The sequence below is a fragment of the Neobacillus sp. FW104-15D2 genome, from assembly GCF_058790155.1.
The window spans coordinates 1-57,671 of sequence record NZ_JBYTCJ010000003.1; the positions used below are offsets into that span (position 1 = coordinate 1).

Genomic DNA, 57,671 nt, shown 5'->3' on the forward strand with positions numbered 1-57,671 from the left:
TCACCAACTAGCTAATGCGCCGCGGGCCCATCTGTAAGTGACAGCCGAAACCGTCTTTCAGCTTTCCTTCATGTGAAGGAAAGGATTATCCGGTATTAGCACCGGTTTCCCGGTGTTATCCCAGTCTTACAGGCAGGTTGCCCACGTGTTACTCACCCGTCCGCCGCTGACCACCGAAGTGGTCCGCTCGACTTGCATGTATTAGGCACGCCGCCAGCGTTCGTCCTGAGCCAGGATCAAACTCTCCGATAAAGAGAATGAGTTTTAGCTCATAAAGTTACGTTGGCTGATGAATTAAATTCATCATGTTATTGTTTGTTTGTTCACGCTTTGTTTGTTTAGTTTTCAAAGATCAATACAACTTCTTTTTTAGTTGGCCGCTCAAAAGCGACTTCCTTAATATATCATCCACCGAGCCAGTTGTCAACAATGTTTTTTACTTTTTTCTTGCTGGCTAACTTGCTTCCTGAGGACGAGATTAAATATAACATGGATAAAATATGTTTGCAATATAATTTTTAAAAAAACCTTAAGAAATTTTAATCCTTATTAATCAACTTTGTCCTTAGAAGTAGTAGATATTAAAATTATTCACAACCTTATCCACATAGAGTGAATAACTCTTCCTTAATATAGAAGGGAATTAAGAACTTATTCACAGATTGTGGACAAATACTCATATATTATCCATAAGGTTTGCCCACTTATCCAATTACTAAAAGATCAATTTTTAATTTTTATTGCAGTTTCTAGTAGTAGTATATAAACATTGCATTGCAGCTCAATTTCTTCATAATAATGATTCCCTATTATAAATTGTTTGCTTCACACATAAACCTGAATAAACGGTTCAAATACTACTGTTCAAAAATCCAGCCATCTATAGGTTTCTGCCAGGACTGAAATGAACCGCACAAACTTCATTGTACTTATTTTACTGTTAACTTGCGGATTTTCCACTCTCTATCTCTCAACCGGATCTGTTGCTCTCTTTTTTAATTGTTCATCTATAACAAAGAGCAAAATACCTCCTATTACAATGAACCCACCAATAAATTGTGTAGGAATTACTTTTTCATTTAATAAGAAATAAGCAAGTATAGTTGCACCAACAGGTTCAAATAGGATTGCCATAGATATCAATGATGTACTTAGCCACTTTAATGACCAGTTAAAAAGTGTATGTCCAAGTAATGTTGGAATAAGTGCCAGAAGAATAAAGTAAATCCAATCACTATTATGGCTAGGAACTAAAGGGTCCCGATTCGCAAATATGTATATAAATAATGTGATTGAACTGATCATATATACGATAAAGGTATAGGTAACAAGCGATAATCTTTTACGTACAGTTTGTCCCACCAGCAGATAAGCCGTTACCAGGCCACAGGCAATCAACGCGAGAATATCTCCCCATAATGCAGTCCCGCTAATTCTGAAATCGCCCCAGCTGATGATAGCACTCCCCGTAATTGCAATAACTCCGCTTAAAATAGCTTTGGCTGACAATCTTTCTTTAAAAAAGAAATAGGTACCTATAAAGGCAAACAGAGGCTGGAGGGTAACAAGGACAGTAGAGCTTGCCACCGAGGTGAAGTTTAAAGACTCGAACCAGAGGATAAAATGAAAAGCCAGCAATATACCGGAAATTAAACAAAAGAACCAGTCCTTTACTGTAATCAGTTTAAGTTCAGCTTTATACTTTCCTATAAATAAAGGCACCATAAACAAAACTGAGAAAAACAGGCGGTAAAAAGCAATAACCCCGGATGGGGCATAACAGTACTTTACAAAAATTGCAGATGCAGAAACAGCTACTACTCCAACGATTAAAGCTGCATATGGATTGATTTTTGGTTCCATGTGATTAACTCCTTAAAACTCTAATATTACGCTATATAAGCCAATGTATAAATTAAATTATAAACATTATATAATTTTAATGTTATTTTTTTAGCCTTATAAAAGTATTATTAAATCTAAAACGGACGTGAAGCTATGGACAATATGGAATTGGAAATTTTATTTAAAATGGGGCTTTCAGCTGTACTTGGTCTTGTGATCGGCTTAGAAAGAGAATTGAAACGAAAACCCGTAGGATTAAAAACAAGTCTTGTAATTTCTATTGTTAGCTGTTTATTAACAATAGTATCTATACAATCTGCTTACACTTTCCCCCATCCCGGAGATGTTAATATACAAATGGACCCACTACGGCTGGCTGCACAAATTGTTTCGGGTATAGGTTTCCTAGGCGCCGGGGTAATTTTAAGGAGGGGAAACGACAGTATCTCCGGTCTTACCACAGCCGCTATGATCTGGGGAGCAGCTGGTATCGGTATTGCTGTTGGGGCTGGCTTTTATATAGAAGCTTTCGCTGGAGTAGCCCTTCTAATTTTAAGTGTAGAGTTTATTCCTTTTATAATGAAAATAGTTGGCCCAAAACAATTGCGTGAAAAAGAAATTATGCTGAATATGAATATAAATGATAAATACCAAATTGAAAAAATTGTAACTTTTATTATGGAGAAGAAATACAACATCAGAAGAATCCGTATAAAAGATTTGGATAATGGTCTGCACCATGTTCAAGTTCTAATAACAGTTGATTTCCGTAATAAAACCACTGATGTATATTACATTATGTCAGAATTGGATGGAGTAGAAAAGGTAGATATAGAAAGCATCAGCTAATTTATTTAAAAATACCTCTTGCAAGGAAGCAATCCACCCGTTATAATCATTCATGTACCATTAACCCGGGGGATTAGCTCAGCTGGGAGAGCGCTTGCATGGCATGCAAGAGGTCAGGGGTTCGAGCCCCCTATTCTCCATAAAAACACCTGCAAAAATGCAGGTGTTTTTTTATTGTCCTGTTATCCACTTGTTCTCTGGGCCCTTCTTTGTTCTCTTGACCAAATTCGGTAAGCTATACTGATAACTGCCGCTAAAGCAAAGGCTGCATAAAAGCCCATGCGAAAATCATGTACCTTCAAACTAATCACAAACAAAAATAGAATTGCTATTATCGTGCCATAGGCTCCAGGTCTTCCCCAAATCAGCTTCGATTCATAAGCTTCATTTTGACCTCTTCTTTTTTTCCATATCAAATACACAATAAGGTTGATTGTCCAGTTTAAAAATGTAAAGTAGGAAGATGCAGATACCAAATAATTGTAAAGTGTTGAAGGGAGCAAAAAGCTCATCCCCACCACAAGTAGCACTCCGGCTGCAACTGCAATCCATGCATTACGATAAAAACCGTTTCTGGAATGCTGAAGAAAAAAACGGGGCCCTTTTTTCGCTACAGATAAAGAAACAATCATCTGAACGGAAGCATAGTAGGCAGCTGCCATGACGGAAAAAGCTGCAAGCAGGACTACTATATTTAAAGCTGCAGCACCCCAATCTAACCCTATAACATCAAAAGCATGAACAAAAGGACTTTTCTTAAGAGATACTGAATTCCATGGAGTAATCATTACTAGTACGAGCATTGAAATGGCATACAGACCTATAGAACCAAAAGACATCATCCTTGATGCCTCTGGAATTTCAATCTTTGGCCGTTTCACTTCTCTTGCAGCCATGGCTACTGCACCGATACCAGAATAAGAAAAGATTACCACCAGCATAGACTGAAGCATCCCTGAAACGCCCATTGGAAAAAAGGAGTGCCATCCGGATAAGGGACTAGAGACTTGTGGTGCTCCCCTTGTTATAAGCACATAGCAACCGACAATAATAAATGCTAGCAGGGCAAGAACCTTTACAGCCGCCATACCGGCTTCAATACGTCCAAAAAAGCGCATATTTATCATATTAAGCAAAATAATTATGATCGTAAATGATGTGGCCAAAACTGGCAAGGGAAGGTGCGGAAGCCAAAGGTGAACAAAAACACCCATCGCAATCGCTTCCGATCCAATCCCCAAGATACTTGAGGTAAACATCACCCATCCAAGGAGAAAACCAGTATAGGATCCGAGAAATTGTTCAGCATATACACGGAATGAACCTGGCTGGAGCCGGTTAACATTTATACTGGCCATGGCACCAAGTACCTGCATCATGATTAGGCCGCCCAATAAAAATGCTAATGACACCGCTGGACCCGCTTCACGTACTGCGAGTCCCGATCCAAGAAAAAATCCTGCTCCAATTACTCCTCCAATACCTATTCCGGCAAGACTATAGGCATTTAATCCCCCTTTCGGCGCCTCTTCGATATGTTCCTTGCTAGGCAGGACGATACCTGTTCGTGGGGATTTTAAAATACAAACACCCTCTTTCGGCAAATTGTCTACCTTTTATCATGCCGGAAGCTATTTAAAACGATTCACAGAACAGATACTTTCTGTACACGTGTACTTTTTCCTAGCAAGTCCTATTCCACTTTCCATTTGCATAAAATGTACAAGCTGATTATTTTAAGGAAAGTGGAGTGAAGTCTCTTGAGCATGAGTCTCCTTTGCAGTTATATCTTTTTAGGATTAACGCTGGCAGCGCCTATTGGTCCTGTTAATTCAGCAAGGCTTGATAAGGGAATTAAAAATGGTTTTTGGCATGCATGGGTAGTTGGAGCTGGCTCGATGATTGCCGATGCCATTTTTATGCTGATGGTATATCTTGGTGTTGTCCGTTTTGTCGATATACCAATTGTTCAAATATTTTTATGGCTGTTTGGGGGATTTGTACTCATTTACTCTGGGGTGGAAGGAATCATCTCAGCAAAAGATATTACTTTAAATTTTAGCCGTTCAAAAGAATCCCTGTTGAAATGTTTTATGACGGGTTTTTTGATGTCAATTACAAGTCCTCTTTCCATTCTCTTTTGGCTGGGGATTTACGGATCTGTTTTAGCTAAGACCTCACAAAACTATGGAACTGAGCAGCTTTTGATATATAGCAGCATGATTTTTATCGGGCTATCCCTCTGGGATGTTTTTGTTGCTTCATTAACAACTGGTTTTCGCAGATTTCTGACAAATAACAGCTTATTTGCAATATCTCTCATTTCGGGTCTATCTTTAATCGGGTTTGGAGTTTATTTTGGATATCAGGGCCTGAATGCTCTGTTTAGATTTTAATAATGCTTCCTATTAAAAGTACTTTTTAGCTAATCATGATTTCATTCATAAACTCTGAACGCATAAACAAACTAAGGCATCCGCCAAAAGGAGGATGCCCTTACTTATGTATTGATTCCAATAATTCAATATTATTACATTTCATAATTCCCCCCCTTCTTTCGAATAATAAACCAATATAAAGGAGGTATGGGGATTTGGCAAAAGCAAACTGCAGCCCTGGCGGTGAGAGCCAAAACCAGGGAAACAGCAAAGGAAGTATGAAGTGGTGGCAGCTTTCACTGGTAGGTGTTGGCTGTACCATTGGAACTGGATATTTTCTCGGATCCACTATTGGCATTGAAGTAACTGGACCATCCATTGTCTTTTCTTTTATACTGGCGGCTTTTGGAACCTATGTTGTTTTTAATCTGCTCGCCAAAATGACAGCCGAGGACCCTCAGGAAGGCTCTTTCTGCTACTATGCCAACAAAGCATATGGCAAATGGGCAGGATTTAGCTGCGGATGGAATTACTGGTGCTCCAATATCCTAATAATGGGAAGCCAGCTAACCGCACTTTCCATTCTCTCAAGGTTCTGGTTTCCGAAGGTCCCATTATGGATTTTTGCAGCAGGCTATGCTGTATTAGCTATTTTAGTTGTTCTGATGGGAACAAAGGGATTTGATAAAGTCGAAAACATTCTTGCGATTATAAAAACCGCTGCCATAGTTATGTTTATCATTCTTGCAGCCGCCGCTGTCTTTGGTTGGATACACGGTGATAATGGTCATATTAATTTTCCAGGTTCGATGGGAGAGATATTTCCCAAAGGATTTAAGGGATTTTGGACCTCATTGATTTACGCCTTTTATGCATATGGGGGTATTGAGGTAATAGGCCTTATGGCCATGCAGCTAAAAAACAAGGATGATGCCCCGAAATCAGGAAAAATTATGCTTTTCGTTCTCTTGACCATTTATGTTCTATCCTTGGGATTTGCTGTAACAATGGCTTCTCTCCATGCATTTAACGAAAAGGAAAGCCCATTTGTAACTGCCTTAGAAAATCATCATTTACCGTTCTTCCCGCATGTATTTAATGGGGCCATTATTGTAGCAGGCTTTTCAACCATGACCGCCTCGCTATTCGGTGTAACAACACTTCTGGTTACTCTGGCGAATGACGGAGATGCTCCCGCCTTTTTTTCAAAAAAACTTAAAAAGTTTAAGGACTTGCCGTTACCGTCATTGGGACTTGGCGCTATTGGTTTATGTGCCTCCATTGTCACGGCTCTGCTGCTGCCTGGAAAAATATACGAGTATATAACAACAGCAGCAGGAATTTTACTGTTATTAAATTGGTCCTTTATCGTCCTTTCTGCCCTAAAGCTTCTTAAAGTAAAAGCGCTTGATAAGACACTTGCAATAATTGGACTAGCCCTAATCGTGGCCGCTATATCAGGTACGGTTATAGAAAAAAATATACGTTACGGGCTTTTAGTTAGCTTGCTGTTCGTAGCCATAATTGGGATAGTGGCTTTTATTATGCAAAAAAAGGTATGGTCAAAGAGCGAGAGTAAATCTGGATAAAAACTGTTTAAAACACATCTGATCCGTATATAAAAGAAACAATCAAGAAAAATGGGGTGGTACTAATTCAATACCTTGATGTAGTGAAAGCAGTTAGGGAGAAGGCCCTGAAACTAACTGATTATAGTGATCTTGATTCCATAATAGATGTTATCGGAGATGCAAAATACGTTCTTATAGGTGAAGCCACTCATGGGACTTCGGAATTTTATGCTATCAGAGCAGAATTATCAAAGCTATTAATTCAAAAAAAAGAATTTTCATTTGTTGCAGTAGAAGGTGACTGGCCTTCATGCTACAGTGTTAATCGATATTGTAAAGGCTACAGTGATGCTAAAACCGATATCCACGCCCTTTTAAAAAACAATTTTAAACGCTGGCCGACATGGATGTGGTCAAACACGGTCGTTGAGCATTTTATTAAATGGCTCAGAGATTATAATATGAACGTCGAAAAAAAAGTTGGTTTTTACGGAATTGATATGTACAGCCTGTTTGAATCGATGGAGGAAATAATTAATTATTTGGAAAAGACGGGTTCTGAAGAAGTTGACGTAGCTAAAAAAGCCTTTTCCTGTTTTAATCCCTTTGAAAAAAATGAACAGGACTATGCAATGACTACGGCCTACCTGTCAGAAAGCTGTGAAGAAGAAGTTCTAAAGCTGCTGATGGACATCCAATCAAAACGAGTTTTTGAAACAACTGACGAAGAGGAATCCTTAAGTCTTGAACTTAATGCACTAGTCGCCGCAAGTGCTGAGCTTTATTATCGTTCCATGGTAAAAGGGGATGCGGAAACTTGGAATATAAGGGACCGTCATATGGCAGAAACCATTGAAAGGCTGTCTGATTTTTATGGACCTGATGCTAAAGTAATTGTATGGGAACATAACACACATATTGGAGATGCACGTGCCACAGACATGGCTCAAGAAGGGATGGTCAATGTCGGCCAGCTCATGCGCGAAAAGCATGGATCAAAAGTATTTGCAGTAGGATTTGGAACCTACGAGGGAACAGTCATTGCCGGATCTTCATGGGGATCGCCATTAGAAACCCTGCAGGTTCCTCCAGCCACCAAGAAAACCTGGGAAGAGGTTCTTCATAAGGCTGGACACTTTGACCAAATTTTACTTCCGGACCTGCTTCACACACCACTTTTTGATACGATTGCCGGCCACCGTGCTATAGGGGTTGTTTATGACCCAGCCTATGAACATTACGGCAATTATGTACCAACTAATCTGGCTAAAAGATATGACAGTTTTATTTTTATAGACAAAACCAGTGCCTTGACGCCCATTTAAGCTTTAATCCCGCCTACACGCGGGATTTTTTTTGTAAAACAAACAAATGTCGAGCTATAAAAGTCTTATAATATAAAAAAAGATTACTAAATTTGTGGGGCGGAGAAGATGGCTGGTAATAACAAAAATGAATTCAATCGGGCAGTAAAAATTTTATACATATTAAACTATCTTGTTATTTTAATGATTTTTTTATCATTATGGACAGCCATAAATCATCCCAGGTATCTTCACGTTTTAAAGCATATCTTTAAAAAATGACCGCTTCTTAAAGAAGAGGTCATTTACATTTATGCAGCCACATCACGCTTTTTGAAAACAGCAAAGGCTAAAACCTGAAACAAGATAAAATATGAAACCAACATGGTTAAAGAAAAGTTAAAAGTCATGCCTTCAACCATAGGTACTCCATCAAGATATTGGGACAGATCTGTATTCGCAAACAGTATATACTTTGCCCAGTGGAACTTTGAAGCCAGCAGCATGGTTACTTCACTGCCAGTAAACATAAGGAAAATAGAAATGCCTATGGCTAGTGAGCTGTTTCTGAATACAGCGGATATCATAAAGGCCATTGCGGAAAGCATCAGCATGGTTATTGATTTTATACCATAAAAAACGACCAGACGAGAGATCATACTTTGTTCGGCTACTTTTCCATTCACATACTTTAAATAAGGAACTACAGTTTCTGGGGTGCCAAATAAAAGATACCCAGTAATTAGTGAAAAAACAAATAAAGTAACCAGCATGATGAGAGCAAACAAAATGGTGGTTATATATTTCGATAATAGCAATCTTCCTCTGCTAATTGGCCGTATCAATAATAACTTAACTGTCCCCCAGTTAAATTCCCCGGGCCACAATTCCCGCCGCAATGATAATCACGAAAAGACCTGCAAGCTGAATTAGCCCTGATCCATCCGAAACAAAATCCCACATCGAATACTTTTGATTAGGATTTAAATTATGCTTAATTCGATACTCATTTAGAGCAATACTTCTTTTTATAGATGGAACCGTAACCATTGAAGCCTTTTCCAGCTGCTGCTTCGATTGATCCACCTGTTGTTGAAGGGCTGTCTTCCAGTTAATCTGCTTTTGGACAGTGGTCTGATTTTGCTGATATTTGATAACAGAGCCTGTCAGAATCACCATTAATAGAAGTAATCCCACCATTACCAGGGTTCCAGGTCTCCTGATAATTTTCATCCATTCATTTTGTATCAACATAAGCATATAATGCTTCCCCCTTTTTCTCGGTAACCTCAAGGAACCGGTCTTCCAGGGTTCTTGATTGTTCCCTAACACTAAAAATATCTATATTTGCTATCGCCATTTCTCTGACCAAAAATGGAATCTGTTCTTTGCTTAATGGGATAATGATTCCCTTCTCCGTTACCTGAACAGCGGTCTCTGGAAAACTTTGTTTTAACAATTTTATTGCAGCTTCTCTGGGGGATACTTCCATCTCAATAAACTTGTCCGAGCCATTTACAAAATCGTTCACCAGCTGAACGTCTATCAGCTTTCCACCTTGAATAATTCCAATCCGGTCACACATCATTTCCATTTCGGATAATAAATGGCTTGAAACTATTACTGCCATATCCCTTTCTTTTGCAAGTATTCTTAAATGGTCCCTCATTTCACGAATACCGGCTGGGTCAAGCCCATTTGTTGGTTCATCCAAAATAAGGACCTTGGGATCATGAAGCAGTGCCTGCGCAAGCCCAAGCCTTTGCCTCATACCGAGGGAATAAGTTTTCACTTTATCATGAATTCTTTCCGATAAGCCGACAAGCCGGACTGCCTCCTGAATTTGAGTTTGTTTGATTCCCTTTGACATCCTTGCATAATGCAAAAGATTTTGGTAGCCTGTAAGGAATTTATACATTTCAGGATTCTCAACTATTCCTCCCACCTGGCTTATTGCTTTTTCAAAATCTTTTTTTATACTGCAGCCAGAAATCTTAATATCCCCTGATGTCATGCTAATAAGGCCCACCATCATTCGAATAGTAGTGGTCTTGCCTGCTCCATTTGGACCCAGGAAGCCAAATACCTCTCCTTTATTTACATTAAAATTTAACGAGTCAATAATCGTTTTACCTTTGAACTTTTTTGTAACATTTTGAATCTCAACAACTGCTGACATATCATTTCTCCTTTCTCTTTCTATTAAAATGATATCGCTGGCAGCTGTTTGGAAAAACAATCCTGAGAATTATTTTTAAATAAGACCTGAGGCGTAGAGATCAAAGTACTTATATTAGAAAAACTCGGCTTTCGCCAAGTCCTTTTTGGAGGATACCCTGATTAGCTAAAAAAGAACCTCGAGGCCAGAAGCCCGAGGTTCTTACTAATCTTTTATTCAGGATCAGTTTCCTGACCGGTTTTTAAATCTATTACTTTGACAGTATCTTTAGGAGATGGAACAAACTTACTTTGAGGCGCCTGTTTCTTATTCTCTACCCAATCTACCATTAAATCAAATGCCTGATGTGCATAAGGCAGGAGCGGCTGCAGTGTTTGATCAGCATCGGCTCCTTTGCTCCAAACAAGGCTATCAACGTGGTTACCATTATTAATTGTATAAAGGCGGTGAAGGTCACCTTTACCTGCTTCTTTTACAAGCTTATCGTAACCATCAGCATGAATACTCGGGAAGATCAGTGAATCCAGAGAACCAGTCAAGCTGATTAAAGGAACGTCGATATCTCCTGTATTGGAAATTTCTTTGATTTTGTCCTTAACGCTTTGTGGACGGTCATCATATTTATAATCATTAAAGATGTAATCATATGTTCTGTCTCTTAAACCATTTACAAAATTAAGATAGTTTGGCCATTGAATTCTGCCTGGTGCGTTAGGGTCAAAATGATCACGATATATATTTAAAGAAATAAACCAATAAACCTGATCATGATAAGGCCAAAGCTTCTCAGATCCTTTTGGCAAGCCAGCCTTATACATTTCATTCATTGCCTTTTCTTTCTCGTCTCCAGTTCCATATATAGCCTTTTCAGCGTTATTTACTACTGGCGTTAATGAACTAATTAAGTTTGGAGTTTTTTCTGTCCATAATACCCCTTCCCAATCAACGCCTCCATCAAAAAGACGAGGTTCTCCTGTCTTTTTCTTACCATCATGTTCCAGTGCATACCGAACCACATAACCGCCATTAGAAATCCCCATTGCATATGTAGGCACTTGATGATTGTTATTAACCAAATGCTTCGCAGAGTTGTAAGACTTAGAAAACTGGATCAATTTATCTTTATAATTTTCAACCAAATAGTTTTGTGCAGCTTTGGTAACCTGACGGAAACGCATATTCCATTCAGCTACACTGTCATCATCATGAACCAATGCATCTTTGACTTTTGCAAAAGGATCGCTAGGTGCTTCGCTAGCGTCACCCTGTGTTCCTTTATCGATAGCCACAAACGCATAGCCCTTTGCCAGTACAAAGTCACTAAACAAAAGGTCCGTTGACGTTTCATTACGGGTGGCCGGAATTCCGGAAACCACTAGTTTTCCATTCCAATTATCCGGAACCCTAATTACGAATTGGGCATCATCAAATATGCCATTTACTTGAGTCCCCTTAATTCCTGCAGGTTTATTTATCTTATACCAGCCTGTCCCACTAGTGGTATCTCCCCAGTTGTTAGGTGTAAGACCGATATTACCGTAGAGTGTTGCCTGCTGATATTGCTGCGGATTTTTAGTGGTAAGCCAGTTGCTGTCTTTGCCATTAAAATAAGTTACATTTACTTCGTGCGCTCCGGGTATCACAGTTATTGACTCAGCAGCCTTCGAATGATTGCTCGTTCCTAAATAAAATGGTAATAGCAAAGATGAAGTTAGTGTAAACGCTAACAGTTTTTTCTTCAGATAAACCACTCCTTTTCAAGAATATTCAAACATAATAATCTTACCCTTTTTCCCAAGAACAAACATGGTACTTTCGGCATATTTTACCTCCTGAGTGCTTCACTGTTTAAATTCTAAATGTTTCAGACAAACTTACTAAGTGCTATAGCGCTTGCAGATTTCGGAACAGTTACGGGAGGTTCTGTAATAAAAGGGAATTAGATTAATTTATGCAAGGTAAATGGCGGAAATGGGCAGCTATGCTGACGTCTGAGAAAATACATGATTAAAGAATGCTGGCTTGAAAAACCACCACAGAGCCATGAAGGCGAAAAACTTATTTTACCTCAAGGACTGATAATAACCGGATGTAAACAAAAAAAAGCGCAGAAGACATCCTCTGCACCTTTTCTCTTTATTCTATTATTTTGCAAATTTATGGTTGCCAATTATTACTGTTGTATGACGTGAAAATATCCATTTGCTTGTTGAAATTCTAGGGTTATAAAAATATAACGATCCGTTGCCTTTACCTCTATAAGCAAGTGCCTCATTTACAGCCTTTCTTGATGCTGCATCGGCGGGCTTATTGATCTGTCCATTTTGAACTGGTGTAAATGCATAGTGACCTTTAGTATTTTGATAGACTACACCTTTTACAGTGTTTGGGAACTTAGAGCTTGTTATCCTGTTTAAAATAACTGTTGCTACTGCAACCTTTCCTGCATAAGGCTCACCTTTCGCTTCTGCATGTACAAGGCGTGCAATCAGTTCCTTTTCTGGATTTGAAATAGCTGAATAAGGTACTGCCAGTCTTTGGCCTGGATAAAGCAGGCTGCCATTTCTATGATTAATAGACTTTATCTCATTTACAGGTACACCGTACTTAATAGCAATTTTCCAATATGTCTCACCCTTACCCACATTATGAGTTCTAGTGGCTGCTTCGGACTGCTTTCCAAAAAAGAAAGGTGACATTGAAATTAATAAAGCCGATGCAATTACTAGTTTTTTAAATTTTTTCATCCTAAAACCTCCTAGTAGTTTTGCTCGTTTCTCTACTACTAGGCTAACAGTTGTAATACTTTTTATCATGAACCAATAAATCCCAGCAAGCAGGCAAGCTGCCTCTTCCTACGGGACTATTGGTCTCATCTTAAACGCGGAATTTTTAACCAAACAAATTTTATTTCCTTTAATAACTTCCCGAGGAAACTTTAGGATGTAATTTTACATTATGTTTCAATTATGTAACAGATCGCTTGGGTTTATTTTTAAAAATTAATTTAAAAAACCACTTAAGCATTGGGGGAACAACGAAAAAGATGAAAAATAAGCGAAATAATTGATAACCAGCCACAATGGACAAGTCTGCATCTACCTCATGGGCAATGATCCCCATTTGATCCATTCCCCCTGGTGCAAGAGCCAGAGCACTTGTAGCAAAAGAAAAACCATGTGTTGTTTTTAATAGAGTACTTAAACCAAAGGAGCCTAACAGCAAACATATCCCGCTTACCAATGCAAAGGAGAATAACTTCCTTTTATTATTCAAATTCTCGGTCTTTAGGAGAAGTCCTACATAGGAACCAATCATAAATTGAGAAAGGTCCATAACCACAGACGGAAGGCGAGGGCCGGCAAATCCTGCAAAAATTAGAATAGTGGTTCCAAGAATTGGGCCAACCAAATAGGCTGTTGGAAGCTTAATTTTTCTCCCAACAATCGCGCATACAACAGCAACAGCAGCAAACAAAAGGATATTAGGAAAAAGAGTATTCCATTCCGAATTGCCAGCGTGAACAAGCTGTTGGGTAACACTGCTTTTATCTATACCAAAAAACGGATTAAAGATAATCAAAGGTACAAATACAACAATCATCATAAGGCGGGTAACCTGCATGAAGGTAACAATTGTTATATCAATAGAAGGTATTTCTTCTGCAAGGGTTATCATTTGGGAAAGTCCTCCCGGAATGCTCCCTGTCAGAATCGTTGGAAAATCAATTCCCGTCCATTTGGCTATAAAATAAGCGATAATGGAGCAGAAAAGAATAAGAAGCACCGTCATTAAAAAAATCGATGGAAGCTGGACCAGGATTTCAGCTACTGCCTTTCTTGTGAAGGATAAACCAATTGAATACCCAACAATAATTAAAGCGATATCCCGAATTCTCACCGGCCAATATAATTTACCTATTTTCTTAGACCTGGAGGCTGCAAATACAGCAAACATAGGACCTAACAGCCAGGGAATGGGGAGATGACTCAAACTAAATATAATACCGCCGATTAAGGCTATGATAGCTGTCTTCAAGATTTGAGGCAGCCTTGAACTTTGCGTTTCAGAAGTCATGTTTTTGCCTAACCTTCTTTTTTAAATATTTAATTTCTAAAATCTAGTATGATGTTGTCCTTTTCCTTTTTCCAGCACTATGCTTTAAAACTAAAACTTCATTTTGGTAATTCTGAAATAACAGGAGTATTATATTTCTTACTTAGACTAAAAGGAGAAAATTGGATGACTTCAATCAGGAGAATGGCACAGGCCGCCTTCTTTATCATATTGTTTAACGCACTACTATTATATATTGGCTGGAATGGCTGGGAATGGCTTAATGTAGGATTTGGGTTTAAACATCCTATTTTTTACACTGTCGTATTTCTGATCCTTTCCTATTCCTTTATTTTAAGCAGAGTTTCCAAATTCTTTTCTGCTTACAGAACTGTTGGGTATGTATGGTTTGCTATTATACAGTACTGCCTTCTGCTTCTGCCGATTGCGAATATTATTTTTCTCATCCTTAAGATGGCATCTGTGGAGCTTTCTGCTTCTGCTTTTCGTCTTTCCGGGTTTATTGTAGTAGCTCTTTTAACTATTATCCTTTTATACGGATTATATAATGCATACAGTCCGGTGGTTAGAAAGTACAAAATTACTGTGCCTCAAAAGAATGGAAAAAGATCCTCCTTAAGGATTGCAATGGCATCTGATATGCATTTTGGGAGATTATCCGGGATATCGCATGCGAAGAGATTGAAGGATAAAATCAATGAGTTAACCCCCGATATCATTCTTTTGCCGGGAGATATAATTGATGATGAACCCGAGCCATTTATTGAAAAAAATATGGGTGATATTCTAGGACAATTGAAAGCTCCGCTTGGCATCTTTGGCGTATTGGGAAATCATGAATACTACGGTGGCCAGATACCCCAATTTATAGAGGAAATGAAAAGAATAAATATAAAAATCTTAATGGATGAGGTCCTTACTATTGATGAAAGCTTTTATTTAGCCGGCCGGAAAGACAAAACCGACAAAAGCAGACAAAGCTTTACAGAACTATTAGAGGGAATAAACGAAACATACCCTATTATTGCAATGGATCATCAGCCCTTTGAGCTAAACCAGGCTCAGGAAAATGGTGTGGATGTATTATTTTCCGGCCATACACACCGCGGTCAGATGGCTCCAAATCATTTAATTACCAAAAGAATGTATGAACTGGATTGGGGTTATTTGCAAAAACAGCAAATGCATGCCTTTGTCTCTTCCGGCTATGGTTTTTGGGGGCCTCCCTTCCGGATTGGAAGCAGATCGGAAATACTCCAAATTGATATAAAATTTATTTAAAATTATAAAGGCTGACTGGAAATCTACTCATATAGAGCTCCAGCCAGCTTACTCATTTTTACTTACCTTTCAGCCCCTCCAAAAAATATCCAATAGAGATCTCTAGGTCTTTCATAATTTCTGGTGAATACCCCCGGAGTTCATTAAGAATGAAATCACTATTATTTTCATAATTTCCAACTAACTGAGCAAGTTTTTCCCATGCCCCAATCTCCTCCAAAAACAGTTTTCTTTCAGTTGGTACACCGTGAGATTCTATAAAGATTTCCGCATTAAATTGATTCATTATTGACGTCAACTTTAAAAAACTTGAAGAGGTATATTTCCGCGGGCCTCCATAAACGGATGGGGCCAACGCATCCCCCAGAAATAGAACTTTGTCCTCGTTAACATATACAAAGCAGGAATCTGATGCATGGTCTCCTCCGACATGAAGTACCTCACATTTTACTCCTCCCAAGTCGATTACCAGGTTCTTTTGAAAAATAATATCAGGAACTGCAATCTCAATGCTGCTTGGGTCGCCGTATTCTTTTAATATGTGCCCCATTGATTCATTATTAATGATTTCTTCTACTGAAAGAGATACCAATGCAGACACAGACCATTCTATTTTCTTCAAGTCAGAAAGAACTTTTGCTGTTTCTGCATGTGAGATTATGGGAATATTCCAGGCATGTACTCCGAAAGAATGATCCCAGTGCCAATGTGTTAGAACAACAAGATCTGGCAGTCTGACTCCCTGAGTCACCAGATATTCTTTAAACTGCTGGACATGTAGTGCTGAATTCCCGCCATCCAACAACAATGTTCGCCTTTCTCCTGCAATAGCAGCAATTATCGGTCGATCTGTATCATGTTCAGCATGCATGATCCAAATATGCTGACTAATTTTTTCGAATTTCCCCACACTAAATCCCACCTTTTAAATAGAGATTCCTCATTTAATATCCGCTTCCATAAATATTAACAGAACGAAAAATGACTTTTACTAATTTAGTGATTTTAAATAAGATACCTTCCAGGGTAACACCTATTGAAAAATTAAGTTCAGTTAATTGCCACCATTGCAGCCTATTAACTTTTTTGGAGAAAAACTCATTCTCTTAAAATGATTAGGAGGAGTTTTAATTACAATAGGTTTTTTTAAAATGCTATTAAAAAAATTTTGAAGCCTCCATGTTGGAGGCTTTTTCCTTTTCCTGAAAAATTGAAAGCATTTTCATATTATATTACTATAATCTTCCACTAGTAGGATAATTTACTAGTGATGTAATCTAATAGTAATATTCTAGTTATATTAATGTTAAGTTCTTATAGTAAAGTAGGTTTATCAACATGACGTAGGGGGAAAACAACAATGTTAAAGAAAATTTTAGCTTTCACAATCCTTGCCACTTCCATCGCCACTTCTGCCGTATTGCCACATAAAAGTGAAGCAGCTTATTATCATACAAAAGCAGTTTCTGTTGCTAAATCATACTTAGGTGTTCATTATAAATGGGGCGGAACGTCCCCTGCAGGCTTCGACTGCTCAGGTCTTGTAAAGTATTCATTCGGAAAAGCAGGTAAAGTACTGCCAAGAACTGCTTCACAAATGTATTACACAAAAGGATACAAAGTAAGAACTCTTGCATTCGGTGACTTAATGTTCTTTGCACCAAATAAAGCTTCAAGACCAACTCATGTATCAATCTATATCGGCGGCGGCAGAATGATTCAGGCTGCTACTTCAAAAGGTGTATCCATTGCATCTACAAGCAACCCCTACTGGAAGCCACGTTTCATCGGCGCAAAAAGAATATAAATCAGTTAATATAAAAAACGAGCACCCCACAGGGATGCTCGTTTTTTATGTGCTCATCCCGCCTTTAATGTGTAAACCATAGAAATCTTATTGATTTTCTTCCGGCTCAATAACTTTGAAAGTCCATAAGTAAAATATATGATGATAAACCCTATTAATACATAGGAATACTTCATGGTTACCTGAATGGTAAAGTTCATACTGACTGCCAATGAATTCAACATTTCTTTCAAAGAGACGAGAAGGACCGGAACTACGATTATATACCACAGGTTAATGATTCTGGAAGTACTTTTCAGTATCGGAGGAGAGTAAACCTCTTTTTTCTGTATCCGAGAATCTTCATTAATGAGTGAGTATTTCGGAAAAAAAAGCATTCTGCATCTTTTTTCAGGAAGCAACCAAACATGAACGGAGAACACCATTGTCGTCTTTTTCCGAGGAGATTATTGAGATGCTTTAGACCCTCACGCTCCTATATCCGTTTGTCCGTAAGATGCTGTAAGGATTACAGGACTTTCCGCACGAAAAAACCGGTCTCATTGTTTGAGACCGGTTAATCATTATTATCTTAGAAAAACAGCACCATAGCCTAAGGCGACCAGGATAACGAGCGCAGGATGTACTTTTATTTTTTCCATTAGAATGTAGCTGGCGGCAGCTAAAAATAATGTTTGCCATAAGCCAATGTCCAGTGAGGAATCCCTTAAAAATTGATAAGCAATGACTCCCAGCATAACTGCAATTGCAGGTCTAACATACGTAGTCATTTTTTTAACCCTCGGAGAATCCTTGTATTTGTACAAAAGACTTAATAAGGCGATCATTAAAACAAGAGAAGGTGCTACTGAAGCAAACACACCAACAATTGCTCCTAGAATTCCCCCCTCCTGATAACCGATATAACCAGCCATTTTGGTAGCAATCGGGCCAGGAAGTGAATTTGCTAGAGCTAATACCTCACTAAACCCTTTCGTAGACAGCCAGCCGTATCGGTCCACAACCTCATTTTCAATTAGAGGAATAGAGGATGGGCCGCCACCGTACCCAAGTATTCCAGGAACGAAAAAGGCAAGAAATATTTTCCAATAAAGCATTACTAAACCGCCTTCCCTTTCGATCCAGCAGCTTCTTTAGTCTGAACCTTTTGCTTTTTTTTTTCAGGTCCTGCCACGGCAAGTATCAGCAAGACAGCAATCAAAATCCCTGGATGAATATTTAGAACTTCCATGACAATCAGACTTACCACCACGAGAAGAAGGTTTCCTTTCCATCCCATAGCTTTCCGTCCGTTTTGATAAAACTGCCAGGTTAACACTGCCATCATTACTCCTACAACTGGAACAACTGCTTTGGTCATACCCAGAACCCAAGGCTGTTCCTTTGCCGATGTTAGTGTTGTCATGAATAAAATCATTAACAATATGGTTGGTAAAACCGATGCTAGTACGGCAATTATTAGCCCTATTGTTCCTCCAATACGGTAACCTATATAACCGGCAAGTTTTGTGGCAATTGGTCCTGGAAGCATGTTTGCTAAAGCCAGGACATCTCCAAACTCCTCATCGTTCATCCATTTGTATTTTCCCACAACTTCCTTATGGACAAGCGGTATAGAGGAAGGTCCTCCCCCATACCCAAGTATGCCCGGCCTAAAAAATGCCAGAAAAAGATGCCATTGTTTCATTTCTATCAGATCCTTTTATTGACGTCATTTACTTTTTACCAGGATGCTATTGATCCGTCTGTTCTTGGTTCTGTTCCTCCGTAAAGGACTCCTGTTTCCGGATCCCTCCAGATGATTTGACCACGTCCGAAGCCACCAGAATCAACTGCCACCTTGATGTCATGTCCTTTTCTGGCAAGTGCCTCTGCAATATGAGCCGGAAGTGTTCTTTCCACTTCAACTGTTTTTCCTGCCACCCATTGCCATCTTGGAGCGTCTAATGCAGATTGAGGATTTAAGTGGAAATCAACTGTATTCATCACTACCTGGACATGACCCTGCGGCTGCATATATCCGCCCATTACTCCGAATGGTCCAACCGGCTGGTCACCTTTAGACAGGAAGCCCGGTATAATCGTATGATATGTCTTTTTGCCTGGTTCAAGTCTGTTTGCGTCCTCAGGGTTAAGGGAGAAATCATGTCCACGATTTTGCAGTCCGATTCCTGTACCTGGTACGACAATACCTGATCCAAATCCCATATAGTTTGACTGAATAAAGGAAACCATGTTCCCTTCTTCATCCGCAGCAGCGAGATAAACGGTACCTCCTGATGGCGGAGTTCCTGGTTCCGGAATAAACGCTTCTTCACCAATCAGATTGCCGCGAAGTTTTCCATATTCACTGCTAAGAAGCTGTTCGGTATCTACAGCCATTTTATCTCTTTGTGTAATGTACTTCTTTCCATCAGCAAAGGCAAGTTTCATAGCTTCGATTTGTTTATGATATGTATCGGTGGAATCCTTCTCAGCAAAATCGAAGTTTTTAAGGGTATTTAATGCCATTAGGGCAATAAGTCCCTGACCATTCGGCGGAATTTCCCATACATCGTATCCACGGTAATTAACACGGATAGGTTTTACCCACTCAGGACGGAAAGCAGCCAGATCTTCTTTACGTAAAAAACCACCATGCAGTTTTGAGAATTCATCAATTTTATCTGCAAGACTTCCTCTATAGAAGGACTCTGCATTAGTTTCTCCAATTTCTCTTAGGGTAGCTGCATGATCAGGGGAATTCCAAATTTCACCTATTCCTGGAGCTTTTCCTTCTTTAGTAAAAGTCTTAAACCAATTTTCAAATTCTTCCCCTTTAAGCCGAGTCTTAAAGATTTCCGCAGCTCTCTTCCAATACTTGCCCAGTATAGGCGATACAGCGTACCCATTTTCTGCATACTGAATTGCAGGTTCAAGAACTTCTCTCAGGGGCAGCTTACCAAACCGTTCAGAAAGAGCGGCCCATGCGCTTGGTGCACCTGGCACGGTAACTGGAAGCCAGCCAAAAGTAGGCATGGATTCATGTCCGAGTTCTTTTACCGCTTCAATGGTAAGTCCCTGTGGAGCAGGCCCGCTTGCGTTTAATCCATGCAATTCACCTTTTGTCCAAACCAAAGCAAATGCATCGCCGCCAATACCATTAGAAGTTGGCTCTACTACTGTCAGACAAGCAGCAGTTGCTATAGCTGCGTCAATGGCATTTCCGCCCTTTTTTAAAATATCCAGTCCTGCCTGGGCAGCAAGTGGCTGTGATGTTGCTACCATTCCTTTTCTTGCAACAGTCATCATACGCTGAGAAGCATACGGATAAGTTAGTGCATCAAAATTTGGCATAGTCGTCTCCTCGTCTCAATCCTATTTTTCTATTTATCCAGGAAATATATAATAGAAGATTCCTAGTATTTCTTCCCCAGAACCTTCGACTTCCGTACAATATTTATTTTATCGGTCAAACGGCCTTCTGTATAGAAGATCAAATTGCAAATTTTCTTTTTTTTGAAAAATTATCTATAATGGCAGGCAATAAAGTGCCCCTCTTCAATTTACCTCCACTCCGGCTTTCTAATGTACACCGTTCAGATGCAATAGGACAGCGGGTGTGGAAAGGACAGCTAGCCGGTGGGTCAGCCGGACTTGGCAAATCACCCTGCAGGCGGATTCTTTCTTCTTTCCCTTTCCAACAACAGGTCTTGGATTGACAGAAAGGAGTGCCTTTGTCGTTGTCCGCCTGAAAATTCATGCTGATAGCAGGAAAAGTGTTCTTCCTTTAGACCAACCTCTCATAAAGGGTTTCTCCTTTAATAATATATGTAGCTCCTTTCCGTTGAATGAAAATATTTTACTTTTAGTTACGTTTGTAAAGATTAATTTACTTTAATATTAACAAACGTAATAACATTTGATTGTTTTTGATTTTAATTTAAATTCTGAATATTGTCTAGTTATTTTATTTATAATTTTTTCCCAATTTATTTCAGAGTAAATCTGCTCTCTTTCCGCAGACTAACTGGCAGGCCGTACCGCTAGTTGGTTCTGGGAAACTTCACCATTTTTTTCACAGTTCACGGAAATAATATCCCTGAAAAACCCTATAAAAGAGCAAAACAAACCTTCAAGGAGTCTTACAAATTCCCTGAAAAATAAAATCAGCTGTGAAAAATCAAAAAAACCCCTCAGAGTGCTTGGTCTCCAAGGGGATTTAATCCATTTATTTATAACTTTAATCCAGTACGGCTTTTGAATCTTCTAAGCATAATTTGGCTTTCAACTCGATCGATACCTTCAACAGCATATAACTCGTTATTAATAAACTTTTCAAGTGAAGCAAAGTCCTCTACAAGCACGTGCATGTGAAGAGTGCTTGGCCCAGTCATTTGATAGCAGCTGGCAACGTTTGGATTATTAGCCAGACTTTCAGCAACCGAGACAAGAAATTGAGGCTCACAATCCACCTCAAAAAATGCAGAAACACTTTTTCCAACAGCCTCTGAATTAATTACTACACTGAACTTTTCGATTACACCGTTTTCTTCCATCCGATTTACTCTCTCTCGTACAGCTACCCGTGATAGATTTAGTTCTTTCCCAATATCGGCAAAGGAAATTCTTCCATTTTCAGAGAGAAGGTTAAGTATTTTCCTGTCTGTATCATCCATTTTCAAAAAAATCACCACACATCTCTTTTATTTCTGTAAATCATATTCTAACGATATTAAGAAAAGTGTTCAATACAAATCGCTTCTACAAGTCCCCCCTAACAGAACTTTATACCTGAAAAAATCAGCAAAAAACCAGTCCTAATTATATAGGACTGGTTTTTTATATTGTTGCTTACACACCTTTGTATGCCAAGCGATAAATTTCAGCAAGTTCTGTTACTAGAGGTAATTTTGGATTTGCTGTTGTGCATTGGTCTTCAAAAGCTCGTTCAGCAAGGAAGTCTACTCTGCTTTCAAATGCTTCTTTATCAACGCCATTTGTTTCAATGCTCATTGGAATATCGAGCTCTTTGGCAAGCTTTATAATAGCTTGAACAAGACTTTCGACTCCTTCTTCTTTTGTTCTGGCTGGCAGACCCAGTACTCGCGCAATTTCTGCATAACGCTCATCCGCTACAAAGTGATCGTATTTAGGAAAAGCTGTGAATTTCTTCGGTTTTGCTGCATTATAACGGATGACATGAGGCAAAAGAATAGTATTTGCACGTCCGTGTGCGATATGAAATTCGGAACCAAGCTTATGGGCAAGGCTGTGATTAATTCCAAGAAAGGCATTTGCAAACGCCATTCCAGCAATAGTAGAAGCGTTATGAACCTTTTCACGTGCCAATTCATCATTTCCGTTTTTATAGGCTCTTGGCAGGTATTCAAATACAAGCTGAACCGCCTTCATAGCCAGCCCATCTGTAAAATCATTTGCCATGCAGGATACATAAGCTTCTATTGCATGGGTTAATACGTCCATACCTGTATCTGCTGTTATATGTTTTGGTACGGTCATGACAAACTGTGGATCTATAATAGCAACATCGGGTGTTAATTCATAGTCAGCCAGCGGATATTTAATGTTTGCTTCCTTATCGGTGATAACAGAGAAAGATGTGACTTCTGAACCAGTGCCGGACGTGGTCGGAATCGCAACAAACTGAGCCTTTTCTCCCAAGTGTGGATACTTCACAATTCTTTTTCTAATATCCAAAAACTTCTGTTTTAATCCAAAGAACTCAGAGTCTGGATATTCGTAAAAGAGCCACATACCTTTTGCCGCATCCATAGCAGAACCCCCGCCGAGGGCAATAATAACGTCTGGCTGGAATTTCTCCATCATTTCAGCACCTTTGCGTACAGTCTCAATTGATGGATCCGGCTCAACATCAGAAAAAATTTCACAATGAACATAATCCGCACGTTTGCGCAGATAGTAGAGAACACGGTCAACATATCCCAATTTCACCATTCCTGGATCCGTTACAATAAAGGCTTTTGAGATATTGGGCATCTTTGCAAGATACTGAGTTGAATTCTTCTCAAAATAAATCTTGGAAGGAACTTTAAACCACTGCATGTTAACATTCCTTTTTGCTACTTTTTTCACATTAATCAAGTGGATAGCACCCACGTTTGTTGAAACTGAATTCCCTCCATACGTACCACAGCCGAGAGTCAAGGAAGGCATATAGGCATTATAAATATCACCAATTGCCCCCTGAGAAGAAGGTGCATTTACAATAATCCGGCCAGCCTTCATCCTAAAACCAAATGCTTCAATTGCTTTGTCATCCGTTGTATGGATTACTGCAGAATGGCCTAAACCGCCAAACTCGAGCATTTCTTCTGCCCTGTTCAGACCTTCCTCCAGTCCATTTACTTTATAGCAAGCGAGCACAGGACTAAGTTTCTCCCTTGAAAGTGGATATTGAGGTCCAACACCCTTTAATTCAGCTATAAGGATTTTTGTTGATTCAGGTACGGTCACCCCAGCCATCTCAGCAATTTTCCAGGCTGGCATACCAACAATATCAGCATTAACTGCACAAGACTGCTCATTTATAACAAGCTTCTCAACCAGCTGTTTTTCTTCTTCATTTAGAAAATAACAGTTATTGCTGATCATTTCTTTTTTAACATCTGCATATATCTCTTTATCTATGATTACAGCCTGCTCTGAAGCACAAATCATACCATTATCAAATGTTTTGGATAAAATTAAGTCATTTACAGCCTGCTTAAGATTAGCTGATTTCTCCATATAACAAGGTACATTTCCGGGACCCACACCAAGGGCTGGTTTACCTGAACTGTATGCTGACTTCACCATTCCGGATCCACCTGTTGCGAGAATAAGAGAGATTTTTGGATGATTCATCAGACTCTGAGTTGCTTCGAGTGATGGTTTTTCAATCCATTGGATACAATTCTCCGGGGCTCCTGCCTTAATAGCAGCATCTCTTAATATTCGTGCAGCCTCACTGCTGGATTTTTGAGCAGAAGGGTGGAAAGCAAAAATAATAGGGTTTCTAGTTTTTATGGAAATCAGCGCTTTAAACATCGTTGTCGAGGTTGGATTCGTGACCGGTGTAACCCCTGCAATAACACCAACTGGTTCAGCAATTTCAACAATTCCCTCATGTTCATTTTCATTAATAATGCCCACGGTTTTATTGTACTTAATATTGTGATAGACATATTCGGTTGCAAACATATTTTTTATAATCTTATCTTCGTATACACCCCGATTTGTTTCTTCAACAGCCATTTTAGCAAGTGGCATATGCTGATCAAGGCCTGCTAAAGCCATTTGCTTAACAATTTCATCAATTGCTTCTTGGTTAAAAGACCTGAATTCCTCCAAAGCTTTGAGGCCCTTTTCCACAAGAGAATCAATCATACCGGAAACACTTTGTTCCTTTTTAATTGCTGTTATTGGTGCTGCCATTTTAAACCCTCCATTAACTTTATTTGTGAATGTTTTCACATATATATCTAAAAATTTACCATGCTGTTATACACAGACCGGATTACGGGGAATTTTTTCAAATGAAATATCGGTTAACACTTTTGAACTTCTTTTTACAATGACAACAAAATTGACTGTCCAGATATAGGCTGGAATCTCTTCATTTTCTTTAAACATCATTGTTTCAAATTCATCATCGATTTTTTCTTCAAAGGCTTGAAGTGTATAGGTTTCTGAGTCGGTACTGAAGGTTTTCCATTCACAGATCATCATCTTGATCACTCCTTATGTTCCTTTATGAGTACATCATATCATGGTTTTAAAATAATACATTGTGAAGTGTTGAACAATGTGTGAATTGTTGTTTATCTAGTAAACAAACTAAAAACCTCAATGATTCAAAGAGTTTTCCATATTATGCCAAATCGGTTTCTCAGAAAAATGAAAACGATTACATATAAAAGTTATATTAATATAATTTAATTCCTTGATTTTGTTCCATTCAAACTAACGAGTAAAGGTGGGCCCCCATGGAAACAATAATTTAAAGTCATTTGAAGGAAGGTTAGTATATTGACTGGTATTTTATTAGCCTTAATACCTGCTGTTTGCTGGGGAAGTATTGTTTTGGTAAGTGTTAAGCTGGGTGGCGATGCTTACAGTCAAACATTCGGAATTACGATTGGAGCTCTTATTTTTTCTGTTGTATTGTATCTTTTTGTCCATCCTCACCTATCCACATCAATCATGATAGTTGGTTTTCTTTCAGGAATTTTCTGGGCTGTAGGACAACGGAACCAGCTTGGGGCTGTTAAGTATCTGGGTGTTTCCAAAACGGTTCCCCTTTCAACAGGAATGCAGCTTGTTGCTACAACTCTTTTTGGAGTTTTAGTATTTAAAGAATGGACAACCAGAAACGTTATTATTTTAGGAATCCTCGCCATTTTTCTGATCATTATTGGCGTTATCTTTACTGCGATAAGGGATAAGGAAAATACTAAAGAAAATAAAGGAAACACGAAGAAGGGAATCGTTGTACTCCTGATTTCAACAGCCGGTTTCCTTGCATATGTCTTAATAATCCGTTGGTTTAATTTTAACGGTTGGGCTGTTCTCCTTCCACAGGCTGCAGGAATGATGGTTGGGGCCTTTGTATTAACCTTCCGGCACAAACCCTTTAATAAGTATGCGGTTCGCAATATTATTACTGGATTAGTTTGGGGAGCTGGAAATCTGGGACTCTTATTATCACTCCCAAGGATTGGAGTAGCAACAAGCTTTTCACTTTCCCAGACCGGGATTATAATTTCTACTCTTGGAGGTATCTTTTTACTTCATGAAAAGAAATCCAAAAGACAAATCATCTTTGTCATCATTGGCTGCATTATCGTTATTTTAGGTGGCGTTTTACTTGGATTCACGAAGAAATAAGGAGGTTGTTTTTTTATGTACCCTGAACTAGAAGATAAAGTGGTTGTCATAACGGGAGCCTCAACTGGACTTGGAAAAGCAATGGCTATTCGGTTCGGAAGAGAAAAATCTAAAATTGTCATCAATTATTTTAAAAAGGACGATCCTGCAGTTGATGGAATCATTCAACAGATCAAAGAACTTGGAGGAGATGCAATAGCAGTCCAAGGTGATGTTACAAAGGAACAAGATGTAAAAAAACTAGTCCAGGAAGCTGTTTCACAGTTTGGACGATTAGATGTCATGATTAATAATGCAGGAATGGAAAACGAAGTTCCTTCAGAAGATTTAACCTTGGATGATTGGAATAAAGTCATTGCAACCAATTTAACCGGAGCTTTTCTGGGATGCAGAGAAGCAATTGATTATATGATTGCAAATGATATAAAAGGATCTGTCATTAATATGTCGAGTGTCCATGAAATGATTCCATGGCCACATTTTGTGCATTATGCTGCCAGTAAAGGCGGAATCAAACTTATGCCTGAAACCCTGGCTCTGGAATTTGCTCCTAAAGGTATACGGGTAAATAGTATTGGCCCAGGGGCAATTGATACACCGATTAACGCGGAAAAATTTGCAGATCCCAAACTCAAGGCAGGCGTAGAAGAACTTATTCCGATGGGATACATCGGCAAGCCGGAACAAATAGCAGCTGTTGCCGCCTGGCTGGCATCCGATGAATCCAGTTATGTTACCGGAATTACTCTTTTCGCAGATGGCGGAATGACCAAATACCCCGGCTTTCAGGCAGGCAGGGGTTAATAGATTCTAAAGGCCGCAGACATATCCGCGGCCCTTTTAATTTTAATGAAGAAATTTAAGGAAATATTAAGCTTTCTTTAGTAAAACAAATATCTGATGGAATTAATGTAGTCCGCTCCGCTGGAGATGCATTTTCAACAATTCAGGATGTTGGACATGCTGTTGAAGCGCAAATTACAGAAGTAAATAGTTCTGTAGGAGAAATGGCCGAGGATGCAGTTCAGGCTTTAGCCTCGGTTGATTCCATCAAAAACGTTGATGAGGAAACGGCTGCTGCCACGCAAACAGTCTCGGCGTCCAGCGAAGAACAATTATCTTCTCTTGAGGATGTAACAGCTAATGCTGAAGTTTTAGCCAGTACAGCTGAACATGTGGAACAGCTTCTTAAAAAATTCTCTCTATAAAACAACAAAGGCTGCATATCCAGGCAGCCTTTTGTTATTTCTTTATTTCACATCAAACATAATAACATTATGCTCGTGCAGGTCTCCCTTTTTTACATGGACTTGCACATGGAACATTCCTGTATTGGAAAAAGTCTTGTTAATGCTGTATTTACCATTACCGTCCTCTTTGGCATCGATCCATTCATGCTTCTGTTCTTCTCCGCGCCAAACTTCAAATGTAATATTTGCACCTGTTAATGGTACATCCTTTTGCTTAATTAACGCGGTCATAGTTACTTCCTTATTTAAAGGGAATACCTTATTTCCCTCAAGTGCAATAGAAATGCCGGTGTCCGTATGATGATCATGATCATCATGATGCTCTGCTTCTTCGCCACTCGTCATTCCCACTGTAACCTGCTTCGTAGGCATGGAGTGCATATCACGCGCTGTAACATGTGAGGTTATGGAATAAGTTCCGCTTTCTTTAAAGGTATAAGCTGCAGAATAGACACCTTTACCCTCATTTTTTCCTGGAGTCATGGTATGGTTTTCAGTACCATTTTTCCAAATTTCAAACTTAACTTCCTTGGCGTCATCCACCTTATCCTTTCCTTGGGTAACTTCAGCCTTTAATTGAACTTCTTTATTAGGATCAATTTTATCCGGTGTAACAATAGTAACTTCAATTGGTTCCAAAGGCTTGGTATTACCGTTTTTCTCCTGTTCGTTACCTCCGGCACATCCTGCAAGCATTCCGGCGACAAGAGCTAGTCCAAGAAATATCTTTTTCAAAGAACTCACTTCTTCCATTTTTATATTAATTTGTTAAATCAACCTCATTGTAAACTTTTTTTAAAATAAATAAAATCTCTTATCCCTATTTCTCTAATTTTAGAATTTTTTTAAAATTTATTTGACTAGGTACTTTATACTGTATAACATAGTAATATAAACCTATCTTTATTGTGCCTGGAGTGTTAATTTTGAAAATCGAAAGTGTGATTCTTCTTGCCAATCGCATGTCCGTCCAGCGAAAATTCCCTGAACTTCGACAAACAATCCTCAGAGAATGGGAACGTATAATCGAGACAAAGAACTATCAAATGCTAAATGATAATGCGAAACAATTTGTTAAGATTATTCAACAGGAAAAAGAAGCAGGTATAGGTATTAATAATACCCTTACAAATACAGAAAAAAAAATTATTCAGTTAATCAACGAATCGGTAAATGAAGTAAAGCTTCCCTTTGCCAAGCGTTTGTTTATCCAGCACAGAAACCTCTTTGAAAAACAGGAAGCCCAATACTGGCTGACTGCTAATTCCAGGTTTGTTTGTAATGCATGGTGCCAGGAAGAGCCCGCAGAACAGGAACTAGACCAAGTTGTTGAAGCCGAATCAGGATCAATGTAATTTGTATCATATAAAAACAACCGGCTGGGTATGCTCCAGCCGGTTGTTTCATTATTCATATCGTAACGCTTGAATAGGATTTAATTTTGAAGCTTTGTTGGCTGGGAAGACACCGAAAACCACTCCAACAAAAAGTGAAAACAAGAACGAGAACATGACGACTGAGCTTGAGAAGGTGACAGTCATTTGCAATGTGGAACCTAGTATTTTTCCAACTCCAAGCCCCAGTAATATGCCAATAATCCCCCCCATAGCACTAAGGACAACGGATTCGATTAAAAACTGCAGCAAAATATCACGTCTTTTTGCTCCAATGGCTTTTCGAATCCCAATTTCTTTCGTTCGTTCAGAAACAGATACAAGCATAATATTCATTATTCCAATGCCGCCAACTAATAAAGATATACTTGCAATGCCACCAAGCAATAGGGTCATGGTGCTAGTAACAGAACTCATTGTTTCCATTAAATCCTGCTGATTCACAACACTGTAGCTATCAGTTTTGTTAGGGAACATTCTTGCCATAGAATTTTGAACTTCAGCCATAACCATATTCATATCCTGTCCGGCTTTTCCCTGCAAATAAACCTGATTAATACTTGTTGTTTTAGTTAAACGTTCAGCGGTACTTAATGGGACAATAACAACATCATCTCCGCTTTGGCCCATAGAGCTTCCTTTAGAGGCCAGAACTCCTACTACTTTAAAGGTATTTCCATCCAAATGAATATACTGTCCAACTGGATTTTCCGTACCAAATAAATTCTCTGCAGTAGTTGAACCAATAACCGCTATGTTTTGCCGATATTCTAGGTCTAAATCTGTTAAAAATCGCCCGTTACTGACCTTCGTATTTCGCACGGTTTCATAGTCAGCATTTGTTCCAGTTAAAGTTGTCTGAGATGAAGTTTTATCTATTTTTACAGTGACCCTGCCAGAAACAACCGGAGATAAAGCCTTAACACCATTTAACTCTCCCAGCTTATCAATCTTTTCTTCTGATAAGGAGAGTTCTGTGCCAAAAGTGTTAATAGTTATTAGATTGGTACCCAAATTATTAATCTGGCTCGTTACACTTGAAGTGGAACCTTGAGCAATCGAAACAAGGACAATCACAGAGGAAACACCTATAATTATCCCCAGCATAGTCAGGATAGAACGGAGTTTATTACCTTTAATACTGCGAAGGGCCATTTTAATAGATTGTAAGATTGTCAATTCGTTCACCCTCATTCTCAAACAGTTCTCCATCCTGAATGCGAACCATTCTTTTTGCTTGTTTCGCGATTGATAAATCATGGGTAATTAAAATGATTGTATTCTCCGCTTCATTTAGTTCTTTCATCAGTTGAAGAATTTCTGAACTCGTCTTACTATCAAGAGCCCCTGTCGGTTCATCTGCTAATAGAATAGAAGGGTTTCCTGCAAGTGCCCGGGCTATAGCAACCCTTTGCTGCTGTCCGCCAGAAAGCTGGGATGGCATATGGCCAGCCCTTTCCTTCAGCCCCACATTGGCTAAAGATTCAAGTGCAATTTCCCTGCGCTCTTTAGTAGAAGTACCACTATAAATTAGAGGGAGTTCAACATTTTCAAGTGCGGTAAGCTTCGTGAGCAAATTAAAGTTTTGAAAAATAAAGCCAATTTTTTGATTCCGAATGGTTGCCAAATTATTATCATTCATTTGCCCGATTTCTTTTCCGTCAAGATAATATTCTCCTGAATCTGGCCGATCAAGGCAGCCAATCATATTCATCAAAGTTGACTTTCCCGATCCCGACGGACCAATAATAGCTAAAAACTCACCTTTATCAATATTAAGTGAGACGTTATTCAAAGCATGAACAGTCTCACCTCCAAGTTTATAGGATTTCATTAAGTTGGAGATTTGGATCATTGAAGTGCTCATTAATTACCCCTCCCTCCGCCAAAACTTCCTCCTCCGTTACGTTTACCTCCGAAACCGCCAACTCCCGTTCCACGGCCCATACCGCCAAACATTCCTCTTGTATTGCTATTTTGACTAGATGTGCTGCTTGATGCGAGATTAGGCAGTCGAACGGTTTGGCCTTCAGTTAAGCCTTGGGTAATTTCAACGTAATCTTCATTGGCTAAACCCGTTTTGACGGTTACTCTGTTGGCCGAAAAGTTTCGTCCTTGATTTTGATTTTGAGATTTTGATTGATTTGTATTATTTCCTGATGCTAGCAGCACAAATTTTTCACCATTCATTGAATGGACAGCATCAAGCGGTACATAAAGAGCATTTTCCTTACTGGCAGTCAAAATGCTTGATTCCGTACTCATGCCCACTTTTAAATTTTTCGGGTTATTGATAGAGATATCTACATTAAAGGTTGAAACTCCATTGGTTGAAGTTCCTTCGTTAGCTATTGCAGTTACCTTTCCTGTGAAGGTCTGATCAGGCAGGGCGCTAACCTTGACTGTCGCAATTTGATCAAGCTGTACTTTTGGAATGTCCAGCTCATCAATTGAAGCTACTGTTTTTAAAGTGTTATAGTTTGTCAAATGGGCTACAACTTGTCCTGATTGTACCCGCTCTCCTGAAGATACAGCTATTGTTGTAATAACACCATCTGTCGGTGCTGTTATCGGATCGCTTCCGTCTGTAAACGTAATTAATTCCTCACCGCTTTTAACGGATTCTCCAGCCGAAACTAAAACTTCGTCAATTTCATTATTGTTAATGGTTGACTTAATATCCTCTGTTGTAACAGGCTGAACCGTTCCGGTACCGCTCACCTTCACCTCAAACTTCCCTTTTTGAACAGTATCTGTTCGGTTTTGCACCATAGCTTGCACCTGACTAGTATTGGATTTTGAGGAATAAAAATGGTAGCCTCCATAACCCACAATAAGAATACCAACAATAATAAAAATCCACTTTTTCATCTTCTCTGCTCCTTTGTCCTTATGGATTTCTTGATAAATTGATTTCCACAATGTTTGGATAAGCAGATTATGACGTTACTTCCTTAACTTTTCCTTAATTAATTGTTAAAAATGTAAGTCCATTCTTCCCGAGAAGTTTTTAAACACTAAGAAAAGCCGGCCTCTGCCGACTTTTCTATTAACTAATATCAGTTGTTCCTTGCTCTGGTATGACCTTAAATACAAACCATCTTTGTCCCAAATAATTTAATACCGTGTATAACCCGGTGCCGGAAAGTACTGCCAATTCTTTTGTATAAGAGGAGTGTAAATCCAACACGGATTCCAATAACCATGATGAAACTCTTAAGCCAACCGAGTAGGATATGAAATAACATAATCCAATTACTAAAATAAAACGGAATACGCTTCCTAAAACTGCATTCGTGCTGTTAAAGGTAAATTTTCGATTTAAAAAATAACTAACTCCTGCTCCTATTGTATTTCCTGTAAAAGTAGAAACCCAATATGACTTTGTAAAGTGGAGAAAAAGATACATGACGCTTAACCCTACACATGTATTAATGACTCCTACAATTAAGAATCTAAAAAAAGAGTTTTGCATGATTTGCTTCCTTCACTAATATTTTTTCTTTTAATTTCCATCTTCCATTATTATCACCGTTAGGTTTTAGTTTATTATTATAAATATACTTTATTAGAGTCCTTAAGGAAAAATTAAGATTAACAGCAGATAATGAGATAACCGATTGTCTTATTCTTGAGCTTTTACCATAAAGGAGAAAACCATGCGCTTATTAGTTGTTGAAGATCATTTACCCCTTTTAAAATCTATTGTTGAATTATTATCAGACGAGTTTACGGTAGACCAGGCTGAGAACGGTGATGATGGTTTATTTTTTGCACGCCAAAACATATATGATGCTATTATTTTGGATGTCATGATGCCGGGAATGGATGGTTTCGAGGTGCTTCAGGCTTTAAGAAAAGAGGATATTAAGACTCCTGTTTTATTTTTGACTGCAAAAGATTCACTTGAAGACAGGGTTAAAGGTCTGGATTCCGGAGGCGATGATTATATCACAAAACCCTTTCAGGCAGCAGAATTAAAAGCCAGAATTCGGGCCCTTTTGCGAAGAAGCGGCAGCCTGACAACGAATCAAACTCTTCAATACAGAGGGATTGAAATGCTTGGAAAAGACCGTGATGTTCATGTAGATGGAAAGCCTATGAAATTAACTTTAAAACAGTATGAATTACTAGAGTATCTTATTCAAAACCGTGGGGCCATTCTGACTAAGGAACAAATCTATGACAGGGTTTGGGGATTCGACTCAGATACCACTATTGCAATTGTGGAAGTGTTCATGCACCATTTAAGAAAAAAACTTGAGCCTTCCGGTTATCATTCAGATATCAAAACCGTCCGCGGGGTAGGATATATTTTGAAAGAAGCATAAGGAGAACACCATGTTTCGGAAAACTTTATTAAGGCTAACTATTACGAATTCCATAGTTTTCGCCATTTTAATCAGCTCTTTAGGAAGCATTCTTTATTTTTACACTGAACATCGATTGTATGAGGATGTAAACAGGTCTCTGCTTGAAGCTGCAGGGAGAAAGGATTTTCCGCACGAAAGAACCAGAGATGATGATAGAAGGCACGGAGAAATGGGTTTTCGGGATCCTCGTATCATTGTTTTACAATGGAATGAGAAAAATAACTTGTCTGAGGATCAAGCTCCTGAAGCCGAAAGGTTCCAAGAGCTTGAAAAGAACGTCCGGCCTAAGAATTTAAATAAACTCGACGACGTTACGATCGGAGATTTTACCTTTCGCTACTATGCAGTAAAAGCTACAGTGCCATTTGAAGGAACGACCACCCTTCAGTTTTTGCGCAACATCAACTCTGAAAAAGAATTCCTGGGAAGATTGATGCTTATTATCATCACAGGATGCGGCATAGCAATGGCTGCTGCCGTCATATTCGGCTACTTTTTGGCAAAACGATCTTTGATTCCAATTCAGAACGCCTGGGGTAAACAACAGCAATTTGTTTCGGATGCCTCCCATGAATTGCGAACACCGCTAGCAGTTATTCAGGCCAAGACGGATTTGTTGTTTCGCTCACCTTCCGCAACAATAGAAGATAGAATTCTTGATATTTCAGCTATTTCCAATGAATCAAGAAGGTTATCAAAGTTAGTAAGGAATTTGCTTACACTGGCTAGGTCCGACTCCAATCAAATAGAGGTAATAAAACAGCCTTTTCAGCTTGACCAGCTGCTTAAAGAGCTTGCCAGCCAATATGAAGAAATTATTTCTTATCAGGAAAAAGAACTGCTGCTGGATATACCGGAGCCTGTTACCTTTACAGGTGATAAGGAGCGGATTCATCAGCTCATTGTCATCCTTTTAGATAACGCGATGAAATTTACTGGCGAGGGCGGGATTATCAGCCTTTCCTGCCGGCAGTCACATTCTTCGATTGAATTAATAGTTGAGGATAATGGTATTGGAATTAATGAAGATGACATCCCTAAGATATTCGACCGTTTTTATCAAAGTGATAAAGCAAGGACCTTATCAGAAGGGACGGGTCTCGGACTTTCCATTGCCCATTGGATTATTGAAAAGCACCATGGGAAAGTAAATGTTACAAGCAGAATTGATAAAGGTACCAGGATCGGGCTTACATTCCCCAAAAACCAAAAAGCTTAAATGTCCTTTTTAATTATGAAAAAGTTAATTTCACTTTGAGGTTCTGGGATATATCTTTCCATATAACAAAGAAGAACAGGTGCCTGGCATCTGTTCTTCTTTGTGCTATAAATATTAGTTAAAACTATTTCGATAAACATAAGGATCTTTTGGTTTGTTTATGATTTTATAATCTGTCACTTTTAAAACAGGAACCTTTGCTTTAAAAGGCTGATAATAGGCTGTCTCTAAAGTTCCTGTTACTTGATACCACTGATCATTAGGTATTTGAATATCATTTGGGAATTGAATCATCATACCAAATGCTCCAGAATCTGCTATACAATGGATAATCCCGAATCGCAGTAAAAAGATTTGATTTTTATTTAGGTTCGGACCGTTATAAGAAAAACCATTAATGGTAATTGATTTCCCTGTGAAATCTCCCTGGTAATTATATATAACTTCTAACCCTTTTAAATAATCCTCATCCGTAAGTGTTATATGGTTTTTTGGTTTATAGGATTTTGATTCTTTGCTAACAAGATCCAAAAAAGCATCTTTCCCCATAAATTGGCTCATATCAGGGTTGAGAACCTGATGCATGCCATACTTATCATTTCCATCCTCTAAAGCAGGAAATTGAAATCCTTTAGCATCAACCAGCTTTGAATCAAGAGTAGCAACAGGTAAAAGAACGCCTGATAGGGCAGGTATTAAAACCATAGCATAAGATAAGAATCTTTTAACCTTTTTTCCTTTTGTTACTTTATTTTTATTTGATTGGTGATCATGATGGCAATGGCCGGTACTGCAGCCACATTCAACATGTTCATCCTGCTTCTTTTTATCAGAAAAATACCAGCGTATTCCTTCAGCAATTGTTAAAAAGAATAAAACGAAAATCATACTGTACGAAAGGAAGGAATATTTCATGTTTATATACTTTGTAATGTCTCCAGTGGAGTGCAGCATAAAAAATAAGTTCGTAAAAAGCAGTAAAATAATGATTCGAAACATTATCAATCATCCTTTACAAAAGAAGTGAACCAATGAATACCAACGTTGAAATTAAAGATATTAAAAGAATAACAAACTTCGGTTTAAATGAACCAAACATCATTAAAAGATTCTTTATGTCTACCATTGCCCCGAACACTAAAAAAGCTACGATTGAACTTTGAGCAAAACTATTTCTAAACGAAGAAGCTACAAAAGCATCCGCTTCTGAACAGATGGACAAAATAAAAGCTAAAGCCATCATGATTAATGAAGCTGTTATTTTCGTATGCCCTAATGTAACAAGAATCTTAGTTGGGATATAAACCTGCATAGCAGAAGCAATGAGTGATCCCATGACTAGAAATTTACCTACACTTAAAAACTCGTCAATTGTATGGGTAACAACACTAATCAATTTTTGTTTGGTATTTTGATGCGAATGATCGTGTATATGCTCATCGTGATTGATTTTTATTGGGCTTCCTTTACTGAAAAAAGATAGAATGATCCCGACTAAAATCGAAACGCCTATTGCAAGACCTGCCCGATACCATACCATCGTCCAGCTATCGCCGAAGGCAATAAAAGTAGCAAACAGAACAATCGGATTAATAATAGGAGCCGAAAGCATGAATGAAATAGCAGAGTAGGGCGCCATACCCTTTTTTATTAAGCGGGCTGTAATCGGAACAATGCCGCATTCACAGCCAGGGAATAATGCTCCTATTAAACTAGCGGTAATGACAGATAAGAATCGATTTTTAGGCATGATTCGAATAATCGTATTTTCAGAAACGAAAACTTCTATTAGTGCTGACACAAACGCACCAATTATAATAAAAGGGATAGCTTCAATCACAATACTGATAAAAATTGTATTTAATTGTAACAATCTATCCATGGAAGTTCCTCCTCAGTAAAACACTAAAAAAATACTTTTAACATACAACTAATAGAGTATTTTATAATTCTTAATTTTCCCTTAAGAAAATATTTCATATAACCCAAAACAACATTAAATACTATACTCTCTTCCTTTGGATTCGTCTATCGTAATATTTGGCATTAATCTAATTCTAATAATGGAGGAAGGGATATTTTGATTATCACTCAAAGGATTATCGATGTGGGCTATGAGACATTTTCATGGATTTCTTTGGAATTTTGTCTGATAGAGAATTCCCAACAAAAAAAGAAGACAGCATAAAAAGATAGTAATCCAGCTATCTCTATGCTTTCTCCCCTTGTATCTATTCAGTTAACGCCTTTTTCACAGCATAGAAGGCATGAAGCGCCGTGGTATCATAAAGAGGAAGGGTGACATCTTCAGGCTTTATGAGCATCCCTATTTCAGTGCATCCGAGAATAATGCCTTCTGCCCCTTTTTCGGCCATTTTACTAATAATATTTTTATATTTCTCTTTGGATTCCAGCTTAATGTCCCCCAAGCATAACTCATCATAAATAATTCTATGGATTTCCTTTCGGTCATCTTCTTCAGGAATAATAACTTCCAAGCCATGCTTTTGAGTCAGCCTTCCTTTATAAAAGTCTTCCTCCATCGTAAAATTTGTGCCTAGCAGCCCGATGGTCTTTTTGGCTTCTGATTTGATTTGATAAGCTGTTGGGTCAGCAATATGTAAAAAAGGAATAGTAATTTTCTGCAGGATTGCATCTGCTGAAATGTGCATAGTGTTGGTACAAAGTATAATAAAATCGGCACCGGCATTTTCTAATTTTATAGCTGTGGCACTCAATATCTCCCCTGCCTTTTCCCATTCCCCCGCGAATTGAAGTTCCTTTATTACTTCAAAATCAACGGAATATAAAATACATTCTGCTGAATGAAGCCCACCTAATTCTTCCTTTATCTTTTCATTTATCAGCTCATAATAATGCTTAGTTGATTCCCAGCTCATCCCGCCAATTAATCCTATTGTCTTCATAAGTCTATTCCCCCTTTTTAATATATAAAGGGTTCTGGACTAGTCGGCCAGAACCCTTTAATTTTATTTATGGTTTCTATTGATGCGATTAGGAATATTGACAAGAAAGAACTGCAAAATGATTGATGTAAAGGCAGCAATCATTATGCTGTTGGAAAGGAACGTCCCAACGGCACCTTTTGCCTCTTTAAAATATTCAGGCAGTGAAATCGCAAGTAATATGGATAAACCTATAATCATATAATTTCTTTCGGACTTTTCAATCTTACCTAACAAGGAAATTCCAGTAAATATGAGACTTGCTGCAGCGGGTAAAAAGATGCCTCCTACCACGGCATCAGGTGTCAATGCCAAAAGAGCACCAGCTTTCGGAACAAGGCCTAGAATTAGAAATATTACCCCTGCATACATAACTGGATATCTTGACCCTACCCCTGTTAACCTTAATAGACCTACATTTTGGGCATAAGCAGTGGTTGGAAATCCGCCAATTAATGAAGAAAGCATTGAACCTGCTGCCTCACCTGCAAAGCCATTTCGGATTCGTTTGGAGTCAAGATCGACCTTCAGTGTTTCAGCAGAAGCCTGATATACACCCATTGCTTCAATAACGGCTACAATATAGGCAACAAAGAAAGTAATAAAAGTGCTCCAATGAAAGGTTAATGCACCGTAAGGAAGAAAGTGCGGCAATCCAAACCAACTCTTGTCAGCAATAATGGAAAAATTAGTTTTCCCCAAAAGAGACGCTATAATATCACCAATTACTAAAGCGATTAAGAAAGAAAAAGACTTCCACATTCCTTTGCCAAATAGTGATAATAGAATAACTACACCCGCTGTTGGTATAGACATAGCAAGTGTCGAAGGCTTTGCAAAGCTTTCCATTCCCGGTGTCCCTCCAAGGAATTCAAAAAGCGTAAAGCTTGAAAGTGAAATACCAACAACAAAAATAACTGTCCCCGAAATAACAGGAGTAAATATTGCTTTCAAGCGGCCAATTAATCCTGTAATAGACAAAATAAAAACAATAAGAGCACTTAACAGGATTCCTCCACTAGCTGCTGCAAGCCCATGTGCCTTTCCCGCGGCAATCATAATCGAATCAAAAGCGGCGGAAGGTCCCTGCACGATTGGAAGCCGAACTAGTCTAGTAGCCTGGATTAGCGTTACCAGTCCTGCAGCAATAAAAATACTGTTTACAATATTGGCGGATAAAGTCAGCGGCAGACCAATCATTGCCGCTACAAAAATTGGGTCAAGCCAGACATTTGAAACAAAGACATGCTGGAGACCATATAAAAAGCTTTTAGCAGGAGGCAATTTATCATCAATTCTGCTAGTTAAACCTTCGTTGGGCTGTTCATTTAGTTCCATTGATATTCTCTCCTTATTTTTTTACGCAAATAAAAAACCAGGTTCCCAATCGGACCTGGTTAGCTTAAAAAAGTTAGAGAAAAAACAGTTTCTCACTACTTTCCTACGCTGGTATGATCCAGATCAGGTCCAAAGGGTTAAAAAACGAGTGTTTTTCTCTCAGCCCATACCTGGGCACCCCTAGCAGTTTTTCGCGATATTTAATTCTGTTTCAGAATATACCTAATCATTGAAGATGACAAGAGGATGAAAAAACTCCCTTTGCGTGAAGGGGAGATCTTAAGTTGATTTTAACATCAATTTCAACCTTTTTATGGATCAATTTGATGTTAAGATATCATTTATGAAAAGTGGTTAACTACGTTTCTCAAAATTCCATCAGCCCATATTTCCTTTTAAACCTGGTAAGTATTTTCATCCAGGGCTTGCCAAACAAAACCAGAAAAAAGACATTTGATGCAGCATGCATGGCATCAAACAGAGCGCTGGCAGCAAAGTAAGTGAATATTGATTTTAATTCAAAGAGATTTCCTCCCTGTGTAAAGGAAAAGTAACCCCAAATATTCATAATCCACCCAAATAAAAATCCCCAAACAATTCCGAAGACCACCCTGCCCCAGGTCCAGTTCATTAATCGGCTGTTCTTTAATAAGCCTGCGGAGAAACCGACAAGTCCCCAGGCAGCCATCTGCCAGGGTGTCCAAGGTCCCTGGCCAAGGATCATATTTGATGCAAGTGCTGCGACCGCCCCAATAATAAAGCCACTCTCTGCACCAAAAACCAATCCTGACATCATAATCACAAAAGTTGTAGGCTGAACACTTGGAATACTGGCAAACGGAACCCTGCCTACAGCCGCAATAGCCGCGAGGACAGCAAGCAACACCAGTTCGCGTGGTTCTGCCTTTCTTTTTTCAAACCTTATTAATAACAGCAGCATTGAAAGGACAACAATGGCCAGGCTTAGCCATATATACTGACTTTGCAAGCTAAATGATAAATATAAGAGCAGTGCAACCATAAGGAGTGCCGCTGAAGTAACAATTATCTTCTTAGCCTGCATAGCTCAACTGCCTCCTCGAGGGTAACGATTTGTTGGTCGGACCTACTGCGAAACAGCCGTTGTACCATCGTAGTATAAAAGAAATTCCCACTAAAAAAAGCATCGGGCTCAGATTCCGATGTTATACTTCCCTGAAACATCATTCCGCATTTTGAGGCGTAGCGGGCTGCAAACTCTACATCGTGGGTGGACATCAGGATAGAAACGCCCTCGCAATTCAACTTACAAAGAATATCTGCTAAATGATCCTTCGACAAGGGATCCAGTCCCTTTGTAGGTTCATCCAGCAGCAGAATTTCAGGCTTTCTTAAAAGCAGGCAGGCTAGCGCTGCTTTCTGAAGTTCTCCGCCGCTTAAATCGTATGGATGATTATGGCGAAGATGATTTATTCCAAGCTTCTCCAGAAGAGGCTCAACCTCATGTTCGTTCTTTAATCCCCATTGTTCAAGAGTATCCTGAATTTCTTTTTCTACAGTATCCTGTATGAAAAATAACTTAGGGTTTTGCGGCAAATAGCCTATTTCAGCTGCAAGGCTTTTATTTTTCCATGCCTTTAACTGTTTTCCCTTGAAAATAAGCTTCCCTCTCTCTGGCTTTAACACACCCGCCAGCAGCTTCAATAAAGTTGACTTTCCAGAGCCATTACCACCCAAGAGAGCATAAAAGTCACCTTTTCTGATAGAAAGATTCAGTTCCTTTAATATATAACCATCTTCTTTCTGATATTGAAAATATAGATTTTGGGCGTTAAGGATCTCTTCTGTTATTTCAGCCAATCTTGTTTTATCTTTTTTAGCAATCTCCACAGTCTGGGTCCAGCTTCGCCCTTCCTTAACTGAAAGAGGCAGCTTTTCTTTCCCTCCAAGGCTTAAATAAAGCGAAGGAATACTAGGAACATACTTATTAAAAGGAGGGTTTCTCCATAGATTTTCAAGAACCTGGCGGGTCCCTCCCTGAACCTTCACTTCTCCTTTATCCATTAAAACAATACTGTCTGCAAGCAGAAATATTTCCTCCAAACGGTGCTCAGCCAGAATAATCGTCATTCCAAACTCTTCATTTAGGTGGACCAGCATATTTAAAAACTCTCTGGCACTTACAGGGTCCAGCTGGGCTGTGGGTTCATCCAGCAGAAGAATATCCGGCTGCATAAGGAGAACAGATGCCAAATTAATCTGCTGTTTCATACCGCCTGAAAGTTCATGCGTATCCCGGTTCAATAGGTTCTCGGCATCAAAATAATGAACCATCTCTGCAATCCTGCTTCTCATCTCATTTGTAGATAAACCTATATTTTCAAGGCCAAACACCATTTCATGAAGAACATTATCAGCAACTACCTGATTCTCCGGATCCTGGAAAACAAAGCCTGTATTCACAGTTTGGTTCTCGATTGAACCCCCATTTAAAAGGATCTCACCCGAAAGCTCTCCATGTGGCACGATTTCCTTTTTTAAAAGACGCAAAAGAGTACTTTTACCTGAGCCAGAGGCACCGAAAAGGACAATAAACTGTCCCTTTTCCACTTGGAGAGATAAGTTATGAATGGCAGGCTGGTTTGCGTCCGGATAGGAAAATGAAACATTTTTTAATTCAATATACGCCATCGAAAATATCCCCCCAATTCAATCAAAAGTGGAAAGCCTAAAAATAAGCAATAAAAAAACATAATCCTTATATCACCCGTTCCAAGCTGCCATGACTCCATAATAGGATAAACTGTCAAATGTCCAAAACCATTAAACCTGCCCCATAATATTAATAAATACAATAGAAGTAAGTAGACTAGAGCCAGGCCATCCCGCTTTTTAAATTTGAAATATTCATATGAAGATCTTAATCCTTTTCCATATTCTCTTGCTTTCATGGAATCCGCTGTTTGGATGGCTTCCTCTAGTGAATAAGTAAGGAGAACCTGGACATATAGCAGGCCGGTTTTTACTCTTTTGTTCAAGGGCCCATGTAATACAGAAATTCCTTTACTTAATTGAATTGAGGAAATTTCATCAAGCCGCCTCTTCATTAAGGGTATAAAACGGAGGGTCAGCATCAGCAGTACAGCAAACTGTGGAAGTATCTTAGAAAATAAAAATAATAGCTTATTGGGTGTCATGATTTTATTATAGGAAACAAACATAGCCATAATAACAACAAGGGAAAGAGCGCTCATTCCCCCGTATACCAATGATTCCGCTGTAATTCGGTGCTGGTGGAACACAAACAATACATGTCTTCCCCTTTCATTAAAAAGAGGATTTAATAGAAAAATAAAGAGGCTGCTTATTATCATAAAAGCAGCCCACTGTCTCAGCTGTTCAATCGATCTGTACGTTATATTAATCATCAGAATGAATATAAGGCCCAGTAATAAAAAGACTGGGTGAATCATCAAAATAAAAAGAGATAATGCAAGGACAAAGAAAATGAAAGAGACAAGAGGATGGAATTCTTCAAATCGGCTCTTCATTAACTTTTCCTATTAAAATTATTTTTCTTTATATATGCACTCAATTCGGTCACCGTCTTTTACCTTTATCGCTCCGGCACTCTTAGGAATGCCTGCTCCGTTTTGCTTAAATATCCAGCCGCTCATGGGGCCATAGTCAAATTCGTAAATTCCGTCTATTCCTTCAACATAGGCAGCAGAGCCACTGCCGTTATAATCCACATTACTCTTCCCAGCTGCTTTTAGCAATATGTCAAGGATAGTATTACCTTCAGTAAATTCCACCTTTCTTGAGCTTAATAAGGTTCCTTTATCTTTAGGTCCTGTAATGGAGAACACAACGGTATGAACCAGTGCTGGAGGTTTCACCACTGGTTTTGGAGCTGGAGGTTTAGGTGCAGCAGCTGGTTTTGCAGGTGCTGTTGCCGCAGGCTTTGAAGTTGTTTCTGGCTGTGGAGCGGGTGCTGCCGGTTTTGGTGCTGTTGCCGTCTTCGGCTGAACAGCAGGCGTTTTAGGTTGAGGTGCTGCAGGTGCGGCTGGCTGAACTGCTACGATATTTTTTTCAGTTGTTTGAGTGGTATTGGTACTCGTTTGCTTTTCCGTTTTCTGAGCTGTCTGCTGTTTTGAAGCATCAGGTTTTTTAGGCTTTTTATTATCCTTCTCCACTTTTTCACTGGCTGTCGTTTCTTTGCTTACGGCTTTGCTTTCTTCTTTTGTTCCGCAGGCACTTAAACTAAATAAAAGAAAAACTATCATCCCGTATAAAGTAAAACGTTTCATTTCTTTCACTCCTAGTTGCTTGTTGAAAGGTTTCATGTAAAAGACCCCTCGTTATTGCGAGGGATCTTTACAAAAATCCTAAACTCTATTTCTATTCATACGGAAGTATAATACAAGACCCATGAGGATTATCAGTACCCCAAAAACAATAAGGTTTGCCGTATTGCTAGCCGTTTTTGGCAGCGGATGTCCACTTGCACTTGCAGTGGTTGATTTCACCGGCTGCTTTACTGTCTGTGTTTGCTGTGCCGTTTGTACCTGAGCAGGCTTTGTCTGTACAGGTGTTACCTTAACAGGTGCACTGTTGGCAAATGAATACAGAGATCCTTTTCCTGCTGTATAAAGCTGATAGGCAACAAGTGCTTGAATTCCTTGCTCAGAAGCCATTGGATCACTTGGCCCTTTTTTATTGAGAATAAATCCGCCATCTGGGTTTTGGAAGGTTTTAAGATATTCAACAAGACCGATTCCATTTTTTTGAACTCCATTAGCCTCTATTCCTACTGAGGATAAAGCAATTACTGCCTGAGCAGCTGTAGAACTGTTAGAAATTTTTCCTGACTGAAATTGTTCTTTTATATAATTAACGCCTTTATCAATTGAAGACTGTACACCTGATCCAGATGTTTGAGTGACAAGGGCTGACATGCTTCCTTCCCCCTTCTTATGTGGGGCAAGGGCTGTTAACACCATTGCTGTTACATCAGGGTCGGAACTTCCTTTAACATCTAATGGCCATCCGCCATCTTTATTTTGATTAGATAATAATTCATTTATAATCTTTTCTTTGGTCCATGTGGCAGATGCGGGTATAGCAGCGTTGGTGCTGTCCAATGCAATCAGCGCATAGGCAACACCATTCATTCCTTGCTTGATTATGTTGCCGGTATAAATGGATTTTATTAAATCATATCCGCCGGCATTAGAAGGGTTTCCGCCTGCTGCCAGAATTCCCATAGCAATACGCTCATAATCTGTTATTTTAGTGAAATGCCCATTTTTACTTTTAATTTGATTGATTACTCCTTCTAAGTAGCTTGAAGGAATAGCTTTTCCTGACTGTCTTAAAGCAATTGCTTCCCAATCACTAACCTGATCCTTTTGAACATATTGTACTGCCGAGTCAATTGACTTTTGAATTTCTTCTTTTGCAATCGGTTTTGCAGGTGTGGTATTGGAATCTGCAGGTGCATCTTGGCTTGGCGTATCAGCAGGTGGTGCAGATGCTTCGTATTTAAACATTACCTCATCGCCAGGTTTTAATTGATAGGTACCTGCACCTACATCTGCCATTTTGCCATTGACATAAAATCCCCAATAGTCACCTTTAGCAGGAATTATTCCGTTAATAGAAGTAATAAATGGCCCATATTTAGGATCAACTTCGATTCCAACTTTGTCTTTTCCCAATCCTGTTTGCAGTAATTGAAGTGCCGTGGGCTGTCCTATGATAGAGGTAGGATTCAGATATTGGTTAACAGTAGGTACAATATCTTTCCCACTTTTATCAAGAATCTTTACAGTTACCTTTTGATTTGAAGGCTTGGTCCAATCTGTATAAACAAAAGTAAGTTTATCGCCGTTATTTACTTTATACTCGTCATAATTAACTTGAGCGCCGATTCCATTAATGTAAAAAGCCCAATAAAACGTTCCATCTGGTGTAGTAGATAAGTTATTTATTGTGATTAAAGATCTGCCATCTTTAGATAATTCAACTTTATTTATACCGGTAGTGTTTTTTAATACATCCAATGCCGTTTGATTCTCTGTAAAGTTAACCTCGGTGTCCGGTAGTATAGCACCAGTTTTGACGTCTCCAATAACGGAAACATATCCTTTTGCTGTTTCCGCTGCAAACACCGGTTTCTGCAATCCTCCGGTAAGAATAGCCAGCAATAAAACCATCATTAGAAAAATCTTTGTCTGTCGATTTGCAAACATTTGCTTTTTCCTCTCCCCTTTTATAAAAAGTCCATAAAAAAATCCCCCTATGAAGGAGGAGGTTTTATCAGGTTAAGGCAGGAAAGCCGAAAACGCTTCTGTCTTAACACCCTCCTATCCGCGTAGGCTTTTGGTGCGAAAAAACAGGCAGGTTTCCTGGCTCGTGATCATTGCTTCCTATGTCTTCCCATCGAAATGACAGTGACATGCTATAGGTCGCTCACACTTACAGTGGCGGGACCGCGCTGGTTTTTCACCAGCTTCCCTATTAAGCTAAGAATCTGCAATTTTGCAGAAATTAGCACCTGTTTTTGCCGTTCATATTTTTTTATGTTAATCCTATTATACAAGTCGGACATTTTTCATACAAGTTTTTCATTATGACGATAACTCCCTCAAACAAAAAAGTGCCCAATCGGAGCTTCCGACCAGGCATAAGTTTATCCTAAACTATTTAATTTCAACGACAAAAGGAAATACTCTAACCTTTCCATTTTGCTTAAATTCAGCCCATATTTTATATACGCCTGGTCTATTAAATTCCGTCTGAAATACAGGTTCATTTTCCTTAACCGGATGGACATGAAGATAATGTTCTCCTTTTTTATCCAGAATGACGACATGCCCAGCTGCGCCAAGATAAGGCTCCAGCTTTGTTTTGTCCAGGCTAAAAGATAAGTTCACTGGTTCAGATGATTTCTGGCTGCTCATCTTCATTTGAACCTTTTCTCCTTCTACTCTCTTTTCAAGAGAAGTATCAGGAGTAAGGCTATGTGGATGGTTATGTGCAGCCTCACCTATTTTAATTTTTACTGGCATTACCTCATAATTCAGTCCCTTAGGTTTTATATCAACAAACGCTTTATAATTGCCATTTTCCAAAGGTTGTTTAACCTGGAAAGTTCCAACTCCAGTTTTTTCCGGATGGAGATGATAGTATTTTTCCAATCCTTCATCTACAACAATTAAGTGTATAATTTTTTCGTGATTTACTTCTAGATTATCAACAGGATTACCATCTTTGTCTGCCAAAGTAATGGTTAATGCTGAGTTGTTATAAGTTACTTTTGCTTTGACATCACTTGATTGATGACTATCTCCGTGTTCATGCATGCCTGATTCAGTTTCGTCATGCTCACCAGATTCATGGTTAGATGAGGAATGCGCCACAATGCCATCCTTCTGGATAAACTGTGCATAGACCTGGTACCCTCCAATAACAGCAAACAGGTAGATAATTGCTGCAATAGCCCACTTTTTCATTATTCCACTCCTTACCCGGTTAGCTTTTTTATTTTATATTAACCCGCTGAAGCCTTAGAGCATTTAGTACAACGGAAACAGAACTGAAAGCCATGGCAGCGCCTGCAAGCCACGGGGCCAAGAAACCCAGAGCAGCTACAGGAATACCTAATATGTTGTATCCGAAAGCCCAGAATAAATTTTGTTTAATATTTCGGATGGTTTTCTTGCTCATAATAATAGCATCTGCAATGCTGTTTAAGTCGCCTCTCATAAGAGTGATATCAGCAGCTTCCATTGCCACATCAGTTCCAGTACCGATCGCCATCCCAATATCCGACAGGGCAAGAGCAGGTGCATCGTTAATTCCATCTCCGACCATTGCAACCCTTTTTCCCTGCACCTGAAGCTTTTTCACTTCGTCTGCCTTGCCCTCAGGAAGTACCTCTGCGATCACAGAGTCGATTCCTACCTGGTTCGCAATAGACTTGGCAGTACGCTGGTTGTCTCCGGTTATCATAATAACTTCAAGTCCAAGATCTTTAAGGCGCTTGATTGCCTGCTTTGAAGTTTCTTTAACTGTATCGGCTACAGCAACTATTCCTGCATATGTTCCATCAATAGCCACAAGCATGGCCGTTTTTCCGTTCTCCTCGAGGGTCTCCATTTGTTTCTCAGCAGAACCCAGATCCACTTCGAATTTCTTCATCAGTCTTCGGGTTCCAATTAGTAAGTTCCTACCTTCAGTAACAGCTTTTATTCCAAAGCCCGGAATTGCTTCAAACTCCTCTGCCTCAGCCATTTCAATATTTCTTTCTTTAATTCCCTGAACGATGGCTTCTGCAAGTGGATGCTCTGATTTTCTCTCGGCAGCTCCAACCAATCTGGCAAAGTTTTTCTCATCAATATCTCCATTAATAATTAAATCCGTCAGAACTGGCTTGCCATTTGTAACGGTTCCTGTTTTATCAAGAATGACTGTTGTAATACGGTGAGTTAGTTCAAGATGCTCTCCACCCTTAAATAACACACCAAACTCAGCCGCACGTCCCGAACCTGCCATTATGGAAGTCGGAGTTGCAAGCCCGAGTGCACATGGGCATGCAATAACGAGAACAGCTATCAATTTTTCAAGTGCTTCGGCAAACTCCCCCGGGCTTACCCAGAAATACCAGATTAGAAAAGTGATGACGGCAATACCCACTACGACTGGAACGAAAATACCCGATATTTTATCTGCCAAGCGCTGAATTGGAGCTTTAGAGCCCTGTGCTTCTTCAACTACTTTAATGATTTGAGCTAATGCTGTATCTCTTCCTACCTTTGTAGCTTTAACTTTTAAAAAGCCATTTTTGTTAATTGTGGCTCCAATGACTGCGTCGCCGACCGTTTTATCAACAGGCACACTTTCTCCAGTGAGCATCGATTCATCCAGGGCTGATCGACCCTCAGCAATTTCACCGTCTGCCGGAACCTTCTCTCCTGGCTTCACATAAAGAATGTCACCTACAACAACTTGTTCAAGAGGGACCTCCAATTCAATTCCATCTCGAAAAACAGTAGCGGTTTTAGCCTGCAGACCCATTAATTTTTTTATGGCTTCAGACGACCGCCCCTTAGCCCTGGCTTCAAATAATTTTCCAAGAATAATAAGTGTAATGAGTACGGCACTTGTTTCAAAATAAAGATCTACCATGTGACCATTAGAGCCTATAGAAATAATGGATAAATACACGCTGTAAAAATAGGCAGCGGAGGTTCCTAAAGCAACTAATACGTCCATATTGGCGCTTCCGTTTCGCAATGCTTTAAAAGCGCCTACATAAAACTGTTTTCCTATAACAAACTGAACTGGTGTTGCCAGAGCAAATTGGACCCATGGATTCATCAGCATATCCGGCAAATAGATAAAGGAAGTAAATTTAAAGTGGCTAACCATAGCCCAAAGCAGCGGGAAAGCTAAAATAACAGAAAAAATAAATTTTCCTTTTTGCTTCTCTATTTCTTTTTCTCGATAATCTTGTGTGTCATTATTCTCCTGTTTTACTTTTGCCTGATAGCCCAGTTTTTCGACCCGGCTTATTATTTCCTGGATATTCAACTGGGAAGGATTATACTCGACGCTCGCTGATTCAAGAGCTAAGTTAACGGTAGCTGCCTTAACACCCTCCAGTTTATTTAAGCCCTTCTCAATCCTTGCGGAACAGGCTGCACATGTCATACCCATAATGTCAAATTCTGCTTTTTCGGATGCAACACCGTAACCCAAGTCACAGATTTTCTTTTCAAAAGCTGCTACGTTTGTCATATCAGGATTATATTTTAATGAAGCTTTTTCTAAAGCCAAGTTGACGTTGGCTTCCGATACACCATCTATTTTCTTCAAACCTTTTTCGATTCTGGCTGAACAGGCTGCACATGTCATTCCAGTGATTGGCAGTTGTACTTCTTTAAGCGAAACCATTGTACGTTCCTCCCCTGTTTTGAATCTCTTAATGTTATTATACTATACCTATGTAGGGTATAAATCAAACAATTTTAACCTATTATTCTTAAAATGGGCATCTTGATATGTATAAAGGCCACGGTCAAAGAAAGCCCCAACGCAAAGGCGCAAGGGCTATATTTTAGGTTAATAATTAAACGACATCATAACCCTGATCATCGATTGTTGCTTTGATTTGGTCGAGATTAACCTGGTCGGCTTTAAACTCAACAACAACCTGACCTTTATTAAGGTCTACAAGTACTCTTTCGACTCCGTCTAATTTTCCTACGCTTCCTTCAACTGCTTTTACACAATGACCGCATGACATACCTTTTACGTTTAGAGTAACTGTTTCCATTATTAATCTCCTCCTATTTTTTCATTAATTTTTGAACTGTTAAAAGAACCTCATCCAGGACTTCAAGGTCCCCTTCCTGGATTCTCTCTACCACACAAGTCTTCATATGGCCTTCAAGCAAAAGCTTTGCCACACTGTTTAAGGCAGACTGGGTAGCTGAAATCTGGGTAATGACATCGTCACAGTAAGTATCTTTTTCAATTAAGCCTTTTATACCGCGTATCTGTCCTTCAATGCGATTAAGCCGCGTTACTAAATTTTTTTTCACTTTTTCTGAATGGTGGCTTTTACGGTCGCTATGAGAACAACTGGCATCATTAAGCTCCAATTCTTCATCTTCAAAAAGCATTACTCAGCCTCCTTTACCCCAATTAAAGCATACCCACGTAGGGTATGTAAAGTGACAAAACTGTTAACGCAAAAACTCCATTATAATTATTCCCGTTCTATAATACTTTAAGTATTGGGCGCGATATCTAGTCTATTAATATACAAACCTTGAGACAAAGGTAATACTAGAATTCAATTTTGTATATCATTAGAAAAACTTGGCATTCGCCAAGTCCTTTTTGGCGGATGCCTTAGTTTTGCTTATGCGTTCAGAATTTATGGATATAAATTCTGATTAGCCAAAAAAAGGCCAAAATTGCCCAATTTAATGGCGTTATGTGAGCTTTAAAAAATCCAATGATAATTTTTTTTATCTTTTACAAATTGCGACACATTCGGCACTAACAAATCTATTAATATTTATAGTGATTATTTAAGAAGAATGGAGTAAACTATTCGATAGTTTTGATAGAAAAACTAGCTAAAAGTAGTGAAAGTTGGTACCTGGTTAAGAAGGTACGAGGAGGGAACGGGAATGAGCAGCATGGCAGATGTTACGGTTACGGGAACACAGAAGAATACAAGCAGGAAATTTATCATAACGGGAATTTTCATTCTTTTTGCCCTGCTAGTGGCGGGACTAGGGTATTATCAGACAACCCGTTTCAATTCGAAGATCACAATTAATAACAAAAGTGTCGGTGGATTGACGGCCAATCAGGCAATTAAAAGATTAAATACATCTGTATTAAAAAATAAAGTCTTTGTTGGGAAACAGCAAATTTTAGATGAAATAGATACGCATATGGGATTTACGGATACCGATTTACCTGAAGTGGAGAAATTACTTAAAAGCCAGCAGACAATTTTTCCATCCTCGAAGGCAAAAAACTTTACACTGATCCCTAAAAACGCGGATCAGTACCGAAGCCAAACAATGAAAAAGCGAGTAGAAGAAAAGCTTGTGATAATGAATAAAGGTTTAAAAGCCCCCAGGAATGCGGAAGCGAAGCTGGAAGATGGCAAAATCACTGTCTCCAAAAGCATGAATGGAAAACAGTATGATGTTTCTAGTCTCATGGAAGATTATAAGAAACAGGAATATAGCAGCGATATCAATCTCAAACCTGTGTACATTCACCCTATTAAAGAAAATAGTCCGGTTATAAAAGAGGAAAAGAAAGTGCTGCAAGGCCTTCTTCAACAGACTCTTGATTATAAGGTACAGGACAGAGTGAACACTTTAAAAGCAAGTGACTTAATTAAAAATGCCTCTGTTTCAAAGGATATGAAGATTACAATTGACCCGAACGGCATTAAGGAGAAGATTGCGGAAATTGATAATTCCCAATCTACACTAGATAAAAACTTCACCTTTAAAACCCATTCAGGCTCAGTCATATCGGTAAAAGGCCAAGGCTATGGATGGGGATTAGATGTTGAAAAGGAAACGGAGCTGGTTAAAAAGGCTTTTGAAAATGGAGAAAAATCGATTTCCGCCTCAAATATTTATGGCCATGGCTGGACCAATGAAGGCTATGGGTATGAAACCACTGCGAACAATGGCATCGGCGAGACGTATGCAGAAGTGTCCATTCAGGAGCAGCGCATTTGGATTTACAAAAATGGAAAATTGGCTGTTACAACAAATGTGGTTACCGGAAGGCATAACACTCATGAAGATACAGCACCGGGCGTGTGGTATATCCTCTATAAACGAACGCCATCCACGCTCACTGGCAGCGAAGTCGGCAATCCCAATTACTCTGTAAAAGTAAATTACTGGGCTCCTTTTACAAATGGCGGGCAAGGGTTCCATGATGCAAGCTGGCGGAAAAACTGGGCAAGCAATGCCTATCTTGCCGCAGGCTCGGGCGGCTGCGTCAACACGCCAAGCACTATTATGAAAAGCGTGTATGATAATCTTAGTACGTATGAGCCAGTTGTCGTTTATTAAAAAAATTCAGGAAATCGAACACTAACTGATTTTGCATCAATCCCCATAAATTTAAGGACAAAGTCCGAGATTCAGGCTTTGTCCTTTTTATTGTTTTTTTCTCTTAAAAAATAAATGTAATCGGTAGAAGTGCTTTTTCCGAGACAGTGCTTTATAAAAACTCACTTGGGGAATCTTTTTCTATTCTTTTCTTTTTCTTTATGGATATAGTTCGCTTAGGGATTAAAAAGAAGTTATAATCAAACTAAAACTAATACCTTTTCCATATTTATACAAAGAGGATAGTTCTCCCTTCGTCATTGAAATATATAGATATTTTCAAGTTCCTGCTAGCGTATTGAAACTTTTTAAAAGATTAAACGTATCGATATATATTAAAGTTTTACTGATTCCAGAAAGAAATGAATCGAAAGGAGTGGACAAGTTGGGAGTAATATTAAGCAAAGGGCAAAAGGTAGATTTAACAAAATCACATCCTGGCCTGCAAAACGTTGTAGTCGGGCTTGGCTGGAACATTAATACTTCTGGATCTAATTATGATCTGGATGCTTCCGCCTTTTTATTGGGACAAACAGGTAAGGTACAAAATGATCTAGATTTTATTTTTTACAATAATCCCACAGGTGGGAACGGGTCCGTAATATACAGCGGGGACAATCGAATAGGATCAGGACAAAGGGACGATGAGCAAATACGGATTAATTTAAGTATGGTCCCTCCACACATTCACCGGATAGCCTTTACGATTACCATCCATGATGCCCAGATGAAAGGGCAAAGCTTTGGACAGATATCGAATGCCTATGTTCGAATTTTTAATGAGCAAACAAATGAAGAAATATTGCGATTTAACCTTGGCAGGGACTTTACGGTGGAAACGGCGATTGTTGCTGCAGAATTATACAGGCACAATGGTGAGTGGAAATTCAATGCTATTGCAAGCGGATTTCAGGGAGGGCTTTCTGCACTTTGTCGTAATTTCGGCGTAACGGTTGATGATGCTCCTCCGGCTGCTGCAAGTTATACAACACAAAACCAGCCGTTTTCCCAAAGCGGACAAACCGGGGCTTATGGGCAGAATTCTTACAGCCCTGCTGAATTTCAGACTACCCAGCCTTCATTTAATCAGCCAGCACAGCCATTTGGCCAAAACTCATTTGGCCAAAACTCCTACTCACCATCCCAAACAACCTATGGCGGGGAAAATATTGTCTGCCCGCGCTGCCATTCGACCAATGTCAGAACTGGACAGAAAGGGTTTGGACTCGGAAAGGCTGCGATTGGCGGGCTTATCCTCGGTCCAATAGGCTTGCTTGGCGGATTTCTTGGAAAGAACCAGCTAAAGTTTTCATGCATGAGCTGTGGAAACTCATGGTCTCCTTCACAAACGGATGTTACCGAATGGGCAATGCAGCAAAAAAGGCGGGCACAGGAGCTTTTCAGCCGTTTTAAAAGCCAGGATGTGCTCGATGCAGTGGTTGCAGCCTGTGCTTTGGTCAGTATGGCAGACGGAAGACTTGATCCATCCGAAAGGCAAAAAATGCTGGAATTCGTAAATCAAAGTGAAGAGCTTCGTGTATTTGATACTAATAAGGTAATTCAACAATTCAACTATTTTATCCAGCGTTTAGAAAGTGATCGAATGCTTGGACGCGCGGAAGCATTCAGGGCTCTTGGAAAAGTTCGGTCCAAACCGGAAATTGCACGCCTGGTTGCCCGTTATTGTATAGCTATTGGTTATGCTGATGGCCAGTTTGATCAGAATGAGAAGCAAATGGTTAGCGAAATTTGCAGAGAACTCGGATTAAATCCAGCAGAATTTCTATCTTAAAACAAATACCGGGTCGATGGACTAAAGAAATGATTAAAAAAAGGCTTCCCATTGGGAGCCTTTACTTTGTTTTATCCAGAACACCAATCAAAGTTTTTTCAATTTCCTCAGCAACGGCCTTAAGGTCGTCGTTCTCCAGCATTCCTACCAAAATTGACGGTTTAGCCAAACCGATTTTTGTTGTTCCTTCACTTTCATAAACAGTAATTTTACATGGAAGGAAATAGCCAGTAAGTTCATTAATGGTCAATACCTTTGCTGCTTCCTGAGGATTGCATACTTCCAAAATGAAATAGGGCTGGTTAAAGTCAACACCTTTTTCCTGAAGCTTTCCTCTCAAATCCAATTTCCATAAGACCCCAAACTTAAACTCTTTTAGGTTCTGTTCGAGTGAATCAATTGCTTCTTCCAAACTCTTTGAAGTAGAAACCGTATAATGAAACATTATTAATCCTCCTCTTCAAATCTTTTTTGGTATTCATTTTTAGAAAAGAATATCAATCCATATTTTAATGGCTGTTATTCCAATTAGCACAGCCAGAATACCCTGCAATATTTTTGTATTTAATTTTTTTCCGGCCTTGGCTCCCAATGTTGAAGCGAACAAGCTTGCAATAACAACTACTACAGTTGGCCAGAGCAGAACCTGACCTGTTGAAATCTTTCCAATAGTAACACCAATGGATGAAATCATTGTAATGGCAAGTGAGGAAGCTATAGTAATCCTAGTTGGTATTTTTAAAATGGTCAGCATGATGGGAACAAGCAGAAAAGCTCCGCCTGCACCAACAATCCCTGCGCTAATGCCCACAAAAAATGCAAGAACCATTCCTAAAACCAAATTTACCTTTAAATCTTCAGCGCGGATGTCATCCAAGCCTTTTTTGGGGATAAACATTAATATAACGGCTAAAAGTGCAAGAATTCCATAAACAAGATTAATACCGGACTCGGGAAGCCTATCAGAGAAATAACCGCCAATAAAACTTCCGGTTAAAATACTAGCTCCCATAGAAAAAATAATCTTTTTATTTAAAAAACCGCTTTTACGATAGGCTAAAACCCCTCCAATTGTTGCAAAAAAGACCTGTACAGCACTAATCCCTGATACCTCATGTGCGGTAAAGGCTGTAAAACCTAACAATGGCGGAATAAAAAGCAGCATAGGGAAATTGACAATTGCTCCGCCAATCCCTACCATTCCTGAAATAAACGACCCAATAATACCCACCAAAAACAGTACAATTATAAATGTCCAGCTCACCCCAAAACCTCCCTAAAAGAAAAAGGCACTAAGTGCCTTCTCTTTCAATTTTCAGGCTTTCTTAAGCCAGAATTTAAATACTCCGTCTTCTTCAGTCGATTGCAGTAATTCGTTACCTGTAGATTTAGCCCATGCCGCGAGGTCATTCTTTGCACCTTTGTCTGTCGCATGAATTTCTAAGATTTGTCCAGATTCTAATTCATTAATCGCTTTTTTAGTTTTTACAATCGGCATTGGGCATGCTAGCCCTTTTGCATCTAATACCTTTGCTGCTTCCATCTTTAACTCCTCCTAAATTTAAATGTTATTAGCGAACCGCACAGCGGTTTGGTCCAATTTCCATTTCTCTTTGTTTATCCAGGTCAGGATTAATTTTTCCCATGTTTGTTTCCCGAATTTCCTGATATGCATTAGGCTGTGGCGGAAGGTTTTCGGTAACAGTTCTTCTGAACTCTGCCTCATCCTCAATATTTAAGCCATGGTTACGGGCATAAAGAGTTCCAAGCTTTTCACTTACACTGCCATTATCATTTAATTCATCAATGATCATGAAGTGGGCAGGAAAAACGATTAGTTCATCAGAAAGTTCTTTGTAACGGTTATAGAGAGTTTCATGTAAATCCGCTACCCAGTCCTCAGCTTTACCTGCTAGGTCTGGTCTTCCGATAGAATCGATAAACAGAATATCACCAGTTAAAAGATATGTGTCATCGATGACAAAAGATGTTGATCCAATTGTATGGCCTGGTGAATATAAAGGCTGAATCGATATTTTGGTATTTCCAATCATAACATCCTTGCCTTCTTCAAGCTGCTTGTAATCAAAGGTTACCTCTTCTGCATCCTTTGGAGGCAGCCAGTAGGAAGCACCGGTTTGCTCAGCTGTTTTTCTTCCTCCTGAAATATGGTCTGCGTGAAGATGAGTATCAAATACATGCTTAATTTGAGCATCCATTTTCGCAGCAAAATCAACATATATATCCGTCATACGAGTCGCGTCTATAATAGCAGCTTCTCCATTGGAGATTGCCATGTAGGATAGACAGCCTTTACCGATTCTAACAAATTGATAGATTTCTCCGCCATTCTTCAAATCTCCCACCTTTACAGGTTCAAGATATTCACTCCATGCTTTCATGCCGCCTTCAAGATAAGAAACTTCAAGCCCTGAATCAGATAGCATGTCAGCTACAAAAACAGATGATCCTTCTTTTGCACAAACAACAAGAATTTCTCTATCTGAAGGGATTTGATCAATAATACCTTCGACTCCATCAAGAAGTTCAAAATAAGGAACATTAAGATATGTGAAATTTTCACCTTCAATTTTCCAATCCTGAAAGTCACCTTCATTACGTACATCTAAAATAAATAGTTTTTCTTTATTGAACACCTTTTGAGTTACTTCTTTAGAAGTCATCGCTTTAAAAGTCAATTCGATTTACCCCCTATGGTATATTATTAAACAAAAAATTTTGTTGTTTTTTAGTTTGTGGTCGAACCCTGCCAATTACTCATACCTGGTATGACATTTACCACTTGGTTAAAACCATTTTGAGCTAACTTTTGTGCTGCAAGATCGCTGCGGTTTCCAGTACGGCAAACAACAAAGATTTCTTTACTTTTATCTAGTTCGGCCATTCTATCTTCTAATTCTCCAAGAGGAATAGACTTCGCTCCAGAAATATGGTTGAAAGCATACTCAGCATATTCTCTGACATCCAAAATAACCATATTCTCACCGCTATTGATTTTAGCTTCTAATTCTTCGTTATTGATTACATGAGGATGTTTCATTTCTTCTTTTTCATCCCCTGTTGACTTTCTTAAATAATGTTTTAGAACTGTTCCTTCTTCGATAGTTCCAAGATATTGATGTCCAGAGCTTTTTGCCCATGCCTGGATATCAGCTCTTGACCCTTTATCAGTTGCCAAAACTTCCATGACTTTACCTGGTTCAAGCTCGTTCATTGACTTTTTTGTCCTTACAATTGGCATCGGGCATGCTAGCCCTTTAGCATCAACAATCATATCTGTTTTTATGGATTCCATATTAAAACCTCCAAAAGATTCGAATTAAACTCTATTCAACCTGACCTTCCCATGACATCATTCCGCCAGACATATTAGTAACGTCATATCCGTTGTATTCAAGAAGCATCGCTGCCTGGCTGCTTCTCGCACCCGAACGGCAAACCATGATATATTCTTTTGCTTTATCGAGTTCATGCATACGGAATTCAATGAGACCAAGGGGCATATTGACGGCACCAGGTATTTTACCAGCCTGCACTTCAGCAACTTCACGAACATCAATGATATTTAATCGTTTTTTCTCATTCAATAATGCTTCTACTTCTTTTGCACTAATGGTTTTCAACTTCTTCCCTCCTATTAGTTCCAGGCGCTCATTCCGCCCTTAACATTAGAGATATTTTTAAAGCCCATCTTTTTAAGCTGTTTGCTGGCTCTTGCACTGCGCATGCCGCTTTGGCAAATAACAATTGTCTCTTTCTCCTTTGAAAGCTGGGTTGCTTTTTCCGGAAGCTGATGTAGTGGCATATTTACAAATTCTCTAATATGTCTTGATTTATATTCAGCAGGCGTTCTGACATCGATAAATTGCTTGTTTTTCTCTTTTAAAAGATTTTTCAATTCGGCTGTTGTTATATTTTTAATACCCTTTAACGGCATCATTCTCATTGCAAAGAAAACAACAATGATCGCAATCAAAATAATATTTGTGTACGACATTTAGATTCCCTCCCCTTAGATAAACAAGTTGACGTTTCCGTTTTCTGCATCCCCTAAATAAGCTGCAACACCGGCAAATTCCACCCCGCCCATTATTTCCTCCGGCTTTAGACCTAATAAATCAACAGTCATCTGGCAAGCAACAAGCTTAATGTCCTGTTCTTTTGCCATTTCAATTAAATCAGGCAATGGCATCGCATTATGCTTTTTGATAATATCCTTAATCATTTTCGGTCCCATCCCTGCAAAGTTCATCTTTGACAGACCCATTTTATTTGCGCCTCTTGGCATCATCCAGCCAAACAGCTTTTCAATGAATGATTTGTTTGTTTTAATTGGTTCGTCTTTTCTAAGGGCATTTAATCCCCAGAATGTATGGAAAATGGTTACCTCATGATCGTAAGCTGCAGCTCCGTTTGCAATAATATAGGCTGCCATTGCTTTGTCATAGTCCCCACTGAAAAGTACAATTGTTGTCTTTTTTCTCTCCTGCA

General features: G+C 39.1%; 53 protein-coding genes, 1 tRNA gene, 1 rRNA gene, 2 pseudogenes and 2 riboswitches (1 of these 59 running past the window's edge). Of the genes and pseudogenes, 15 read left to right on the plus strand and 42 right to left on the minus strand.

Features of this window, described 5'->3' with window-relative positions:
* Positions 1-252 (minus strand): 16S ribosomal RNA (locus AC3WR0_RS03365); the annotation flags it as partial.
* Between the two features lie 711 nt (positions 253-963).
* Complete coding sequence (locus tag AC3WR0_RS03370; RefSeq protein ID WP_492550983.1) at positions 964-1,863, minus strand: DMT family transporter; 900 nt, start codon at positions 1,861-1,863, stop codon at positions 964-966.
* Positions 1,864-2,007: 144 nt separating this feature from the next.
* Between AC3WR0_RS03370 and AC3WR0_RS03375 the strand changes: the two genes are divergently transcribed.
* Positions 2,008-2,694, plus strand: coding sequence for an MgtC/SapB family protein (locus tag AC3WR0_RS03375; protein ID WP_492551188.1), 687 nt, complete (start codon positions 2,008-2,010; stop codon positions 2,692-2,694).
* Between the two features lie 67 nt (positions 2,695-2,761).
* Positions 2,762-2,834, plus strand: a tRNA-Ala gene (locus tag AC3WR0_RS03380).
* 42 nt (positions 2,835-2,876) lie between these two features.
* Here the strand turns inward: AC3WR0_RS03380 and AC3WR0_RS03385 are convergent.
* Positions 2,877-4,298, minus strand: a complete 1,422-nt coding sequence (locus AC3WR0_RS03385) for an amino acid permease (RefSeq protein ID WP_492550984.1) — start codon at positions 4,296-4,298, stop codon at positions 2,877-2,879.
* A 156-nt stretch (positions 4,299-4,454) separates the two neighbouring features.
* Between AC3WR0_RS03385 and AC3WR0_RS03390 the strand changes: the two genes are divergently transcribed.
* The 3 genes from AC3WR0_RS03390 to AC3WR0_RS03400 all read left to right on the plus strand — a co-directional run bounded on the left by AC3WR0_RS03390 (position 4,455) and on the right by AC3WR0_RS03400 (position 7,968).
* The gene (locus AC3WR0_RS03390) at positions 4,455-5,090 is read left to right on the plus strand and encodes a LysE family transporter (protein WP_492550985.1); all 636 of its coding nucleotides are present in this window, start codon (positions 4,455-4,457) and stop codon (positions 5,088-5,090) included.
* A gap of 260 nt (positions 5,091-5,350) precedes the next feature.
* The gene (locus AC3WR0_RS03395) at positions 5,351-6,661 is read left to right on the plus strand and encodes an amino acid permease (RefSeq protein ID WP_492551189.1); all 1,311 of its coding nucleotides are present in this window, start codon (positions 5,351-5,353) and stop codon (positions 6,659-6,661) included.
* A 56-nt stretch (positions 6,662-6,717) separates the two neighbouring features.
* A complete protein-coding gene (locus tag AC3WR0_RS03400) occupies positions 6,718-7,968 on the plus strand; it encodes an erythromycin esterase family protein (RefSeq protein WP_492550986.1) in 1,251 nt (416 codons plus the stop codon).
* Between the two features lie 290 nt (positions 7,969-8,258).
* On the opposite strand, the pseudogene AC3WR0_RS03405 reads toward AC3WR0_RS03400, so the two are convergent.
* The 5 genes and pseudogenes from AC3WR0_RS03405 to AC3WR0_RS03425 form a co-directional block, all read right to left on the minus strand.
* Positions 8,259-9,207, minus strand: a pseudogene (locus AC3WR0_RS03405) (ABC transporter permease).
* Positions 9,185-10,126, minus strand: a complete 942-nt coding sequence (locus AC3WR0_RS03410; RefSeq protein ID WP_492550987.1) for an ABC transporter ATP-binding protein — start codon at positions 10,124-10,126, stop codon at positions 9,185-9,187. Before AC3WR0_RS03410 ends, AC3WR0_RS03405 begins: the two are co-directional and overlap by 23 nt.
* A 212-nt stretch (positions 10,127-10,338) precedes the next feature.
* Complete coding sequence (locus AC3WR0_RS03415; RefSeq protein ID WP_492551190.1) at positions 10,339-11,868, minus strand: alpha/beta hydrolase; 1,530 nt, start codon at positions 11,866-11,868, stop codon at positions 10,339-10,341.
* 402 nt (positions 11,869-12,270) lie between these two features.
* Complete coding sequence (locus AC3WR0_RS03420) at positions 12,271-12,873, minus strand: cell wall hydrolase (RefSeq protein WP_492550988.1); 603 nt, start codon at positions 12,871-12,873, stop codon at positions 12,271-12,273.
* A gap of 220 nt (positions 12,874-13,093) precedes the next feature.
* Complete coding sequence (locus AC3WR0_RS03425) at positions 13,094-14,203, minus strand: AbrB family transcriptional regulator (RefSeq protein ID WP_492550989.1); 1,110 nt, start codon at positions 14,201-14,203, stop codon at positions 13,094-13,096.
* Between the two features lie 165 nt (positions 14,204-14,368).
* Here AC3WR0_RS03425 and AC3WR0_RS03430 point away from each other — a divergent pair, with 165 nt between their 5' ends.
* The gene (locus tag AC3WR0_RS03430; protein ID WP_492550990.1) at positions 14,369-15,484 is read left to right on the plus strand and encodes a metallophosphoesterase; all 1,116 of its coding nucleotides are present in this window, start codon (positions 14,369-14,371) and stop codon (positions 15,482-15,484) included.
* A gap of 58 nt (positions 15,485-15,542) precedes the next feature.
* Here the strand turns inward: AC3WR0_RS03430 and AC3WR0_RS03435 are convergent, their stop codons facing one another.
* On the minus strand, positions 15,543-16,394 hold the full coding sequence (locus AC3WR0_RS03435; RefSeq protein ID WP_492550991.1) for an MBL fold metallo-hydrolase: 852 nt from the start codon (positions 16,392-16,394) through the stop codon (positions 15,543-15,545).
* A 450-nt stretch (positions 16,395-16,844) separates the two neighbouring features.
* Here AC3WR0_RS03435 and AC3WR0_RS03440 point away from each other — a divergent pair, with 450 nt between their 5' ends.
* Positions 16,845-17,291 carry a C40 family peptidase gene (locus tag AC3WR0_RS03440; protein ID WP_027321708.1) on the plus strand — a complete coding sequence of 149 codons (447 nt, stop codon included), beginning with the start codon at positions 16,845-16,847 and terminating at the stop codon, positions 17,289-17,291.
* A 566-nt stretch (positions 17,292-17,857) separates the two neighbouring features.
* Here the strand turns inward: AC3WR0_RS03440 and AC3WR0_RS03445 are convergent.
* The 7 genes and pseudogenes from AC3WR0_RS03445 to AC3WR0_RS03475 all read right to left on the minus strand — a co-directional run bounded on the left by AC3WR0_RS03445 (position 17,858) and on the right by AC3WR0_RS03475 (position 25,022).
* Positions 17,858-18,388, minus strand: a complete 531-nt coding sequence (locus tag AC3WR0_RS03445; protein WP_492550992.1) for a chromate transporter — start codon at positions 18,386-18,388, stop codon at positions 17,858-17,860.
* 2 nt (positions 18,389-18,390) lie between these two features.
* Entirely contained in the window at positions 18,391-18,978 is a 588-nt protein-coding gene (locus tag AC3WR0_RS03450; protein WP_492550993.1) for a chromate transporter, read from the minus strand.
* A gap of 35 nt (positions 18,979-19,013) precedes the next feature.
* The gene (locus tag AC3WR0_RS03455; RefSeq protein WP_492550994.1) at positions 19,014-20,627 is read right to left on the minus strand and encodes a gamma-glutamyltransferase family protein; all 1,614 of its coding nucleotides are present in this window, start codon (positions 20,625-20,627) and stop codon (positions 19,014-19,016) included.
* A 209-nt stretch (positions 20,628-20,836) separates the two neighbouring features.
* Positions 20,837-21,011, minus strand: a pseudogene (locus tag AC3WR0_RS03460) (oligopeptide/dipeptide ABC transporter ATP-binding protein); the annotation flags it as partial.
* Between the two features lie 494 nt (positions 21,012-21,505).
* A complete protein-coding gene (locus tag AC3WR0_RS03465) occupies positions 21,506-21,955 on the minus strand; it encodes an Lrp/AsnC family transcriptional regulator (protein WP_027321703.1) in 450 nt (149 codons plus the stop codon).
* A 169-nt stretch (positions 21,956-22,124) separates the two neighbouring features.
* Entirely contained in the window at positions 22,125-24,728 is a 2,604-nt protein-coding gene (adhE, locus tag AC3WR0_RS03470; protein WP_492550995.1) for a bifunctional acetaldehyde-CoA/alcohol dehydrogenase, read from the minus strand.
* Between the two features lie 66 nt (positions 24,729-24,794).
* Positions 24,795-25,022 carry a hypothetical protein gene (locus AC3WR0_RS03475; RefSeq protein WP_492550996.1) on the minus strand — a complete coding sequence of 76 codons (228 nt, stop codon included), beginning with the start codon at positions 25,020-25,022 and terminating at the stop codon, positions 24,795-24,797.
* Between the two features lie 300 nt (positions 25,023-25,322).
* Here AC3WR0_RS03475 and AC3WR0_RS03480 point away from each other — a divergent pair, with 300 nt between their 5' ends.
* The 3 genes from AC3WR0_RS03480 (at position 25,323) to AC3WR0_RS03490 (ending at position 27,388) form a co-directional block, all read left to right on the plus strand.
* A complete protein-coding gene (locus tag AC3WR0_RS03480) occupies positions 25,323-26,180 on the plus strand; it encodes a GRP family sugar transporter (RefSeq protein WP_492550997.1) in 858 nt (285 codons plus the stop codon).
* A 15-nt stretch (positions 26,181-26,195) separates the two neighbouring features.
* The gene (locus AC3WR0_RS03485; protein WP_492550998.1) at positions 26,196-26,984 is read left to right on the plus strand and encodes a glucose 1-dehydrogenase; all 789 of its coding nucleotides are present in this window, start codon (positions 26,196-26,198) and stop codon (positions 26,982-26,984) included.
* Between the two features lie 203 nt (positions 26,985-27,187).
* Positions 27,188-27,388 carry a hypothetical protein gene (locus AC3WR0_RS03490; protein WP_492550999.1) on the plus strand — a complete coding sequence of 67 codons (201 nt, stop codon included), beginning with the start codon at positions 27,188-27,190 and terminating at the stop codon, positions 27,386-27,388.
* A 42-nt stretch (positions 27,389-27,430) separates the two neighbouring features.
* On the opposite strand, the gene AC3WR0_RS03495 is transcribed toward AC3WR0_RS03490, so the two are convergent.
* Positions 27,431-28,165 carry a FixH family protein gene (locus tag AC3WR0_RS03495; RefSeq protein ID WP_492551000.1) on the minus strand — a complete coding sequence of 245 codons (735 nt, stop codon included), beginning with the start codon at positions 28,163-28,165 and terminating at the stop codon, positions 27,431-27,433.
* Between the two features lie 191 nt (positions 28,166-28,356).
* Between AC3WR0_RS03495 and AC3WR0_RS03500 the strand changes: the two genes are divergently transcribed.
* The gene (locus AC3WR0_RS03500) at positions 28,357-28,785 is read left to right on the plus strand and encodes a hypothetical protein (RefSeq protein ID WP_492551001.1); all 429 of its coding nucleotides are present in this window, start codon (positions 28,357-28,359) and stop codon (positions 28,783-28,785) included.
* A 51-nt stretch (positions 28,786-28,836) separates the two neighbouring features.
* On the opposite strand, the gene AC3WR0_RS03505 is transcribed toward AC3WR0_RS03500, so the two are convergent.
* From AC3WR0_RS03505 to AC3WR0_RS03520, 4 genes are all read right to left on the minus strand, one after another.
* A complete protein-coding gene (locus AC3WR0_RS03505; protein ID WP_492551002.1) occupies positions 28,837-30,003 on the minus strand; it encodes an ABC transporter permease in 1,167 nt (388 codons plus the stop codon).
* Positions 29,981-30,691: an ABC transporter ATP-binding protein gene (locus AC3WR0_RS03510; RefSeq protein WP_492551003.1), complete on the minus strand. Its 711-nt coding sequence runs from the start codon at positions 30,689-30,691 to the stop codon at positions 29,981-29,983. The genes AC3WR0_RS03505 and AC3WR0_RS03510 overlap by 23 nt, the downstream gene beginning before the upstream one ends.
* Positions 30,691-31,695 carry an efflux RND transporter periplasmic adaptor subunit gene (locus AC3WR0_RS03515; RefSeq protein WP_492551004.1) on the minus strand — a complete coding sequence of 335 codons (1,005 nt, stop codon included), beginning with the start codon at positions 31,693-31,695 and terminating at the stop codon, positions 30,691-30,693. Before AC3WR0_RS03515 ends, AC3WR0_RS03510 begins: the two co-directional genes overlap by 1 nt.
* Before the next feature lie 178 nt (positions 31,696-31,873).
* Positions 31,874-32,299 carry a GtrA family protein gene (locus AC3WR0_RS03520; protein ID WP_492551005.1) on the minus strand — a complete coding sequence of 142 codons (426 nt, stop codon included), beginning with the start codon at positions 32,297-32,299 and terminating at the stop codon, positions 31,874-31,876.
* A 184-nt stretch (positions 32,300-32,483) separates the two neighbouring features.
* Here AC3WR0_RS03520 and AC3WR0_RS03525 point away from each other — a divergent pair, with 184 nt between their 5' ends.
* Entirely contained in the window at positions 32,484-33,155 is a 672-nt protein-coding gene (locus AC3WR0_RS03525) for a response regulator transcription factor (protein WP_492551006.1), read from the plus strand.
* 10 nt (positions 33,156-33,165) lie between these two features.
* Positions 33,166-34,416: a sensor histidine kinase gene (locus AC3WR0_RS03530; RefSeq protein WP_492551007.1), complete on the plus strand. Its 1,251-nt coding sequence runs from the start codon at positions 33,166-33,168 to the stop codon at positions 34,414-34,416.
* 114 nt (positions 34,417-34,530) lie between these two features.
* Here the strand turns inward: AC3WR0_RS03530 and AC3WR0_RS03535 are convergent, their stop codons facing one another.
* The 13 genes from AC3WR0_RS03535 to AC3WR0_RS03595 all read right to left on the minus strand — a co-directional run bounded on the left by AC3WR0_RS03535 (position 34,531) and on the right by AC3WR0_RS03595 (position 49,390).
* Positions 34,531-35,415, minus strand: a complete 885-nt coding sequence (locus AC3WR0_RS03535) for a TIGR03943 family putative permease subunit (protein ID WP_027321690.1) — start codon at positions 35,413-35,415, stop codon at positions 34,531-34,533.
* A 13-nt stretch (positions 35,416-35,428) separates the two neighbouring features.
* Positions 35,429-36,298 (minus strand): permease, encoded by an 870-nt coding sequence (locus AC3WR0_RS03540; RefSeq protein WP_492551008.1) that lies wholly within the window; start codon positions 36,296-36,298, stop codon positions 35,429-35,431.
* Positions 36,299-36,647: 349 nt separating this feature from the next.
* Positions 36,648-37,343: an aspartate/glutamate racemase family protein gene (locus AC3WR0_RS03545; RefSeq protein ID WP_492551009.1), complete on the minus strand. Its 696-nt coding sequence runs from the start codon at positions 37,341-37,343 to the stop codon at positions 36,648-36,650.
* 63 nt (positions 37,344-37,406) lie between these two features.
* Positions 37,407-38,720 (minus strand): solute carrier family 23 protein, encoded by a 1,314-nt coding sequence (locus tag AC3WR0_RS03550; protein ID WP_492551010.1) that lies wholly within the window; start codon positions 38,718-38,720, stop codon positions 37,407-37,409.
* Between the two features lie 83 nt (positions 38,721-38,803).
* A riboswitch (TPP riboswitch) is annotated at positions 38,804-38,912 on the minus strand.
* Positions 38,913-39,087: 175 nt separating this feature from the next.
* Positions 39,088-39,783 (minus strand): ECF transporter S component, encoded by a 696-nt coding sequence (locus AC3WR0_RS03555; protein WP_492551011.1) that lies wholly within the window; start codon positions 39,781-39,783, stop codon positions 39,088-39,090.
* On the minus strand, positions 39,765-41,390 hold the full coding sequence (locus AC3WR0_RS03560; protein WP_492551012.1) for an ABC transporter ATP-binding protein: 1,626 nt from the start codon (positions 41,388-41,390) through the stop codon (positions 39,765-39,767). Before AC3WR0_RS03560 ends, AC3WR0_RS03555 begins: the two co-directional genes overlap by 19 nt.
* Complete coding sequence (locus AC3WR0_RS03565; RefSeq protein WP_492551013.1) at positions 41,372-42,250, minus strand: energy-coupling factor transporter transmembrane component T; 879 nt, start codon at positions 42,248-42,250, stop codon at positions 41,372-41,374. Before AC3WR0_RS03565 ends, AC3WR0_RS03560 begins: the two co-directional genes overlap by 19 nt.
* Before the next feature lie 18 nt (positions 42,251-42,268).
* A complete protein-coding gene (locus AC3WR0_RS03570; protein ID WP_492551014.1) occupies positions 42,269-43,009 on the minus strand; it encodes a DUF4430 domain-containing protein in 741 nt (246 codons plus the stop codon).
* Positions 43,010-43,087: 78 nt separating this feature from the next.
* Positions 43,088-44,953, minus strand: a complete 1,866-nt coding sequence (locus tag AC3WR0_RS03575) for a DUF4430 domain-containing protein (protein WP_492551015.1) — start codon at positions 44,951-44,953, stop codon at positions 43,088-43,090.
* A 129-nt stretch (positions 44,954-45,082) separates the two neighbouring features.
* Positions 45,083-45,277, minus strand: a riboswitch (cobalamin riboswitch).
* A 126-nt stretch (positions 45,278-45,403) separates the two neighbouring features.
* Entirely contained in the window at positions 45,404-46,216 is an 813-nt protein-coding gene (locus AC3WR0_RS03580) for a DUF8832 domain-containing protein (RefSeq protein ID WP_492551016.1), read from the minus strand.
* 28 nt (positions 46,217-46,244) lie between these two features.
* Positions 46,245-48,659, minus strand: a complete 2,415-nt coding sequence (locus tag AC3WR0_RS03585) for a heavy metal translocating P-type ATPase (protein ID WP_492551017.1) — start codon at positions 48,657-48,659, stop codon at positions 46,245-46,247.
* A gap of 175 nt (positions 48,660-48,834) precedes the next feature.
* Complete coding sequence (copZ, locus tag AC3WR0_RS03590; protein WP_492551018.1) at positions 48,835-49,041, minus strand: copper chaperone CopZ; 207 nt, start codon at positions 49,039-49,041, stop codon at positions 48,835-48,837.
* A 13-nt stretch (positions 49,042-49,054) separates the two neighbouring features.
* Positions 49,055-49,390: a metal-sensitive transcriptional regulator gene (locus AC3WR0_RS03595; protein WP_492551019.1), complete on the minus strand. Its 336-nt coding sequence runs from the start codon at positions 49,388-49,390 to the stop codon at positions 49,055-49,057.
* A gap of 516 nt (positions 49,391-49,906) precedes the next feature.
* On the opposite strand from AC3WR0_RS03595, the gene AC3WR0_RS03600 reads away from it, so the two are divergent.
* Together AC3WR0_RS03600 and AC3WR0_RS03605 are read left to right on the plus strand one after the other, a co-directional pair.
* The gene (locus AC3WR0_RS03600) at positions 49,907-51,328 is read left to right on the plus strand and encodes a L,D-transpeptidase family protein (protein WP_492551020.1); all 1,422 of its coding nucleotides are present in this window, start codon (positions 49,907-49,909) and stop codon (positions 51,326-51,328) included.
* Positions 51,329-51,752: 424 nt separating this feature from the next.
* Positions 51,753-53,159: a TerD family protein gene (locus tag AC3WR0_RS03605; protein WP_492551021.1), complete on the plus strand. Its 1,407-nt coding sequence runs from the start codon at positions 51,753-51,755 to the stop codon at positions 53,157-53,159.
* Positions 53,160-53,220: 61 nt separating this feature from the next.
* Here the strand turns inward: AC3WR0_RS03605 and AC3WR0_RS03610 are convergent, their stop codons facing one another.
* The 8 genes in view from AC3WR0_RS03610 to AC3WR0_RS03645 are tightly spaced (at most 51 nt apart) and all read right to left on the minus strand, a layout consistent with a single transcriptional unit that may run on beyond the window.
* Entirely contained in the window at positions 53,221-53,604 is a 384-nt protein-coding gene (locus AC3WR0_RS03610; RefSeq protein WP_492551022.1) for a DUF302 domain-containing protein, read from the minus strand.
* Between the two features lie 39 nt (positions 53,605-53,643).
* Entirely contained in the window at positions 53,644-54,423 is a 780-nt protein-coding gene (locus AC3WR0_RS03615) for a sulfite exporter TauE/SafE family protein (protein WP_492551023.1), read from the minus strand.
* Between the two features lie 51 nt (positions 54,424-54,474).
* Entirely contained in the window at positions 54,475-54,702 is a 228-nt protein-coding gene (locus tag AC3WR0_RS03620) for a sulfurtransferase TusA family protein (protein WP_492551024.1), read from the minus strand.
* A gap of 28 nt (positions 54,703-54,730) precedes the next feature.
* The gene (locus tag AC3WR0_RS03625; RefSeq protein ID WP_492551025.1) at positions 54,731-55,858 is read right to left on the minus strand and encodes an MBL fold metallo-hydrolase; all 1,128 of its coding nucleotides are present in this window, start codon (positions 55,856-55,858) and stop codon (positions 54,731-54,733) included.
* Positions 55,859-55,908: 50 nt separating this feature from the next.
* On the minus strand, positions 55,909-56,475 hold the full coding sequence (locus AC3WR0_RS03630; protein WP_492551026.1) for a sulfurtransferase TusA family protein: 567 nt from the start codon (positions 56,473-56,475) through the stop codon (positions 55,909-55,911).
* A gap of 31 nt (positions 56,476-56,506) precedes the next feature.
* Positions 56,507-56,803 carry a rhodanese-like domain-containing protein gene (locus AC3WR0_RS03635; protein ID WP_492551027.1) on the minus strand — a complete coding sequence of 99 codons (297 nt, stop codon included), beginning with the start codon at positions 56,801-56,803 and terminating at the stop codon, positions 56,507-56,509.
* 14 nt (positions 56,804-56,817) lie between these two features.
* Complete coding sequence (locus AC3WR0_RS03640; protein WP_492551028.1) at positions 56,818-57,177, minus strand: rhodanese-like domain-containing protein; 360 nt, start codon at positions 57,175-57,177, stop codon at positions 56,818-56,820.
* A 15-nt stretch (positions 57,178-57,192) separates the two neighbouring features.
* Positions 57,193-57,671 carry the 3' portion of a DsrE/DsrF/DrsH-like family protein gene (locus tag AC3WR0_RS03645; RefSeq protein ID WP_492551029.1) on the minus strand. It continues 1 nt past the right edge of the window, so 479 of the gene's 480 nt are visible here — the last part of the coding sequence; its start codon straddles the right edge of the window (only 2 of its three bases are visible, at positions 57,670-57,671); it ends in the stop codon at positions 57,193-57,195.

Excerpts from the sequence above, each read along its gene's own strand:
- AC3WR0_RS03370 (WP_492550983.1), bottom strand. The coding sequence starts at position 1,863 with ATGGAACCAAAAATCAATCCATATGCAGCTTTAATCGTTGGAGTAGTA.
- AC3WR0_RS03375 (WP_492551188.1), top strand. The coding sequence starts at position 2,008 with ATGGAATTGGAAATTTTATTTAAAATGGGGCTTTCAGCTGTACTTGGT.
- AC3WR0_RS03395 (WP_492551189.1), top strand. The coding sequence starts at position 5,351 with ATGAAGTGGTGGCAGCTTTCACTGGTAGGTGTTGGCTGTACCATTGGA.
- AC3WR0_RS03410 (WP_492550987.1), bottom strand. The coding sequence starts at position 10,126 with ATGTCAGCAGTTGTTGAGATTCAAAATGTTACAAAAAAGTTCAAAGGT.
- AC3WR0_RS03420 (WP_492550988.1), bottom strand. The coding sequence starts at position 12,873 with ATGAAAAAATTTAAAAAACTAGTAATTGCATCGGCTTTATTAATTTCA.
- AC3WR0_RS03425 (WP_492550989.1), bottom strand. The coding sequence starts at position 14,203 with ATGACTTCTGAAACGCAAAGTTCAAGGCTGCCTCAAATCTTGAAGACA.
- AC3WR0_RS03430 (WP_492550990.1), top strand. The coding sequence starts at position 14,369 with ATGACTTCAATCAGGAGAATGGCACAGGCCGCCTTCTTTATCATATTG.
- AC3WR0_RS03440 (WP_027321708.1), top strand. The coding sequence starts at position 16,845 with ATGTTAAAGAAAATTTTAGCTTTCACAATCCTTGCCACTTCCATCGCC.
- AC3WR0_RS03445 (WP_492550992.1), bottom strand. The coding sequence starts at position 18,388 with ATGCTTTATTGGAAAATATTTCTTGCCTTTTTCGTTCCTGGAATACTT.
- AC3WR0_RS03450 (WP_492550993.1), bottom strand. The coding sequence starts at position 18,978 with ATGAAACAATGGCATCTTTTTCTGGCATTTTTTAGGCCGGGCATACTT.
- AC3WR0_RS03455 (WP_492550994.1), bottom strand. The coding sequence starts at position 20,627 with ATGCCAAATTTTGATGCACTAACTTATCCGTATGCTTCTCAGCGTATG.
- adhE (WP_492550995.1), bottom strand. The coding sequence starts at position 24,728 with ATGGCAGCACCAATAACAGCAATTAAAAAGGAACAAAGTGTTTCCGGT.
- AC3WR0_RS03475 (WP_492550996.1), bottom strand. The coding sequence starts at position 25,022 with ATGATGATCTGTGAATGGAAAACCTTCAGTACCGACTCAGAAACCTAT.
- AC3WR0_RS03485 (WP_492550998.1), top strand. The coding sequence starts at position 26,196 with ATGTACCCTGAACTAGAAGATAAAGTGGTTGTCATAACGGGAGCCTCA.
- AC3WR0_RS03490 (WP_492550999.1), top strand. The coding sequence starts at position 27,188 with ATGGCCGAGGATGCAGTTCAGGCTTTAGCCTCGGTTGATTCCATCAAA.
- AC3WR0_RS03510 (WP_492551003.1), bottom strand. The coding sequence starts at position 30,691 with ATGAGCACTTCAATGATCCAAATCTCCAACTTAATGAAATCCTATAAA.
- AC3WR0_RS03515 (WP_492551004.1), bottom strand. The coding sequence starts at position 31,695 with ATGAAAAAGTGGATTTTTATTATTGTTGGTATTCTTATTGTGGGTTAT.
- AC3WR0_RS03520 (WP_492551005.1), bottom strand. The coding sequence starts at position 32,299 with ATGCAAAACTCTTTTTTTAGATTCTTAATTGTAGGAGTCATTAATACA.
- AC3WR0_RS03525 (WP_492551006.1), top strand. The coding sequence starts at position 32,484 with ATGCGCTTATTAGTTGTTGAAGATCATTTACCCCTTTTAAAATCTATT.
- AC3WR0_RS03530 (WP_492551007.1), top strand. The coding sequence starts at position 33,166 with ATGTTTCGGAAAACTTTATTAAGGCTAACTATTACGAATTCCATAGTT.
- AC3WR0_RS03535 (WP_027321690.1), bottom strand. The coding sequence starts at position 35,415 with ATGTTTCGAATCATTATTTTACTGCTTTTTACGAACTTATTTTTTATG.
- AC3WR0_RS03540 (WP_492551008.1), bottom strand. The coding sequence starts at position 36,298 with ATGGATAGATTGTTACAATTAAATACAATTTTTATCAGTATTGTGATT.
- AC3WR0_RS03545 (WP_492551009.1), bottom strand. The coding sequence starts at position 37,343 with ATGAAGACAATAGGATTAATTGGCGGGATGAGCTGGGAATCAACTAAG.
- AC3WR0_RS03550 (WP_492551010.1), bottom strand. The coding sequence starts at position 38,720 with ATGGAACTAAATGAACAGCCCAACGAAGGTTTAACTAGCAGAATTGAT.
- AC3WR0_RS03555 (WP_492551011.1), bottom strand. The coding sequence starts at position 39,783 with ATGCAGGCTAAGAAGATAATTGTTACTTCAGCGGCACTCCTTATGGTT.
- AC3WR0_RS03560 (WP_492551012.1), bottom strand. The coding sequence starts at position 41,390 with ATGGCGTATATTGAATTAAAAAATGTTTCATTTTCCTATCCGGACGCA.
- AC3WR0_RS03565 (WP_492551013.1), bottom strand. The coding sequence starts at position 42,250 with ATGAAGAGCCGATTTGAAGAATTCCATCCTCTTGTCTCTTTCATTTTC.
- AC3WR0_RS03570 (WP_492551014.1), bottom strand. The coding sequence starts at position 43,009 with ATGAAACGTTTTACTTTATACGGGATGATAGTTTTTCTTTTATTTAGT.
- AC3WR0_RS03575 (WP_492551015.1), bottom strand. The coding sequence starts at position 44,953 with ATGTTTGCAAATCGACAGACAAAGATTTTTCTAATGATGGTTTTATTG.
- AC3WR0_RS03580 (WP_492551016.1), bottom strand. The coding sequence starts at position 46,216 with ATGAAAAAGTGGGCTATTGCAGCAATTATCTACCTGTTTGCTGTTATT.
- AC3WR0_RS03585 (WP_492551017.1), bottom strand. The coding sequence starts at position 48,659 with ATGGTTTCGCTTAAAGAAGTACAACTGCCAATCACTGGAATGACATGT.
- copZ (WP_492551018.1), bottom strand. The coding sequence starts at position 49,041 with ATGGAAACAGTTACTCTAAACGTAAAAGGTATGTCATGCGGTCATTGT.
- AC3WR0_RS03595 (WP_492551019.1), bottom strand. The coding sequence starts at position 49,390 with ATGCTTTTTGAAGATGAAGAATTGGAGCTTAATGATGCCAGTTGTTCT.
- AC3WR0_RS03600 (WP_492551020.1), top strand. The coding sequence starts at position 49,907 with ATGAGCAGCATGGCAGATGTTACGGTTACGGGAACACAGAAGAATACA.
- AC3WR0_RS03610 (WP_492551022.1), bottom strand. The coding sequence starts at position 53,604 with ATGTTTCATTATACGGTTTCTACTTCAAAGAGTTTGGAAGAAGCAATT.
- AC3WR0_RS03620 (WP_492551024.1), bottom strand. The coding sequence starts at position 54,702 with ATGGAAGCAGCAAAGGTATTAGATGCAAAAGGGCTAGCATGCCCAATG.
- AC3WR0_RS03630 (WP_492551026.1), bottom strand. The coding sequence starts at position 56,475 with ATGGAATCCATAAAAACAGATATGATTGTTGATGCTAAAGGGCTAGCA.
- AC3WR0_RS03640 (WP_492551028.1), bottom strand. The coding sequence starts at position 57,177 with ATGTCGTACACAAATATTATTTTGATTGCGATCATTGTTGTTTTCTTT.